A 57,671-nucleotide genomic window follows, 5' to 3' on the forward strand; every position below is an offset into this window, starting at 1 on the left:
ACGTTCGGGGTCTGTCTGCCAGGTGTCGCGCAGGATTCCGACGCCGTTGCCCGCCCGGTCAGCCCCGGCAACGGCAACAGCCGCGACGTGAAAGTGATGATCATCTCGATGTTCGGGCCTGAAGGACAGGTATGGCTCGACAACCTTGGCCCGTGGAAAGCCATCAAGGTGCCGGGCCTTTCGCCGGATTACCCCGAAGTGCATTGCAACCGCCAGCAAGTCTGCGTGCTGACGACGGGCATGGGCCATGCCAATGCGGCTGCGTCGCTGATGGCGCTCACGTTCTCCGACAAGTTCGATCTGCGCCGCACGTATTTCATGATCGCGGGCATTGCGGGCATCGATCCGATGCAGGGCACGCTTGGATCGGCCGCGTGGGCGAAGTATCTGGTCGACTTTGGCATCCAGTGGGAAATCGACGCACGCGAGAAACCCGATAGCTGGCCCAGCGGCTTCCTTGGCATCAACACGAAATCGCCGTCCGGCAAGCCGCCGCTCGACTACCGCACCGAAGTGTTCGCGCTGAACGCAAAGCTTGCCGACACTGCGTTTGCGCTTTCGCGAAACGTGACGTTAGCGGACACCAATGCGGCGCAGCTCGCGCGCGCGAAGTTCAACTACCCACCGGCCAACCAGCCGCCTAAAGTGATCCAGTGCGACACGCTCGCGGGCGATACGTGGTGGTCCGGCAAATATATCGGCGAGCGCGCACGCGACTGGACGAAGCTGCTGACCGATAACAAAGGCACGTATTGCACGACCCAGCAGGAAGACAACGCGACGTACGAGGCGCTCAAGCGGGCGGCAAGCACGGGGCGTGTCGATCTGAACCGTATCGCGGCATTGCGCTCGGGTTCCGATTTCGACCGGCCGTACGACGGCCAGAGCGCGTCCGACAACCTTCTCAACTATGCGGCACAAGGCGGCTTCGGTCCCGCGATCGAAAACCTTTACCGCGCCGGCAATCCGCTCGTGCAGGACATCGTCACGCATTGGGGCGAATGGCGCGATGGCGTGCCGTCACGGTAATCAGTACGCGTGTCGATGCTTCCGGCATCGAAGCTTCTTTAGCCGGACTGATGCAATCTATCAAATATCGCAACGTGACCTATTATGGAATACGCTCGGGTATCTGATGAATTGCGACGGGTAGCGATTCATGCAACGTTCGATGCATCGAGCCTCCTATATTTGCGCCCCGGATTAAGAAAGTTCATTCACTCACTTGACCCGGGTCAAGTTGCCAACGTCGCTTATGAGTTCTCATACTCGATGCACCGGGAATAGCGCGGCATGCGGGATGTCGGCCTGGATGCCGGCCCCACGAATTCCGGGGACTGGGTTTATGCGAAGCGCATGAGGATAGCGTGTGCGGGCGTTGGGAAAAGCAGTCATTGCCCAATTCAGAAACCATCAGATTCCGGCGCTCCAGAATGCAATTGACCGGCAACGTCATGGAGAAACTCAGAATGCCCACAATATTGAACAGCACGCATGGACTTCGAGCAGCGCGTGCCACGGAGTCGATCAGATGAGCCACTTTATTGATCGCCTGAAGTACTTCTCCACATCGAGGCCGACCTTCTCCGAAGGCCATGGAATGACCACCCACGAAGACCGCGGGTGGGAAGACGCCTACCGGCAACGATGGCAACATGACAAGATCGCGCGCTCGACCCACGGCGTCAACTGCACGGGTTCGTGTTCGTGGAAGATCTATGTCAAGAGCGGAATCGTCACCTGGGAAACCCAGCAGACCGATTACCCGCGCACCCGTCCCGACATGCCGAATCACGAGCCGCGCGGCTGCGCCCGCGGTGCGTCGTATTCCTGGTATCTCTACAGCGCAAATCGCCTTAAATATCCGCTGGTTCGCAGCGCGCTCCTCAGGCAGTGGCGCGAAAAGCGCTTGACGCTCGATCCGGTCGAGGCATGGCGCGCGATCGTGAGCGATCCGGAAGCCCGCGCGTCGTATACGCGTCGCCGTGGACTGGGTGGCTTCGTTCGCTCAACCTGGGACGAAATCAACGAGATCGTCGCGGCCGCGAACATCCATACCATCAAGCGACACGGCCCGGATCGGATCGTCGGGTTCTCGCCGATCCCCGCCATGTCGATGGTGTCGTATGCAGCGGGCAGCCGCTATCTGTCGCTGCTCGGCGGCGTCAGCCTGAGCTTTTATGACTGGTACTGCGACCTGCCGCCCGCGTCGCCGCAAACGTGGGGTGAGCAGACCGACGTTCCGGAATCGGCCGACTGGTACAACTCCACCTTCATCATGCTGTGGGGTTCCAACGTGCCGCAAACACGCACCCCCGACGCCCACTTCATGACCGAGGTCCGCTATCGCGGCGCCCGGGTCGTATCGATCTTTCCCGACTACGCCGAGGGTGCGAAGTTCGGCGACATCTGGCTGCATCCCAAGCAGGGCACCGACGCGGCGCTCGGTCTCGCGATGGGTCACGTCGTGCTCAAGGAGTTTCACGTCGCCAGCAAGAGCGCGTATTTCCTCGACTACTGCCGGCGTTATACCGACATGCCGCTCCTCGTGCGCATCGTCAAACAGGGCGACCACTATGTGCCCGAACGACTCCTGAGATCCGACGAACTCGATGGCACGTCCAGCGAAGAGAACAACGCCGCCTGGAAAACCGTCGCGTTCGACGAACTGAGCGGCAAGCCTGTCGCGCCAGTCGGATCGATCGGCTTTCGCTGGGGACAAAAGGAAGGTGGCGACGCCGGCAAATGGAATCTGAAAGAAGAGGATGTCCACGGCAATCCGATCCGGCCGCTCATGTCGTTCGTAGAGCAGCACGACGAAACGATCGACGTCGCCTTTCCCTATTTCGGCAACGTCGAACATACGCACTTCACGCACACCGGCCATGCGAGCGTATTGCCGCGCCGCATCGGCGTACACAAGATCGCCACCCGCGCCGGTGAGATTCTGGTCGCCACGGTCTACGACCTGTTCATCGCCAATTATGGCGTGGACCAGGGGCTTGGCGGCCCGAACGTCGCGACCAGTTTCGACGACGACGTACCGTACACGCCCGCGTGGCAGGAGAAGATCACCGGCGTCAAACGGAACGACGTCATCGCGGTTGCGCGCGAATTCGCCGACAACGCCCAGAAAACCGAAGGCAGGTCGATGGTGATCGTCGGCGCCGGCTTGAACCACTGGTTCAACATGGACATGAGCTATCGCTCGATCATCAATCTGCTCGTCATGTGCGGCTGCGTCGGCAAATCAGGCGGCGGCTGGTCCCACTACGTCGGTCAGGAAAAGCTCCGGCCGCAAACCGGCTGGCTGCCGCTGGCATTCGCGACCGACTGGCACCGCCCGGCGCGCTTCATGAACGGCACGTCGTTTTTCTATGCGCATACCGATCAATGGCGCTATGAAACGATGAAAGTCACCGAACTGCTGTCGCCGCTCGCCGATGGCAGCGGGTTCGCCGACAGCCCGATCGACTACAACGTCCGCGCCGAACGGATGGGCTGGCTGCCGTCCGCGCCGCAGTTCAAAACCAATCCGCTCGAACTCGGCCGGGCATCAGCGGGCGCCGACGCCGCCGCTTATGTCGCGAAGGGGCTCAAGGACGGCTCGCTCGAGATGTCGTGCGTCGATCCCGACGCCACGGAGAATTTCCCGAGAAACCTGTTTGTCTGGCGCTCGAACCTGCTCGGCTCTTCCGGCAAGGGACATGAGTACTTCCTCAAGCATCTGCTCGGTGCCGAGCATGGCGTGCAGGGAAAAGATCTGGGCACGAGCGCCGGCACGCTGCCCAAAGAGGTGAAGTGGCACGAGAAGGCGCCCGAGGGCAAGCTCGATCTCGTCGTCACGCTCGACTTCAGAATGTCCACCACGTGCCTCTATTCGGACATCGTGCTGCCGACCGCCACCTGGTACGAGAAGGACGACATGAACACGTCCGATATGCACCCGTTCATCCATCCGCTGTCGGCGGCGGTCGATCCGGCGTGGCAATCCAGAAGCGACTGGGAAATCTATAAAGGCATCGCGAAAAGGTTCTCCGAACTGGCCGAAGGCCATCTGGGCGTGGAACGCGACGTCGTGATGTCGCCGCTCCAGCATGACAGCGCCGGCGAAATCGCGCAGACCGACGGCATCGCCGACTGGGGGCACGGCGAGTGCGATCCGGTTCCGGGAAAAACGATGGGAACCATCGCGGTCGTCGAGCGGGACTATCCGGATACGTGGCGCAAGTTCACGTCGCTCGGACCGCTGCTCGATTCGCTCGGCAACGGCGGCAAAGGCATTACGTGGCAAACCGGCGAAGAAATCGAACAGCTTCGGGCGCTGAACTATCCAGTCGCCGAAGCAGGCGTTTCGCACGGGCGACCGCAGATTCTTTCGGCGATCAATGCGGCCGAAGTGATCCTGTCGCTGGCCCCGGAAACCAACGGTGCGGTCGCGACCAAAGCATGGCAGGCGCTGTCGGTGCTCACGGGCATCGATCACACGCATCTCGCGCGCGCCCGCGAGGATGAAAAAATCCGCTTCCGGGACATTCAGGCGCAGCCGCGCAAGATCATCTCGTCGCCGACGTGGAGCGGGATCGAATCCGAACATGTGTCCTATAGCGCGGGCTACACGAACGTGCATGAGCTGATTCCCTGGCGCACCCTGTCCGGACGACAGCAGCTGTATCAGGACCACGCGTGGATGCGCGACTTTGGCGAGTCGCTGTGTGTCTACAAGCCGCCCATCGACACGCGCAGCACGACCGGGATGGCCGGCAGCCACTCGAACGGCAACGCCGAGATCGCGCTGAACTTCCTGACGCCTCACCAGAAATGGGGTATTCACAGCACCTACACCGACAACCTGTTAATGCTGACGCTGTCGCGCGGCGGGCCGATCGTCTGGATCTCCGAGATCGATGCCAAAAAGATCGGCGTGGTCGATAACGACTGGATCGAGGCGTTCAATCTGAACGGCGCGCTGGCCGCGCGTGCGGTCGTCAGCCAGCGCATTCCGGCGGGCGCCGTGATGATGTATCACGCGCAGGAAAAGATCATCAATACACCGGGCACCGAAGTCTCGGGGGTCCGCGGCATTCACAATTCGGTGACGCGCGTGATGCCGAAGCCGACCCACATGATCGGTGGCTATGCACAGCTTTCATACGGGTTCAACTATTACGGCACCGTCGGCTCCAATCGCGACGAGTTCGTGATCGTCCGCAAAATGAAAACGATCGACTGGAAAGACGAATCGACGCCGGCGTCGGTGCTGTCGGCGGCCGAGGCCGCGCGTCATCAGCACACACTTGCCCACGGCGCACCGACCCTCGCGATGGCCAACGACGAACCGGGAGAGAAGCGATGAAAATTCGCGCACAGATCGGCATGGTGATGAATCTGGACAAGTGCATCGGTTGCCATACCTGCTCCGTCACCTGCAAGAACGTCTGGACCTCGCGAGAAGGCATGGAGTACGCGTGGTTCAACAATGTCGAAACGAAACCCGGCGTCGGCTATCCGAAGGACTGGGAAAACCAGGAGCGCTGGAACGGCGGCTGGAAGCGCAAGACGAATGGCAAGATCGAGCTTCGTGCCGGCAGCAAGTGGCGTGTGCTCGCCAATATTTTCGGCAACCCGAACCTGCCCGAGATCGACGACTATTACGAGCCGTTCACCTTCGATTACGCGCATCTGCACGACGCGCCCGACGTCAAGGTCGGGCCGGTCGCGCGCCCGCGTTCGCTGATCACCGGCGAGCGCCTGGAGAAAATCCAGTGTGGCCCGAACTGGGAAGAAATTCTCGGTGGCGAGTTCGAGAAGCGCAAGCAGGACTACAACTTCGATCAGGTGCAGACCGACATCTACGGGGAGTTCGAGAACACCTTCATGATGTACCTGCCGCGACTGTGCGAGCACTGCCTGAATCCCGCATGCGTGGCGTCCTGCCCTTCCGGGGCCATCTACAAGCGGGAAGAAGATGGCATCGTCCTGATCGACCAGGACAAGTGCCGCGGCTGGCGCATGTGCGTGTCCGGGTGTCCCTACAAGAAGATCTATTACAACTGGCAGAGCGGCAAGTCGGAGAAGTGCATTTTCTGCTATCCGCGTATCGAGGCGGGTCAGCCGACCGTGTGCTCGGAGACCTGCGTCGGCCGGATCCGTTATCTCGGCGTCCTGCTGTACGACGCCGACCGGATCGAGGAAGCCGCGTCGGTCAAGGATCCACAGGACCTGTACGAAGCGCAGCTGTCGATCTTCCTGGACCCGGACGACCCGGCCGTGCGTGAACAGGCCGCCCGCGACGGCGTGCCGGAGAACTGGCTCGACGCGGCGCGCCATTCGCCGGTGTACAAGATGGCGATGGAGTGGAAGATTGCTTTTCCGCTTCACCCCGAATACCGCACGTTGCCGATGGTCTGGTACGTCCCGCCGCTCTCGCCGATCAACGCGGCCACCAACGACGGCCGGCTCGGCATGAAAGGCCTGCTGCCCGACGTCGATTCGCTGCGCATCCCGCTGCGCTATCTGGCCAATCTGCTCACCGCCGGTCGCGAGGCGCCGGTCCGGCTTGCGCTCAAGCGCATGCTGGCGATGCGCGCGTTCATGCGCGAGCGCCACGTCGAGCGTCGCGAGAGCCCGGAACTGCTCGCCGAAGTCGATCTGAGCAGCACACAGGTCGACGAGATGTACCGGTATCTGGCGATCGCCAATTACGAAGACCGCTTCGTGATCCCGACCGCCCACCGCGAATATGCCGAAGATGCCTTCGACCTGCGCGCGTCGTGCGGCTTCTCGTTCGGCAACGGGTGCTCCGACGGCACCACGGAAAGCAGCCTGTTCGGCGGGCGCAAGGGCATCAACAAGACACGCAAGACAATCCCCATTCGCGCGGCGGGTGAATAAATGGAAGACAACCGTCAGATTCTCAGCATGCTGGGCGCGCTGCTGGACTATCCCGATGAGGCATTGATCGGCGCGCTCGACGAGATCCGCGCCGCGCTTGCCGGAAACACCCGCCTGCCGCCGGACACGCGCGCAGCGTTGATCGAACTGGTTGACCGGCTGTCGACGCGGCCGCTGCTGGATTTACAGGAAGACTACGTCGAAATCTTCGACCGTGGCCGCGCAAGTTCGCTCTATCTGTTTGAACACGTTCACGGCGAGTCGCGTGAACGCGGGCAGGCAATGGTGGATCTGCTCGCCATGTACGAAGCGAAGGGGCTCTTTCTCGGCGCCGGCGAACTGCCCGACTACCTGCCCGTTTTCCTGGAGTTCCTGTCTCACGAAACACCGGCGCAGGCACACACGCTACTGGGCGAAATCGCCGATATCAACCGGCAGATCGCGACCCGGCTGGCCGAACTCGGAACGCCGTATTTCGCGGCCGTTGCCGCGTTGTTGCCACTCGCTGGCGAAGCGCCGCTGCTGAACGCGAATGCGACCCTGTCCGACGACGAGCCCACGCGCGAGATCGATGGTGAAGCGCTCGATCGCGAGTGGCAGGAGGAGCCGGTGAGCTTCCTGGGTGCGCAAGCGCCTTTGTCGACGACGCCGCAGCCGATCCAGTTTTACGACAAAAGACCGTCACGTTAGTCGCTGTGGTCACCTTGGTCATGTGAACGAGAAAGGACAGACTTCCGTGCTCACATTCAACGCATCAGAGAACAGGATCCTGGCTGGAGAAACCTCATGAGTCAGCATTTCATCAACGCATTGCTGTTTGGCATCTACCCCTACGTGTGTCTCGCGATCTGGCTGCTCGGTAGCCTGATCCGTTTCGATCGCGAGCAGTACACCTGGAAGAGCGATTCGTCGCAACTACTCAGACGCCGTCAACTGCGCCTCGGAAGCAATCTGTTTCACGTCGGCGTGCTGATCGTGATCGGCGGCCACTTCGCCGGATTCCTTGCGCCTCACTGGATGGTGTCGCCCTTTCTGAACGCCTCCCAGCATCAATGGCTCGCGGTGGGGGTGGGCGGCGTCGCGGGCATCGTCGCGATCATCGGACTGTCGATACTCGTGTACCGGCGCCTGTCCGATCCGCGCATTCGCATCAATAGCGCCCATGCGGACATCCTCGTGCTGGCGATGCTGTGGCTGCAACTGGCACTCGGGCTATGCACGATTCCACTGTCGCTGGCGCATATGGACGGCGCGATGTTCGAAACCCTGAGCGACTATGTGAAGGGCATCGTCACGTTTCAACCGGGGGTCGCGGACCTCGTGCTCGGGGCGCCGCTCGTCTACAAGGTCCATATCGCGCTCGGCTTCACGATCTTCCTCGTTTCCCCGTTCACCCGTCTCGTTCATATCTGGAGCGGGATGGCGACCGTGAGTTACCTGGTGCGTCCTCACCAGATCGTCCGCAAGCGCTAACGCGAGGAATATCTCATGTCGGCAAACCGCGATATTTCGCCCGCGCCCGCCACGCTTGATGTGCTTAGCGTCAACGGTACCGTGATCGAAGCCGCTGCCATTGCAGCGGAATCCGCGTTGCACGCGGACGAGCCCGATCCCGACCACGCCGCACGACGGGCGCTGGTCGTGCGTGAACTGCTCACGCAGCGCGCCCTCGCAGCAGGTCTGCTCACGACGGGCGCCGATCTCGACGATGAAACCATTGACCGTCTGCTGGAACGGGAATGCACGACGCCGGTTCCGTCCGCCGAAGAATGCCAGCGCTACTACGCGGCGAACACGCAGAAATTCCGCAGCCCGGACCTGGTCTTCGCGCGCCACATCCTCTTTGCGTTGACCGAAAAGGCGGCGATGACGCGGGTCCGCGCCCGCGCTGAAGAAGCGCATCGCGAGCTCGCGCAGCATCCCGACCGGTTCGATGCGCTCGCCCGGACGTTGTCCAATTGCCCGTCCGGGCAGGTCGGCGGCAATCTGGGGCAACTGGCCCGTGGCGAGAGCGTGCCGGAATTCGACGCAGCCGTTTTCGGCAACCCGCACATCGGCCTGCTACCGGGACTCGTCAACACGCGCTATGGCTTTCATATTGTCTGGGTCGAGCGTCGCATCGCGGGTGAAACCCTTCCGTTTGAAGCGGTGCAGGCGACCATCGAACGCTATCTCTCGGGGCATGTCCGGCACAAGTCGATTCAGCAATATCTGAACCTGCTCGCGTCCAGCGCCGAACTCTGCGGCATCGCGCTGGATGTGCGCCCCGGCCTGTTGTTGCAATAGTGACTGTCCGCAGCATTCCGGTACGCGTCCGGCGCCCCGCCCCAACCTTGACCGATGACATCCACGTGTAATCGTTATCGTTGTCGTCCTGCTCTGGAGCAGTTATGAGTTCACAAAAAAATCCCATAGTGGTTCTATGCGTCACGACGCTGGCCTTTCTGGTCTGCTTCGTCGTGTGGATGATGTTCGGCGTGCTCGGCATCGAGCTGCGAACCGAGCTTGGACTCAACAGCACCCAGTTCGGGCTGCTGACGGCCACGCCGGTTCTGACCGGCGCACTGTTGCGCGTGCCACTGGGAATCTGGACGGACCGTTTTGGCGGTCGCGTGGTGATGACGCTGTTGCTGGTCCTCTGCGCCATCCCCGTGTTCCTGATCGCCTACGCGACGGCGTTCTGGCAGTTCCTCGCGATCGGCCTGTGTCTCGGCGCGGTCGGCGCATCGTTCGCGGTGGGCACGCCGTATGTCGCGCGGTTCTTCCCGCCCGAAAAGCGTGGCTTTGCGATGGGATTCTTTGGCGCCGGCACGGTCGGCGCCGCCGTGAACCTGTTCGTCACGCCCTCGCTGCAAGCGGCATTGGGTTGGCGCGCTGTCCCGAAGATCTACGCGATCGCGCTTCTCGTCACCGCGCTGATCTTCTGGCTGGGCTCCGCGACCGACCCGGGCGCAGGTAAAACATCGGGCCCCTGGTACACGCAGTTTCGGGTGCTGAAGGACGCGAGAATATGGAAGTACTGCCAGTACTATTCGATCTGCTTCGGTGGCTTCACCGCGCTGTCGCTGTGGATCCCGCAGTATCTGAAGGGCGAATTCGGCTTTTCGGTCGTCACCGCCGCCGCGCTGGCCGCCGGCTTTTCGCTGCCGGGATCGGTGTTGCGCGCGCTCGGCGGCACCCTGTCCGATCGCTTCGGCGCGCACAAGGTGACGTGGTGGGGATTGTGGGTCGCGTGGGTGTGTCTGTTCCTGTTGTCGTACCCGGATACCTCTTTCGTGGTGAGCACCATCGACGGCCCGCGCAGCTTCCATATCCATCTGGGCGTCCCGGTCTTCATCGGCCTTCTGTTCATTCTCGGCGCGGTGTTCGCGTTCGGCATGGCGTCGACGTTCAAGTACGTCGCCGACGACTTCCCGGAGCAAATGGGCGTCGTCACTGGTATCGTCGGGCTGGCGGGTGGACTGGGCGGCTTCCTGCTACCGATCCTGTTCGGCGTGATTCTGGACTGGCTTGGCGTTCGCTCGAGTTGCTTCATGTTCCTGTACGGCATCGTCTGGGTGTCGCTGATTCTGCTGTATCAATCCAGCGTGCGACAGGTCCACATCGACGGAACCGCTTCGCAGTGACGCAATGAACAGCCGACGTACCGCGCCCCTGCCCGCACGACACCACATGGATGATTGATGATGAGCATTTCGAGTTTTGATGAGCTGATTCGGGTCGCGCGGCAACAACCCGAACCTCAGCGTCTGTTGTTCGTGTTTACCACGGTCGAGTTGCCCACCGACTGCACGCCCGAGGAGCGGGCCCGCTTCGAAGCGGGTAAAGGGGGCGCGCTGACACCGCTGATGTGCGTGGACAAAACCCCGGAGGAACTCGGCACGTTTAGCGATCTGCTCGAAGAATCGCGACAGGTTCTGCAGGAGTGGGCCATTGTCTTCGTCGCGGCGCTCTCGGGTAAAAACGGGCGTGCGCCACGAACTGAAGACGCCGAAGCGCCTTTGAACAGGATGGTGGAGTCGATCAAAACCGGCTCCATCGGCATGTTCATTCCATTCGATGCGCACGGCCAGCCCGTGCTATTTGGTCCGCACTGAGGTGTCGTCGGACGCCTGAGGCAGTCAGGCCTGGCAGTGTGTTCCTCGACCGCGCCGCCAGACGTAAGGGCGCGGGCTGCATGAAGCATGAAGGAAACGCCACGCCACGTGCCAGGCCTCTTGCGGACCGGAGGACCCGAAAACCAGCGCACCGGATCGCGCCCGGTTCCGGGCGCTAAACGCATGCGCCTGAGGAGAAACAGTTTGCCAGGTACAATTCGGCAGCGTCGTTTCCCATCCTGATCCGAATACCCTATGCGCAACCCTGCCCGGGCCTTTCTCCTCGGCCCGCTTTTGAAGGGCGTGTCACGCTCCTTCTACCTCACGCTGCGCGTGTTGCCCGCCGGCATGCGCGACCCGATCGGTCTCGCGTATCTGCTCGCGCGCGCCGCCGACACGATTGCGGATACCTCGTTGATTCCGCCGGGGCAACGGCTGGAGATGCTGCTTGCGCTTCGCGAGCAGGTGAACGGCGTATCCGCCGACGACGGTCGTCTGGCACGCATGGCCGTGGAAGTGGCGGCCCAGCAAGCGCATTCGGATGAAAAAGTCCTGCTCGAATCGCTCGGCCCCGCGCTCGACGTGCTGGCTCAACTGGGCGAATCCGATCGCGACGCGGTACGCGAGATCGTCACGACGCTGACCGAAGGCATGGAATTCGATCTGCGCACGTTTCCGGATGAATCGTCGGGGCACATCGTTGCGCTGCGCGAATTCGGGGAACTCGACCGGTACACGTATCTGGTGGCGGGCTGTGTCGGCGAATTCTGGACGAAGATGACCTGGGCCCATATGCCAGGCACGCTCAAGGGGCTGCCGGATGTCGCGCTGAACCGCGGCGTGCGTTTCGGCAAGGCGCTGCAGATGACCAACGTGCTGCGCGATTGCGGCAAGGACCTGCGCATCGGCCGCTGCTACATTCCGTCGACGATGCTCGATGAAGCGCACCTGAGCCCGCAGGACCTGCTCTTGCCGGAGCGTTCCGTGAACGCCCGGCCGCTGATGTTCGAACTGGTCCGCAAAACGCTCGATCACTTCCGTGAGGCGATCAAATACACGCTCGCGATTCCCGCGCATTCGGTGCGCTTGCGGCTCGCCTGCCTGTGGCCCATCGTGATCGGACTCGACACGTTGCTGCTGCTCGTCGACAACGACGCGTGGCTCGACCCCGCGAAAGTCTCAAAGGTCAGACGCAACAGGGTGTACCAGGTCATCGCGTATTCGATACCGGCCGTCGCATCGGACCGGCTCATCCGGCGCTGGACCGGCAGTTTGATGAGCCGGATCGAAAGCCGCCTCACGGCGCTGTCGACACCGGCCCGTTGACACTTTCACACGCCCTTCCCCGTCTGCGGGTAAAATTTGCGTTTTGCGTTTGCCGCGCGGAGTCCAGTTCGGGCCCCTGGCAAAAATCGGGCAAAATTCGGTCATTGGTGCCGGGCCATGCGCAACCGGCGGCTTTCCCCACCCTGTTTCCTGTTCTTGAGACACGCGATGAGTACCCAGCAACCCACCATTATCTACACCCTCACCGACGAAGCGCCCCTGCTGGCGACCAGTGCTTTCCTGCCGATCATCCGCACGTTTACCGCGCCGGCTGGAATCCAGGTCACGACCAGCGACATCTCGGTGGCCGGCCGCATCCTGGGTGAGTTCCCCGAATTCCTGACCGAAGAACAGCGCGTGCCGGATAACCTGGCCGAGCTGGGCCGTCTCACGTTGCAGCCGGAAACGAACATCATCAAGCTGCCGAACATCAGCGCCTCGGTGCATCAGCTGGTCAGCGCGATCAAGGAACTGCAGGGCAAGGGCTACAAGGTGCCGGACTTCCCGGAAGAGCCGAAGACCGAAGCCGAAAAGGCGATCCGCCAGCGTTACTCGCGCTGCCTCGGCAGCGCCGTGAATCCGGTGCTGCGCGAAGGCAACTCGGATCGCCGCGCGCCGGCCGCCGTGAAGAACTACGCACGCAAGAACCCGCACAGCATGGGTGAATGGAGCATGGCGTCGCGCACGCACGTCGCGCACATGACGCATGGCGACTTCTACCATGGCGAAAAGTCGATGACCGTCGACCGCGCGCGCGACGTGAAGATGGAACTCGTCACGAAGAGCGGCAAGACGATCGTCCTCAAGCAGAAGGTGTCGCTGCTCGACGGCGAAATCATCGACAGCATGTTCATGAGCAAGAAGGCGCTGTGCGACTTCTACGAAGCGCAGATGGAAGACGCGCGCAAGACCGGCGTGATGCTGTCGCTGCACGTGAAGGCGACGATGATGAAGGTCTCGCACCCGATCGTGTTCGGCCACGCCGTGAAGATCTTCTACAAGGAAGCGTTCGCGAAGCACGGCAAGCTGTTCGACGAACTCGGCGTGAACGTCAACAACGGTCTCGTCAACCTGTATGAAAAGCTGGAAACGCTGCCGAGCTCGAAGCGCGAGGAAATCATCCGCGACATGCACGCGTGCCACGAACACCGTCCGGAACTGGCGATGGTGGATTCGGCAAAGGGCATCTCGAACCTGCACGCACCGAACGACGTGATCGTCGACGCATCGATGCCGGCCATGATCCGCATCGGCGGCAAGATGTGGGGCGCCGACGGCCGTCCGAAGGACACGAAGGCGGTGATCCCGGAAAGCACGTTCGCCCGCATCTACCAGGAAATCATCAACTTCTGCAAGACGAACGGCAACTTCGATCCGGTCACGATGGGCACGGTGCCGAACGTCGGCCTGATGGCGCAGCAGGCCGAAGAGTACGGCTCGCACGACAAGACGTTCGAAGTGCCGGAAACCGGCGAAGCGCGCATCGTCGACATCGAGACGGGCGACGTGCTGCTCGTGCAGAACGTCGAGGAAGGCGACATCTGGCGCATGTGCCAGGTCAAGGACGCGCCGATCCGCGACTGGGTCAAGCTCGCCGTCACGCGCGCGCGCAACTCGGGCATGCCGGCCGTGTTCTGGCTCGACCCGTACCGTCCGCACGAAGCAGAAGTGATCAAAAAGGTTGAAACGTACCTGAAGGATCACGACACGGAAGGCCTCGACATCCAGATCATGTCGCAGGTCCGCGCGATGCGTTACACGCTGGAGCGCGTGATCCGCGGCCTCGACACGATCTCCGTCACGGGCAACATCCTGCGCGACTACCTGACCGACCTGTTCCCGATCATGGAACTCGGCACCAGCGCGAAGATGCTCTCCATCGTCCCGCTGATGGCCGGTGGCGGCATGTACGAAACGGGCGCGGGCGGCTCGGCGCCGAAGCACGTCAAGCAGCTGGTGGAAGAAAACCACCTGCGCTGGGATTCGCTGGGTGAATTCCTGGCGCTGGCTGTGTCGCTGGAAGATCTGGGTATCAAGACCGGCAACAGCCAGGCCAAGGTTCTCGCCACGACGCTGGACGCCGCCACGGGCAAGCTGCTCGAGAACAACCGGAATCCGTCGCCGAAAACGGGCCAGCTCGATAACCGTGGCAGCCAGTTCTACCTCGCGATGTACTGGGCGCAGGAACTCGCCGCGCAAACCGGTGACGCCGCCCTCGCCGCACAGTTCGCTCCGCTCGCGAAGCAGCTGGCCGAGAACGAGCAGACCATCGTCGGCGAACTGTCGGCAGTGCAGGGCCACCCGGCTGATATCGGCGGCTACTATCGCCCCGACGCCAAAAAGCTCGACGCCGTCATGCGCCCGAGCAAGACGCTGAACGCCGCGCTGGCTTCGGTCAAGGCGTAAGGCTGTCGCTGTAGCGCGATGTGGCCTGGGCTTGCCCCAGGCCACATCGGTCGTGACCCTTCCGGTTCGACGCCGGAAGGGTGCTTCAACGGACGCCCCACGTGCACCTTCACCGTTCGAAGCAACCCCGGGTGTTCATCCGGTTTTCCTCTCCTTCCCTTCGTTTCGTGCTTCAGCTTCGAGCGGCAATCGCTGCATTCCGTGCGTCCGTTGACCCGCGCCCACATGCTGCGCTCCTGCTTCGTGCTGTAACGTCATCTGCGAGCTGAGCCGTGTGCAAGTCGCAAAAGCGATCACATGATAGAAAGCATTCGCTATACGACGCGATGCCTGCGCCCGTATAGTCGCCGCATTCGTCAGAGCGCACGGCGCGCATCGAGCTATCCAGGAGACTTGATCAATGGCAACCCCTATCTACCGTGGCGTGTTCCCCGTCGCGCCCACCGTTTTCGACGACGCCGGTCGGCTCGACCTCGACGGCCAGAAGCGCGCCATCGATTTCATGATCGATGCCGGTTCGAACGGCATCTGCATTCTCGCGAACTTCTCCGAACAGTTCGTCCTGACCGACGACGAACGGAACACCGTCCAGAACGTGGTACTGGAGCATGTCGCGGGCCGCGTGCCGGTGATCGTCACGACGACGCACTTCAGCACCGACGTGTGCGCGGCCCGCAGCCGCGCGGCCCAGGATGCGGGTGCGGCGATGGTGATGGCCATGCCGCCGTATCACGGCGCGACGATCCGGGTTGGCGAATCCGGCATCCACGAGTTCTTCAGCAAGGTGTCCGCCGCCATCGATATCCCGATCATGATCCAGGACGCGCCCGTCGCCGGCACGCCGATGTCGGCCTCGTTCCTCGCGAAGCTGGCGAAGGAAATCGAACACGTGTCGTACTTCAAGATCGAGACCGCGCAGGCCGCATCGAAACTCCGTGAGCTGATCAGACTGGGCGGCGACGCCGTGGTCGGCCCGTGGGACGGCGAAGAGGCCATCACGCTGATTCCCGATTTCGACGCGGGCGCGACGGGCGCGATGACGGGTGGCGGCTATCCGGATGGCATCCGCAAGATCGTGGATGCCTACGCGTCGGGCGATACAGAGGCAGCCGCGGCGCTTTATCAGCAATGGCTACCGCTCATCAACTACGAGAACCGCCAATGCGGACTCGCAGCGTGCAAGACGCTGATGAAAGCGGGCGGTGTCATCAAGTCCGATACCGTGCGTCACCCGATCGCGCCGATGCCACCGGCAGTGCGAGACGGGCTCCTGAAGGTCGCGCGGCGGCTCGACCCGCTGGTGCTGCGCTGGGCTCACTAAACCCGCGCATCGCGTGTGGAAGAGGCATGACCGGATTCATGTGAACGTGATCCGGTCATGCATGTAAAGCGCGAGGCGTTGAAGCCCTTGACCGTCTCGCGCTGCATTTCAGGTACGCTCATGGAAGTTTCGTCTCACGGATCTCCCATGCCGCTCCATATTCAAACCCCACTCCTGACATCCGCGCCTCTTGGCCTCGCGGCCGGCGCAACGGTTCTTCTAAAACTCGACGCGATGCAGCCTCCCGGATCGTTCAAGATTCGCGGCATCGGTTACGCGTGCGAGGCGCACGCACGCCAGGGCAAGCAGCGTTTCATTTCCTCTTCGGGCGGCAACGCGGGCATCGCGGTCGCGTACGCCGCACGGCAGCTTGGCCTGCCCGCCGTCGTGGTCGTTCCGCAAACCACCACCCAGCGCGCCAAAGACCTGATCGCGATGGAAGGCGCGGAGGTGATCGTGCATGGTGCGACGTGGCAGGAAGCGAACGGCATGGCGCTTTCGCTGGTCGGCGCAACGGACGCCTTCATCCATCCATTCGACGACCCGCTGCTATGGACCGGTCACGCAACGATCATCGACGAAGTCGTCGCCGCGGGCGAACAACCCGACGCGGTTGTGCTGTCGGTGGGCGGCGGCGGGCTGCTTTGTGGCGTCCACGAAGGTCTGCGCCGCAACAGCCTCGGGCACGTGCCCATCATCGCGGTGGAGACGGAAGGCGCCGACTCGTTCGCGCAATCGGTCAAGGCCGGCAAGCGGATCGAACTGGACGCCATTCGCAGCGTTGCGACTTCGCTGGGCGCGAAGCAGGTTTCGGAGCAGGCGTTCAACCTCGCACAAAGCGCGGATATCCGGCCCTTCACCGTGACCGATGCTGCGGCCGTCACGGCCTGCATGCGCTTTCTGGACGATCACCGCATACTCGTCGAACCCGCGTGCGGCGCAAGCCTCGCACCGGTGTACGACCACGCGAGCGTACTCGAAGGGTTCCGCAAGATTCTGGTCATTGTTTGCGGCGGAGCCAGCGTGACGGTCGGGCAACTCGAACAGTATCTCGCGGCTACCTAAGCGCGCTGCCTGACCCGATGCGCGTCATGCTACGCAGGACACAACGGCCTGCGTAGCATGCGTTCAGTCAATTCAGTAAAGCCCCAGCGTTTGTGCGTGCAGCCGCGCGAGGCCGAGTAGCGCATTCGTAAACGGCGTCGGCACACCAGCAACTTTCCCGAGTTCACACACCGCGCCCACGAGCGCATCGAGTTCAACCGGCTTGCGCGCCTCGACGTCCTGCAGCATCGATGTCTTCATCGCGCCGAGCCGCAACGTGGTCGCGTGCCGGTCTTCCGGTTCCTGCCCGATCGGAATGCCGAGGCGCGTGCCGATCTCCTTCGCTTCGATCATTACCTGCGTCGCGAAACCCCGCGCCAGTTCGTCTTGAAGAATCCTGTCCGTCGTCGCACCGGTGATCGCGCTGATCGGGTTCATCGTCAGATTGCCCCATAGCTTGTACCAGACGTCGCGCTGAATCCTGGGCGACGCGGACGCATCGAAGCCCGCGCGGCGCAACAGCGTGACCAGCGTGTCCACGCGCTCACCCGATTCGCTCGCGGCTTCCCCGACGATCAACCCGGCGCCCATGTTGTGGCGGATCACGCCCGGTGCCTCGATGCGGCAGCTCGCGTGAACCACGCAGCCCAGCGTCTGCTGCACGGGAATCGCGGCGGCAATCCGGCCGCCGGGATCGACCGACTCGAGCGGCGTGTTTGCAAACGCCCCCGTCAGACCCGCGCAAAACCACCAGGGCACGCCATTCATCGCGGTCATGATCAGTGTGTGCGGGCCGACGAGCGGCCCAAGTTGCGCGGCGACCGACTGCATGGCCGGCGCCTTGACCGCAACGACAACGAGATCCTGCACACCGAGTTCGGCGGGCACGTCGCTGGCCTTCACGGCAACGGATTGCGTACCGTCGGCGTCGACCAGACGCAGCCCGTTCTGCCTGATCGCGGCCAGCGCCGCGCCGCGCGCCACGACGCTCACCTCGCATTCCGCCTGCGCGAGCTTCACGCCGATCCAGCCACCGATCGCACCGGCACCGTATATGCAGACTTTCATCACGACTCCCGTAAGCGCATCTCTGCGCTATTGATCTGCTGGACGCACGTCCTGGTTATTTCGCCACACCGGCCTTGCCGGCGACCGAAGCGATTGCAGAGGCGACGTAATCGACATTCTGCTGGTTGAGGCCCGCCACACACATCCGTCCCGAGCGCAGCAGATAGATTGCGTGTTCGTCGCGCAGCCTGTCCACCTGCTGCGCGCTCAACCCGGTGTACGTGAACATGCCAACCTGCGAGACATAGCGCACGCGCATCACGTCTTCGACGCGCCCGGCGAGCCCGTCGTGTATCTTGCCACGCATCAGTTTGATGCGCTGCCGCATGTCCGCCAGCTCGCTCTCCCACGCTGTATGAAGCGATGCATCCGAAAGAACGCCGGCGACGAGCTTCGCGCCATGAACAGGCGGATTGCTGTAGTTCGAGCGGACCGCGAAAGTCAGTTGCCCAAGCACACGCTGCGCCTCTTCCGCGTCGCGACAGACGACGCTCAACGCACCGCATCGCTCGCCGTACAGCGAGAAATTCTTCGAAAATGAGCTGGCGACGATCAGCGGGACGTCCGCATCCGCGAGTTTGCGCACACACGTGGCGTCTTCTTCGAGACCGTCGCCGAAACCCTGGTATGCCATGTCGACGAATGCAATCAGCTTTCGGCGTTGCAGCACGGGAATCAGTTCGGCCCATTGCGCCGCGTTGAGATCGACCCCGGTCGGGTTATGACAGCAGGCATGCAGCAGGACGACACTGCGCTCGGGCAACGCGTCGATCGCATCGCGCATTGCCTCGAAACGCAGGCCGCCCGTCAGCGCGTCGTAGTACGGATACGTGTTGACGGTCAGTCCGGCACCTTCGAACACGACTCGATGATTTTCCCAGCTGGGATCGCTGATCCAGACCTGGGCCTCCGGTAGATGCCGGCGCAGAAAATCGGCGGCCACCTTGAGCGCGCCGGAGCCACCGAGCGTCTGGAGCGTGGCGATGCGACCCGCGCGACGCGTGTCATGGTTCTCGCCGAACACCAGCGCCTGGGCGGCGTCACGGTAGGCGGCATGCCCCGCCATCGGCAGATAACTGCGCGGCGCCACGGTTTCGAGCAGCGCGGCTTCCACCGTCTGTACCGCACGCATCACAGGAAGCCGGCCGGTGTCGTCGAAATAGACACCGATGCTCAGGTTGACCTTGTGGCCGCGTGGATCACGCTGAAAGTCCTCGTTCAGCGAAAGAATCGGATCGCCGGCATAGGCGGGCACGTTTTCGAACATGGCTGTTTCCTCGATGTATAACCGCGGGCGCGGAAATGACACGATACCCGCACCACGCAGGTTATTCGAGGAATTGCAAAACGCCCATGCCAGCAGGGCTCAAATCCGTGCCTGATCGCAGGCGGGACGCGCCGTGGAGGCAAGACGTCCCGAACCTCGCACGCCCGCGTTTATTGCACCTTGTAGCCGTCGTCCAGCGTCTTCATGAACGCGATGATGTCGTCGATTTCCGCGTCGGTCATCGCGGGTTGATCGCCGGCCTTGCGGTCGAACGGCGCGTCGGCGACGTCGATGTTCTCCACGTATTTCGCTGGGATATCATCGTATTTCATGACCTTGCCCGACGCGTCACGTGGATAGATTTTCTCCGGGCTCGTGTTGCGCAGGTTGTAGAAGGTCATCACCTGCTTCAGGTCGTGATAGACGCCATTGTGGAAAAACACGTGACGCTCGGCGGCATTGCGCAGCGTCGGCGTGAGGAACATGCCGCAATACTGCGTCTGCGTCGCGATGTCGTGGCGGAACGGCCCGCACACGCCCATGTCGTAGAACTTCGGATCCCTGTTGACCGGCAGCGCGTTGTTGCGCGGCACACCCAGCGCCTCGTACTGCTGGTCGGTGAAGAGCGGCGGCAGGCCGTCGCGACTCACCTGGCTCACGTGACAGCCCGCGCAGTTCGCCTTGTCCTTGTCGTTGAAAAGCCGCAGGCCGCGCAGTTCCGCCTGCGTCAGGTGCGCGCGTCCTTCCAGCCAGTAGTCGTACTTGCTGCTGAATTCATGAAACGACGGGTCCTCGACCTGATAGCGCCCGATCGCAAACATCGCTTCCGAAGCCAGCAGATCCGGGTGATCGAAAATACTGGGGCCAAAGAGCTTGCTGAACGTTTCGCGATATCTGCCCGTCGACAGCTTCCGGACCACCTCGTCGACATCCCTGTTCGCCATCTCGACCGGATTGAGCATCGGCCCGATCGCCTGGCGCTGCAGTGAATCGGCACGGCCGTCCCAGAAGAGGCCACCTTGCGGCACCATCGCCGGCGCGGCGGGCGCGGCACCCGCTGTCTTGACCGCGCGTTGCACGCCGCGCGCGGCGGCGGCGGCCTGGTCGAGATTCACGGCGACGTCCACGTCGCCCGCGTCCGGTCCGATGCTGAACGGCGCCTGGCGATACAGGTACGTCAGGGAAGGCGGGGGACGATAGCCGGCATCCGTCATATGCGGGCCGCCCAGCTGCACCGACAGGTCGTTCGGCGGGCCATACGCGTGCTGCGCGCTATGACACGACGCGCACGACTGCTTGCCCGATGCCGACAGCGACGGATCGTTGAACAGCTCGCGCCCAAGCAGCGCAACGGCACTGAGCGGCGCCGTGTCGGGCCGCATCAGATGCACCGGATGCGGGTTCGCACCGGTCAGGTCTTCGACGAACTGGCCCACGGCCTCCGGCATGCGTTCGGGGTACACGAGCGCATAGCCCGCCATGGCGGCAAGCGCGATCGCGACACCGGGTATGGCCCAGGCAAGCACCCGCATGACGGTGCGACGTGCTGCGCGAGGATCGGGTTTTTTGCCGGCCGGCATCGGCGGCGGAAAGGCGACATTCGTACGAAGGGTCATGGCGATGGCAATGAAAACGCGGAACACGAACAAACGAGTCGAGCCAGCACGAAGCTGGCTCGACTCGCGTCACGGGTGCAACGAACCGGGATCAGATCTGCGGCGCGGCGGAGAGCTTCGTCCCCAGGTTCTGGTCGAGGTACAGCGTCGGCGTGCTGCCGCCGTTCGTGAAGTCGAAGAGGCTCATGATGCTGCCCGCGGCCGCATCGTTCGAGCCGCCGCCGAGGCGCTGGCCACCAAGCCAGTTGTCCTCGATGAAGCGCACGACCGACGACTGCGTGAGACGGGTGTCATCCACGAAGTCGGCCTTCGCATACGGCGACACGACGACGAACGGAATCCGCGTGCCCGGGCCGCAGCGTCCGTTGATCGCGAGACCCGCCGGGCTGAGACCTTGCGGCGTCGTGCCCGACGTGCCGCACGTCGCGGCGCCGTTCAGCTTGTCAGAGGCGTCGAACGATGCCGTCGTCGGTGCCGCATAGCGATGGTCGTACCAGCCGTCCGAATCGTCGTACGTCAGGATGACAGCCGTGTTCTTCCAGTCAGGCTGCTGTTGCAGGAAGTTGATGACCTTCGTGTAGAACGCCTGTTCGTCGAGCGGATCCGAATTGCCCGGGTGACCGTCCTGCACGGCAGGCGCCTTCAGGTAGCTCACCGACGGATAGTTGCCCGACTTCACCGCTGCGAAGAAGTCGTTGACGTCGTACTCGTGGTGAACCGGCGTCGCCGTGCTGTCGAGCGGATCGGTGAAGCCCACCGTCGCGAGCGAAGTCGGACGCGTGTGCGCCAGGTTGGCGGTCGTCGGGAAATACTGGAACCAGTTGTGGTGCGGGCTGTAGTCCTTCGGCGACGATGCGAGCACCGACGAATAGGTCGTGCGTGCGCAGCCTGTCGTGCCGTTCGGGTTGGTTGCGGTGAGGTCGAAGCCGCCCATGAAGCCGCCCCACGTCAGCCCCTTCGCGTTCAGCAGGTCACCGATGTTCTTGTTCAGCGCCGACATCTTGCCAGACGTCGTGCCCGAGCAGACGTCGCCCGTCGGATCCGGATCGCCCGTGATCGTGAAGCCGCCCTGGCCGTCGGAGATCATGCTGCCCGCCACCGCGACGCCACCGTTCGGGATCACGCCGTTCGTCTGGCCGGAGACCACGTGAATCGCGCCAGGCGTCGACGGACCGAACGTGTCCGTATACGTATTGGTGTTCATCGCGAAGTTCTGCGCGTAGTTCCACAGCGCCGTGACGGTGTTGCCGTCGTAGTAGCCCATCACGAGACCCGGCGTGCCGAACACGCCCGTGCTGCTCACCGTGTTGTTACCCGTGAATTCCGGGAACAGGTCCATCTGGCCGTTGTCGTAAGCCTGCTGCTCGGCCGTGTACGCGTGGTTCTGGCCTTCGGTGTTCGCCTGCGTGCGGTCGAGCCGGAACGGGTTCGCGGCGTTCGCGCCGTTACCGGCGGCGGTCTTGTTCGGGTTCGCCGTCAGCAGTGCCGGCGTCAGTCCGTTGACCGAGGTCGGCGTATTCGACGCTGCGAGGAACTGCGGCTCGCCTGCCGGATTCACCGCCGCCGGGTAGGTCGCGAAGTAGTGATCGAACGAACGGTTCTCGCCGAAGATCACCACGAGATGCTTGATCGGCGTAGCGGTTGTGGCGGCGTCCTGCACCGACACGGCGGCGACCGGCGGGGGCGCAGCGGCGGACTTGTTGTCGTTGCTGCTACCGCATGCGGTCAACGCAAGCGCAAGCGCAGCAAACGGGATGGGCAAAAGGACTCTACGGAACATTTCTCGGGGCTCCAGATTCGCTGTTCAGCGCTCCCGCCCGTTACCCGGATGGATGGCGCTGGCAATATTGTTAGAGATGTAGCGGTTGCGACATACCGTTTGAAACAGCGCGCATTGCACCACCCCGGTGTTATGGTTTAAGGACGCATTGCTTGCTAAAAGCCTGTGGTTTTATTCGTTTTGCTTTCGTCATGGTGGCCATGCGGGACCGGAAACATATGTGAAGAGCTCGCCAATCGCGCTCACGCCGGTCGGCCAGCGCATGCGGCGCTGGCCGGGATTTACCCCGGGCGCTTCGCGCTATCATGCTGATCTGCACACATTCAGCTAGACGAAAGCAGGACATGGCCAAAGAAAACAAGACAGGAGCGGGACGAACGGGTGCCGGTGCGCGCGGCGAAGCGCTGTCCGCCAGCGACCGGTCCGCCGCGACCGCGCAAACCCGGAACGCCGACGACATTTCCGGCAACGAGAACGACAGCGACGGCGCCGCGTCGTCCACCTATCTCGTGCCGGGCCTTGAACGCGGCCTGCGCATCCTCGCTGAATTCTCTGCACGGGAGCCCGTGCTCGGCGCACCCGAGTTGTCGAAGCGCATCGGCATTCCGCGCACCACGACGTTCCGTCTGCTGCAAACACTCGAAGCACTCGGCTTTCTCGAACGCGCGCACGGCGACCGACACTTCCGGCTGGGCGTCGCGGTGCTGCGGCTCGGCTTTGAATATCTGAGTTCGCTCGAACTGACCGACTTCGGCACGCCGGTCCTCGAACAGTTGCGCGACGCGACGGGTTTCAGCACGCATCTGCTGATCCGCGATGGACGCGACGTCGTCTTCGTCGCAAAGGCGCAGACGCACGAACCCATGTTCAGTTCAGTGAAGGTACACGTCGGCACGCGTTTGCCCGCGCATGCGACGGTGCATGGCCAGGTGCTGATGGGCGACCTGACGCCAGGCGAGCTGCGCGCGCTGTATCCCGAGCCGCAACTCGAACGCTTCACCGAGCGCACGCCAGCTACCGTCGACGAACTCTACGAGCGCGTGCGCGAAAGCGCCGCGCTCGGCTATGCACTGAGCGAAGCGTCGTTTGAACGTGGCATTTCGGTCGTCACCGCGCCGGTGCGCGACCAGACAGGCAAGATCGTCGCGGCGATCACCGCGACGGTGCCGCGCTCGGACATCGGCGGCCCCGGCGAGCGCGAGCCGCTGATTGCAGCGGTGTGCGGCGCGGCGATCGACCTGTCGGCGCGCCTCAACTATCGCCCCAACGCAGACGACCCGACCGTCGTACAGGCACGCGGCAAACCGGTCGCGGCCAGCTGAATGCCGCCGCGACCGTCATTTCATCGCTGGTCAGAACGAGTGATGGATGCCGGTCAGGAAAATCGCCTGATTCCGGCCGCTCGACACGCCAGCCGTGAAGAACGCGGCCGATGCATTCGAGTTCGCGTGCTCGTACAGCGCGTTCACATACACCTGTGTCATCTTGGACAGCGCGTAGACGTCGCCGATCTCGAACTGCGTCCAGCGACGGCCCGATAACGTCGTCGTCGCCGCACCGCCCGACACGCTGTTGGCCGGCGTGAACTGGTAATTCGCGCCGACGTCGTAGCTCTGATACGTGTCAGAGAATCCATTCGACTCCAGCTTCACGTGCGTGTACAGGCCATGCACGAGCAGTTTGCCGAACTGGTACGACAGGCCCGCACCGGTGTTCTCGACCTTGTCGGCCATGTAGCTCGCGGCGGCGACGCCCTGAAAATTCGTGATCCCCGTCGTCACGATCGACGGCGTGCGGTTGTGTTCGTTCGACCACGACGCGCCGGCCTTGAACGGTCCATTCACGTAACTCGCCGCGAAGCTCATCGTGCGACCGGTCGAGAAGTTCGTCGTGTTGCCGAGACCCATCATCGCGCCGAACGAAAAGCCGTACCACGTGGGCGAGCGGTACTTCGCCGAATTGTCGTAGGGCACGACGCCCGTGTCGGCGAGTTCGTCGATGTTGCCCGGGTGGAACGCGTACCAGCTCGACGCGAGGTAAGCCGTCGCGAACGGACCGAGCACATCGAAGGCGAACGGCGTCTGGTGGCCGAGCGTCAGCGTGCCGAACCGGTCCGAACTGAGCCCCACGTACGCCTGGCGGTTGAACAGCGTGTTGGCTTTCGCGAACGCACCCGTGTTCGTATAGAAGCCGTTTTCCAGCTGGAAGATCGCCTTCGTGCCGCCACCCAGATCCTCGACACCCTTCAGGCCCCAGCGGTCCGGCTGCATGTTGCCCTGCTCCTCGATCCATTTGGCGTGACCGCCCGCGTTGCTGATGTACGCGACCCCGGCATCGAGACTGCCGTAAAGCGTGACACTGCTTTGTGCCCACGCGCCCGATGCGGCGCAGATCCCGGTCAGCCCGGCGGCGATGATGTGCTTCACCTATGTACTCCTGATCGTGTGACGGATAACCGGAGCCTCGCTCCGGGTTCCCAAGCCTTGATTGAACGGGCGGCGACCCGGGTCTCCTGCATCGGGCTGGCCGTCTTTTTTGTTCCACCTATGGGCGAATGTATCGCCTATGGAAAGTATAGTGATTCCGCATGCCGATCAAAATACTTTTTGGGGCCGGTGAAAACCCTCATGCGCGTTCTTTCCGACCCGGGCGTAATACCTGCAAAGCCTTGCCGGACGGGCACTTCGGCATCTGAAGTATCGATTCTTCGTACCACCGCCCTACAAAATTCCGGACACACACTCGGTGTTTTCCCTGGAAGCCGCAGATTTTTATTTTGTCCTGCGCAACCGACTCCTATAATGCCCATACACGAACTGACGTTCCTTATATGGAACACAAGTGCTTCAGGAGAAGGGGCGAAATGGCTGAAGAATGGCGTTGCGCCGGACATGCCGGCGATCTGTCCAACGACGCGCCGCTCGAGTACAAGCTCGACGGCACGGAGATCGGCATCTACAAGGTGGGCGACGCGCTGTATGCGCTCGAAAACGTCTGCCCTCATGCATACGCGTTGCTGACGCAGGGCTTTGTCGACGGCGACACCGTCGAATGTCCGCTGCACGAAGCCGTGTTCCATATCCCGACTGGCAAGTGTCTGAAAGAGCCCGGCGGCCGCGATCTGAAGATGTACGCGGTGCGCCTTGCCGGTCAAGAAATCCAGATCAAGGTGGAATGACATGAAAGAAGCGACCGTGAACTTCAATCCGCATCTGAAGCCGTGGCTCGCGCCGCAGCCGAACAACGTCGCGGGCAAGGGCGTCATCGAGAAGCCGGGCGAGAACGAAAACTTCATCTGGCAGACCCGCAAGGCCGAGCCGACGCAATACGAAAACGACTTCGGCGATGCGCTCGAAACCGTGTTCGAAGCCGGCGCGGTGGAACTCGATGAAGTCGTCGAAGGCTTGAACCGCATCGGGTTCCGGACGCCGGAAGGCAGCCCGTGGAACGCCGAACGCCTCGCCGCCGAATTCCGTCTGCTCGCCGAATAAGCGGCCCGCCCGAACCCGCCTCACAGAACACGTATCCCGGAGTGTTTCCATGACGTCCTCCACGACAAACAACACCGCAACCGACGACATCCAGTCGTACCTGGACCGCGGCCTGCGCAACTACTGGTATCCCGTCGCGCCGAGCTGGCAGGTCAGCAACGCGCCGGTCGGCATCACGCGGCTTGGCGACCAGATCGTGCTGTGGCGCGATCAGGAAGGCCACGTCCACGCACTCGAAGACCGCTGCCCGCACCGCGGCGCGCGTCTGTCGCTCGGCTGGAATCTCGGCGGCAGCGTCGCGTGCTGGTATCACGGCATCGAGATCGACGGCGGCGGCACGGTGACGAAAGTGCCGGCCGTGTCGGCCTGTCCGCTCGAAGGAACGAAGTGTGTGAAGTCGTATCCCGTCGAAGAACATGCGGGCGCGATCTTCCTGTGGTTCGGCGACGATGCGCACCAGCAACCGGCGCCGCTCGTGCTGCCGGACGAACTGGTCGGCGACGAATACGCGAGCTTCCTGTGCATGTCGAACTGGAAGTGCAACTATCAGTACGCGATCGACAACGTGATGGACCCGATGCACGGTGCGTATCTGCACGCGACGTCGCACTCGATGGCCGAAGGCGACAAGCAGGCCGACATGCGCGTGCGCAAGACCGAAACCGGCCTGATGTTCGAAAAGGTCGGCCAGCGCGACGTGAACTTCGACTGGGTCGAACTCGGCGAGACCGGCTGCCTGTGGATGCGCCTCGCGATTCCGTACAGGAAGAAGTTCGGCCCCGGCGGCAACTTCGGGATCATCGGCTTCGCTGTGCCCGTCGACGCGGACAACTGCCAGGTTTACTTCTGGCGCACCCGCAAGGTGTCGGGCTGGCAGCGCGACGCGTGGCGCTTCATGTATCGCAACCGCCTTGAAGGCCTGCACTGGGCCGTGCTCGAACAGGACCGCTATGTGCTCGAAAGCATGGCGCCGCACGCACGCGACCACGAATTCCTCTATCAGCACGACGTCGGCATGACGCGTGTGCGCCGGATGTTGCGCCAGCGCGCCCAGCAGCATTTCGCCGACCTCGACGCGCATCGGGCACACGCCGCGAGCGCCGCGGCGGAAGTCAGCCACGCGGGCCACAGCCATGCATGACGCCGCCACCCTGACCGGCCGGCGCGTGCTCGTCACGGGCGGCGCGCGCGGACTCGGCGCGGCGTTCGTCGGCGCGCTGGCGCAGGCAGGCGCGAGCGTCGTGTTCGGCGACCTGCTGCACGACGAAGGCCAGGCGCTCGCCGCCTCGCTGGGCAAAGAGGGGCACGCGGTGTCGTACCTGCCACTCGACCTCGCGCAGCCGGACAGCATCGCGCGCTTCGTCGCCGACGCCGCGAAGCGGCTTGGCGGCATCGACGGCCTCATCAACAACGCGGCGATCACGAATTCCGGCGGCAAGCTCGCCACCGAACTGATCACGGAAACGTGGGACGCGGTGATGAACGTGAACGTGCGCGGCACGTGGCTCGCGTGTACGGCGGCGCTGCCGCATCTGCGCAGCTCGGGCCGTGGCGCGATCGTCAACATCGCGTCGGATACCGCGCTGTGGGGCGCGCCGAAGCTGCTTGCGTACGTGGCGAGCAAGGGCGCGGTGATCTCGATGACGCATTCGCTCGCGCGTGAATTCGGCGTGGACGGCATCACCGTCAACGCCATCGCGCCGGGCCTCACTGAAGTCGAAGCGACGGCGTATGTACCCGCCGCGCGTCACGCGTATTACCGCGAGGGACGCGCGTTGACCCGCGCGCAGGTTCCCGAAGATGTGACAGGCCCGGTCCTGTTTTTGTTGTCCGACGCCGCGCGCTTCGTGACCGGACAGTTGCTGCCGGTCAACGGCGGCTTCGTGATGAATTGACCATGTCGAACAGAAAGGAGAAATCGATGGCTGATGCAGATATCGAACGCAAGTCGTGGGATCAACCCGCGGAGGCGAGCTTCGCGCAGTGGATGGAAAGCCGCGTCGCGCGGCTCGAGACGCGCCGCTATGACTGGGACGCGCTGAAGTTCCAGGCCGACTACGATCCGAAGTATCGCCGCGCGCAGATGCGCTACGTCGGCACGGGCGGCACGGGCGTCGCGAAAGACGTCAACACGGTGCCGGCCGGCAGCTTCACGTTTTCGACAATGGTGATTCCGGCCGGCAACATCGGTCCGAGCCACATCCATATGGACGTCGAGGAAATCTTCTTCGTGCTGCGAGGAAAGATGAAAGTGATCTGCGAGAAGGACGGCGAAACGTGGGAATCGGTGATCGGCGAACGCGATCTGATTTCGGTGCCGCCGGGCGTGTATCGCACCGAGGTGAACATCGGCGAGGAAGACGCGCTGATGTGCGTGATGCTCGGCGCGGCAAAACCCATCACGCCGACGTATCCGCCCGATTCGCCGCTCGCGAAGCTCAAGCGCTAAGCCTTTTATCCCCTGTCCGCGATCGAAGTCATGTCACACGCCACCACCGCCACCGCTCACGCTGCCCTGCCGCTCGAAACGCGCGTCGCGCGCTTTCCCGCGAAGCAGGTCGCCGTCGCGCCACAGCATATCGTGAGTTATCGCGAAGCTGACAGTGCGCACAGCGTCGCGTTGCCGCTCGTGCTGCTGCATGGCATCGGTTCAGGCGCGGCTTCATGGGTGCAGCAGTTCGAAGCGCTGGGCGCGACACGCCGCGTGCTCGCGTGGGACGCGCCGGGTTATGGCGAGTCCACGCCGGTTGCGGCGGCGTCGCCGGTCGCGTCGGACTATGCGAGCGTATTGAAGGCATGGCTCGACGCGCTCGGCGTCGCGCGCTGCGTGCTGGTCGGGCATTCGCTCGGCGCCATCGTCGCGGGCGCGTTTGCCGCGGCGAATCCGGCGCGCGTCGCGGGTCTGCTGCTGGTTTCGCCGGCTGGCGGATACGGCGCGGCTGAGCCGGACGTGCGGACGTCGAAGCGCGATGCGCGTCTCGCGATGCTCGCCGGGCTCGGCCCGGCCGGACTCGCCGAAACGCGCAGCGCGAACATGCTCTCCCCGCACGCTGACGAAGCCGCTCGCGACTGGGTGCGCTGGAACATGTCGCGCATCGTGCCGCACGGCTACGCGCAGGCGACGCATCTGCTCGCCAACGCCGATCTTGCCGCCGATCTCACCACGTTCACCGGACGCGTGGCGGTTGCAGTGGGCGCGGAAGACGGCATCACGTTGCCCACCGCGTGCGCGCGCCTCGCGCGGATCGCGCGGGCGTCGTTCCAGACCGTGCCGCGCGCCGGACACGCCGGCTATATCGAAGCGCCCACGGCATACAACACGATCCTCGACACGTTCTGCCGTGCGAGCGATGCATCCGCTGGCAACCGGAGCTTTGAATGACCCCCGACATTTCCGATCCGGGCCGCGCAACAGACGAAGACCGCAGCGACACGAGCTATCGCGTGCCGGGTCTCGAACGCGGCCTGCGGATCCTCGCTGAATTTTCGCCGCGCGAGCCGGTGCTCGGCGCGCCCGAGCTGTCGAAGCGGCTCGGCATTCCACGCACCACGGTGTTTCGTCTGTTGCAGACGCTCGAATCGCTTGGTTTTCTCGAACGCGCCGATCGCGACCGCAACTATCGTCTGGGCGTCGCGGTGCTGCGCCTCGGCTTCGAATATCTGAGCTCGCTCGAACTGACGGACCTCGGCCTGCCGATCATCGAGGCGCTGCGCAACGCAACGGGTCTCACGAGCCACATCGTGATTCGCGACGGGCGCGACGTCGTGTTCGTCGCGAAGGCGCAAAGCCACGCGCCGATTTTCAGCTCGGTGACCGTGAACGTCGGCACGCGTCTGCCGGCGCACGCGACGACGCACGGCCAGGTCCTGATGGGCGACTTCACGCTCGACGATCTGCGCGCGCTGTATCCCGAGCCGCAGCTCGAACGCTATACGCCGCAAACGCCCGACACCGTCGAGGCGCTCTACGAACGCATCCGCGACGATGCGAATCGTGGTTTCGCGATCAGCGAGTCGTCGTTCGAGCGCGGTATTTCCGTGGTGTCCGCGCCGGTGCGCAACGACACCGGCCGCATCGTCGCGGTGATCACGACGACGATCCCGCGTCACGAGATCGACTCGACCCTGCTCGACAGCGGCCTCATCGACAAGGTCCGCCACGCGGCGGACGAACTCTCGCAGCGGCTCAACTACCGGCCGCCGTCACGAAACCAGTACATGAAGGCATTGGGGATCTGATGATTCAAATCGACTTGACCGGTCAGGTCGCGGTCGTGACGGGCGGTTCGTCCGGCATCGGCCTCGCCGCAGCCGAACTCTTTCTGAACGCGGGCGCGTCGGTCGCGATCTGCGGGCGCGACAGCGAACGTCTCGCGCGTGCCGAAGCCGCGTTGCGCGAACGCCATCCGCAGGCGCCACTGCTCGCGGCACGCTGCGACGTGCTGAACGCCGCCGACGTCGACGCGTTCGCGCAGCAGGTGCAAACACGGTTTGGCCGCGCGGACATGCTGGTGAACAACGCGGGCCAGGGCCGCGTGTCGACCTTCGCCGACACCACCGACGAAGCGTGGCGCGAGGAACTCGACCTGAAGTACTTCAGCATCATCCGCCCGACGCGCGCGTTCCTGCCGATGCTGCGCGATGCGGCAGGTTCGGCCGGTTCAGGCAACGCGTCGATCGTCTGCGTGAATTCGCTGCTCGCGTTGCAGCCGGAGCCGCACATGGTCGCGACCTCGTCGGCGCGGGCCGGCGTGCAGAACCTGATCAGGTCGCTCGCCGTTGAACTCGCGCCGCAGCGCATCCGCGTGAACTCGATCCTGATCGGCATCGTCGAGTCCGGGCAATGGCGGCGCCGTTTCGAAACACAGGCGCAGCCGGGCCAAAGCTGGGAAGACTGGACCGGCGAACTCGCGCGCAAGAAAAACATTCCGCTTGGCCGCTTCGGTCGTCCCGAGGAAGCGGCGCAGGCACTCTTTTATCTGGCCACGAATCTGTCGTCCTACACGACCGGCAGTCATATCGATGTTTCTGGAGGCAATGCACGACATGTCTAACACCACCACCGTCGGCGAGCTGATTGCCGCCTTTCTCGAACAATGCGGCGTGCGTACGGCGTTCGGCGTGATTTCGATTCACAACATGCCGATCCTCGACGCGATCGGCCGGCGCGGCAACATCCGCTACGTCGGCGCACGCGGCGAAGCGGGCTCGGTGAACATGGCCGATGGCCTCGCCCGCGTGTCGGGCGGCCTCGGCGTCGCGTTCACCAGCACCGGGACGGCAGCGGGCAACGCCGCCGGCGCCATGGTCGAAGCATTGACCGCCGGCACCGCGCTCCTGCACATCACGGGCCAGATCGAAACCGAATACCTCGATCAGGATCTCGCGTACATCCACGAAGCGCCGGACCAGCTGGCCATGCTGTCGTCGATCTCGAAGGCGGCGTTCCGCGTGCGCTCGGTCGACACCGCGCTGCCGACCATCCGCGAAGCGGTGCGCGTCGCGCAGACGGCGCCGAGCGGCCCGGTCAGCGTCGAAATTCCGATCGACATCCAGGCGGCCGAAATCGAATGGCCGGCGGATATGGCCGGCCCGCACATCACGACGCTCACGCACGACGCAGCACGCGTCGAGAAGCTCGCCGAAGCACTCGTGAGCGCAAGGCGCCCGCTGCTGTGGCTCGGCGGTGGCACGCGTCACGCGCGCGCCGCCGTCGAGCGTCTCGTCGCGCTCGGCTTTGGCGTGGTGACGAGCGTGCAGGGTCGCGGCGTGCTGCCGGAAGATCATCCGGCGACGCTCGGTGCGTACAACGTGCATCCCGCCGTCGAAAGTTTCTACAAGACGTGTGACGCGCTGGTGGTGGTCGGTTCGCGCCTGCGCGGCAACGAGACGCTGAAGTACAAGCTGGCGTTGCCGCAGCCGCTGTATCGCATCGACGCCGACGCGCTGGCCGACAACCGCGGCTATCGCAACGATCTCTTTATCCACGGCGACGCCGCCGCCGTACTCGACGCGCTCGCCACGCGCCTCGAAGGCAGGCTGAAGGTGGACGCCACGTTCGCCGTCGATCTGGCCGCCGCACGCGAGACCGCCGTCGCGGAAACGGCGAAGGGTCTCGGGCCGTACCGCAAGCTCGTCGAATCGCTGCAACGTTTCGTGGGCCGCGACTACAACTGGGTCCGCGACGTGACGATCTCGAACAGCACATGGGGCAACCGCATGCTGAAGATCTTCACGCCGCGCGCGGGCGTCCATGCGCTGGGTGGCGGCATCGGCCAGGGCATGCAGATGGCGATCGGCGCGGCGCTGGCCGGATCGGCGTCGAAGACGGTGTGTCTCGTCGGCGACGGCGGCCTGATGGTCAACGTCGGCGAACTCGCGACGGCCGTGCAGGAAAACGCCAACGTGATGATCGTGCTGATGAACGACCAGTGCTATGGCGTGATCCGCAACATCCAGGACGCGCAGTACGGCGGCCGCCGCTACTACGTCGATCTGCACCAGCCGGATTTCTCGCAGTTCTGCGCGAGCCTCGGCCTCACGCACTACCGCCTGTCGTCGCTGGATCAGGCCGACGACATCATCCGCGAAGGTCTCGCGAAGGTCGGCCCCGTGCTCGTCGAAGTGGACATGCAGGCAGTCGGCAGCTTCGCGACCGCGTTTGCCGGGCCGCCCGTCAAGAAAGAGGAGCCGCAACATGCGTGACGGATTCCATGCACCCATCGACGTCGCGATGATCGGCTTCGGCGCGATCGGGCAGACGGTGTATCGCGCGGTCGCCGCCGATCCGCTGGTTCACGTCTCCCACGTGATCGTGCCGGAGCGTTACGCGGCGTCGGTGCGCGAGGCGGTGGGCGCGTCGGTCGATGTCGTTTCGTCGGTCGAAGCGTTGTCGAGCCGCCCGCAGTTCGCGCTCGAATGCGCCGGTCACGAAGCGCTCGTCGATCACGTCGTGCCGCTGCTGAAGGCCGGCACTGACTGCGCGGTCGCATCGATCGGCGCGCTATCGGACGTCATGCTGCTCGAACTGCTGTCGGCCGCGGCCGATCAGGGCGACGCGACGATGACGCTGCTGTCGGGCGCGATCGGCGGCATCGACGCGCTGGCGGCGGCGAAGCTCGGCGGCCTCGACGAGGTGCTGTACACGGGCCGCAAGCCGCCGGTCGGCTGGCGCGGCACGCCCGCCGAGGAACTGTGCGACCTGGATTCGCTTGGCGAGGAACGCGTGATCTTCGAAGGCAGCGCGCGCGAAGCGGCACGGCTCTATCCGAAGAACGCGAACGTCGCGGCGACGATCGCGCTCGCGGGCCTCGGCCTCGACCAGACCACCGTGCGCCTGATCGCCGATCCGGCGGTGACGCGCAACGTGCATCGCATCGTCGCGCGCGGCGCGTTCGGCGAGATGTCGCTGGAAATGTGCGGCAAGCCGTTGCCCGACAACCCCAAGACTTCGGCGCTCACCGCCTATAGCGCGATCCGCGCACTGCGCAACCGTGCCGCGCGTTGCGTGATCTGAGCACTTGAGCTTCTGCAAAGACGGACTTCTGACATGACTCCTTTCGACACCCGCCTCGTTCCTTCTGGCGACATCTTCATCGGCGGCGAATGGCGGCGCGGCCGTGCGGCGACCTTCGCGAGCATCTACCCGGCGGACCAGTCGGTGAACATGGAAATCTCCACGGCCAGCGCGGAAGACGCGAAGGAAGCCGTCGAAGCCGCCGACGTCGCGTGGCGCAAGCCGGACTGGTCCGGGCTCAAGCCGCATCAGCGCGCGCTGGTGCTGTACCGCATCGCCGATCTGATCACGCAGCGCCACGAAGCGCTCGCGCAGCTGCAACGCCGCGACAACGGCAAGCCGATCGCCGAAACGCGCGTGCTGGTGGCGAGCGCGGCGAACACGTTCCGTTATTTCGCGGCGTGCCTCGAAACGCTCGACGACGAACTCACGCCGCCGCGCGGCGACTACATGACGATGAGCGTGCATGAGCCGATCGGCGTCATCGCGGCGATCACGCCGTGGAATTCGCCGATCGCGTCCGACGCGCAGAAGCTCGCCCCTGCCCTCGCCGCGGGCAACGCAGTCGTGCTGAAGCCGGCTGAAATAACACCGCTGGTGTCGCTGGCGCTCGCGCGCATCTGCGAGGAAGCCGGCGTGCCCAGGGGCGTGCTGAGCGTGCTGCCGGGCAAGGGCTCGGTGATCGGCGACGTGCTGGTGCGCCATCCGCTCGTCAGGAAGGTGTCGTTCACCGGTGGCACGGACGTGGGCCGCGGCATCGCGCGCATCGCGGCGGACAAGCTGATGCCGGTTTCGCTCGAACTGGGCGGCAAGTCGCCGACCATCGTCTTCGACGACGCCGACCTCGACCATGCGGTAAACGGCGTGCTGTACGGCATTTTTAGTTCATCGGGCGAGGCATGCATCGCGGGCTCGCGACTCTTCGTGCAGCGTCCGGTGTACGCCGAATTCATGAAGCGGCTCACGGAAGGCGCGCGCAAATTGCGCGTCGGCGATCCGTCGAGCACGGAGACGCAGATGGGACCGCTCATCAGCGCGAAGCATCGGGAATCGGTGGAACGCTATGTCGCGCTCGGCCTGGAAGAAGGCGGCCGCCTGCTGTGCGGCGGCGGACGTCCGGTGGGCGACGGACGCGAAAACGGCTTCTTCTATCAGCCGACGATTCTCGAAGGCCTGCCGAACAGCGCGCGGATCTGCCAGGAAGAGATTTTCGGACCGGTGCTCGTCGCGATGCCGTTCGACGACGAAGCATCGTTGATCAGCGAAGCGAACGACAGCGTGTTCGGCCTTGCCGCCGGCATCTGGACGCGCGACTACAAGCGCGCGTGGCGCGTGGCGCGCGCGCTCGAAGCGGGCACCGTATGGATCAATACGTACAAGCTGTTTTCGATTTCGACGCCGTTCAGCGGCTGGAAGGACAGCGGCATGGGCCGCGAGAAAGGCCGGCTCGGCATCCGCGAATACATGCAGCAAAAGAGCCTGTACTGGGGCTTGAACGACGCTCCGCTGCCGTGGGCAAACTGATCGCGGCACACTGAAGAGGTAAGCAATGAGCATTCTCGGCATCGAACAGATTACTTACGGCGTGACGGATCTCGCCACCTGCCGGCGGTTTTTCGCCGACTGGGGCCTGAAGGAAACCGCGCACGACGAAACCCGCGCGCGTTTCGAAACGCTGAATGGCTGCACGATTCTCGCCGTCGACGCGAACGATCCGTCGCTGCCCGCCGCGTTCGAGGAAGGCCCGACGCTGCGTGAAGTGACGTGGGGCGTGGCAACGCGCGCCGAACTCGACGCACTGCGCGGCCGCTTCGCGGGCCAGCCGGGGCACTTCGAAACGGACGACGCCGTCGGCTGTTTCGATCCGGCCGGCATGGCGATCCGCGTCGAAGTCACGCGCAAACGCGCGATCGACGTGCATGGTTCGCCGTCGAACGTGTGGGGCCAGACGCTGCGCGTCGATCAGCCGTCGCCGGTGTACGAACGCGCGGAGCCGGTCGAAGTCGGGCACGTCGTGTTCTTCACGAACTGCCTCGCCGAGCAGGAGAAGTTCTACCAGACACTGCTCGGCTTCGAGATGTCGGACCGTTATCCGGAGCGTGGCGCGTTCATGCGCTGCGCGCCGCACGGCGGCCACCACGACATCTTCCTGCTCGCGCTGCCTAACGGAAAACGCGGCCTGAACCACGTCGCGTTCACCGTGCGCGACATCCACGAAGTGTTCGGCGGCGGCATGCACATCAGCCGCTGCGGCTGGGAGACGCAACTCGGGCCAGGACGTCATCCGGTGTCGTCCGCGTACTTCTGGTACTTCAGGAATCCGGCCGGCGGCCTGATCGAGTACTACGCCGACGAAGACATGCTGACGCCCGAATGGCAGCCGCGCGACTTCGAACCCGGTCCGACCGTGTTCGCCGAATGGGCCATCGACGGCGGCATCGACGGCAACACGCGCCGCCAGAAAAACGCGGACGCGCCGCAAGGCAAGTTCATGACGGAGCAGAAAAAATGACCCTCGATGCCACACAGGAAACCGGCGACGCACCGCAAACGATCGTCGTGATCGGCGGCGGCCAGGCCGCTGGATGGATCGTGAAGACGTTGCGCAAGGAAGGCTTCGAAGGCCGCCTCGTGATGATCGCCGACGAGATTCATCTGCCGTACGAGCGCCCGCCGCTGTCGAAAGCCGTGCTGGCCGGCGAAGCCGACATCGACACCGTGCGCATCGTGAAGCCCGACGATTTTGCCGCGCTGAACGTCGAGACGTGGCAGCCGGATTGCGCGACGTCGATCGATCGCGAAGCACGCGTGGTGCGTACCCGCTCGGGCCGCGAGATCACGTATGACCGGCTCGTGATCGCGACCGGCGGCGCCGCGCGCCGTCTGCCCGATGCGCTCGTCAAGACCTCGCACATCACGTATCTGCGTACGCTCGACGAAGCGGTCGCGCTCGGCGAACGGTTGCGCCGGAGCCAGCGCGTGCTGGTGATCGGCGGCGGCTGGATCGGACTCGAAGTGGCCGCGACCGCGCGCAAGCTCGGCGTCGAGGCCGCCGTGGTGGAAGGCGCGCCGCGTCTGTGCGTCCGTTCGCTGCCGCCCGCCGTGTCGGATTTCCTGCTTGAGCTGCATCGCGCGAACGGCGTCGACGTGCGGCTCAGCGCGGCTCTCGTTTCGCTCGACGATCACCCCGACGACGCGAACCGCGTGCGCGCCACGCTCGCCGACGGCACGACGCTCGACGCGGATTTCGCCGTCGCCGGCATCGGTCTCGCGCCGCACACGGCGATTGCCGAAGCGGCGGGACTGCCGGTTGCCGACGGCATCGTCGTCGATGAATTTGGCGCCACCGCCGACCCGCGCATCTTCGCGTGCGGCGACGTCGCCAATCATCCGAACGCGTGGCTCAAGCGCCGCGTGCGGCTCGAATCGTGGGCGAATGCGCAGAACCAGGCGATCGCCGCCGCGAAAGCGGTGCTTGGCACGAAGGAAGCCTATGCCGATATCCCGTGGTTCTGGTCGGATCAATACGACGTGAACCTGCAGATTCTCGGCGACATCCCCCCGGATGCGGAACTCGCCGTGCGCGGCAACGTGCAGCAGAAAAGCGCGACGCTGTTCTATCTGCAGGACGGCAACCTGCGCGGCGCGATTGCAATCAACACGCCGCGCGATCTGAAGATCGCGCGGAAATGGATGAACCAGGGGCGCGCGGTCGATCTCGCGACGCTGACCGACGCCGGCAAGGCGCTTGCGTAATTCCAGTCATGGACAGGACACCAGGCATGAGAACCATCGACAACACCATTGAATATCGAGGCGGCGCCGGTGTCTCCGGTCCCGTCACCCGCGGCTCGATCATCGCGCGGCTCGAGCGGCTGCCGGGCAACGCGATGCAGGTTCGCGCGCGTATCCTGATCGGCCTCGCCACGTTTTTCGACGGCTTCGACGTCATCGCGATCGCCGCGACGCTGCCGATCCTGATCCAGAAATGGCATTTGACGCCGTGGGAAATCGGCTTCCTGATCGCATCGGGTTCCGTCGGCCAGCTGTTCGGCGCGTTCCTGTTCCCATGGCTCGCCGAGCGGAATGGACGCGTTCGCGCGATCGCGTGGAGTTCGGGGATCATCGGCGTGACGAGTATCGCGTGCGGTTTTGCGCCGACGTTCGCCGTGTTCGTCGCGTTGCGCGTGATTCAGGGCTTTGGGCTTGGCGGCGAACTGCCGGTCGCCGCGACCTACATCAACGAAATCAGCCGGGCCCACGGCCGTGGCCGCTTCGTCCTGCTGTACGAAATCGTGTTTCCGATCGGGCTGCTCGCGTCAAACGCACTGGGCGCGTGGATCGTGCCGCGTTTCGGCTGGGAAGCCATGTATTTCGTCGGCGGCATGCCGCTGATCCTGTTCTTCGTGCTGCGCAGGCTCGTGCCGGAATCGCCGCGCTGGCTCGCCGAACGCGAACGGATGGCCGAAGCCGATACCGCCGTGCGCGCATTCGAACGCGCGACGAAGGGGCCGCTCGCGCCGGTGACACACGCCGCCGAATTCGACGCGCTCGCCAGTCGCCATCCGAAGCGCCGCATGAAGGATCTGTTTGGCCCGGCGTATCTGAAGCGCACGATGGCGGTCGCGATGCTGTGGATCACGTGCGGCTTCATTCAATATGGCCTGTCCACCTGGCTGCCCACGATCTATCGCAATGTCTATCACGCGCCGTTGCAGCTCGCGTTGAATCTCGCGGTGGCGGCGTCGGTGCTCGGCGTGCTCGGCTCGTTGACCTGCGCGCTGCTGGTCGACAAGGTGGGACGCAAGCCGATTATCAACGTGTCGTTCCTGCTGTGTGCGCTTTCGCTGGCGCTGGCAGGCGTGTTCCATGCTTCGTCGGTGTATGTGGTCGCGACGTTCTGCGCGCTGGCGCTGGGCTTTCTGGCTTGCGGCTTTATCACCGCTTATGTCTATACGCCTGAACTGTATCCGACCAGCATCCGCGCGTTTGGCTGCGGCGTGGGCGGTGCATGGCTGAAGATCGCGGCGATTTTCGCGCCGGCCATCGTGTCGAAGACGATGATCGGCGGCGACCTCGATGTTGCGTTTTATATTCTCGCTGCCGTGCCCTTCCTTGCGGCGATCGCCGTGCATTTTCTCGGGATCGAGACCAAGGGGAAAGTGCTGGAGCAGCTGGAAGCCTGACCTTGAGCGGCGGCGTTGTCGACGTGACAGCGCCGCGCGCGAACTTCAGGTGGGCTCCCGATCAGAACCCCGGCGGCGGATTCTCCGGAATCTGGTTGCGCAGGCTCAGGTTGATCGCATTCCAGCCACGTATCGCGGCGATGGTGTACGACAGTTCCGCGATCTGGGTCTCGTTGAAATGCTCGCGCAACTCGCGATACGCGTCGTCCGTGGTGTCCTGATGAGGCAGCGCGTTGACCGCTTCGGCCCAACCCAGCGCCGCGCGCTCACGCGCATCGAAGAACGGCGCCTCGCGCCAGCCGGCAATCGCGTTGAGGTGGCGCGGATCGGCGCCCTGCTTGATCAGATCTCGCCAGTGCATGTCGATGCAGACGCCGCAGCCGTTGACCTGCGAGACCCGCAGGTTGACCATTTCCACGATCCTCGGGCCAAGCGAGCTCTGCCTGGTGGAGCCCGAAAGATTGATCATCGCCTTAAGGTTAGCCGGGGCAAGTTGAAAAAAGTTGATGCGTGCTGTCGTCATGAGATTCGTCCTCTGATTGTGCTTGCGCCCTTCGCGCGTCGCATATCCACCAGACGTTTGGAGCGGTCCGTTTGTGACGGGTGCGAGTGTTTTTTGAGTATCTGTATCTGTTCGGACCCGAGGCCAGGACACGCTTACACGACCTGGGTCCATCCATGATGAAGACATCAGGCGGACCATGAGCTTCACAGAACAGTGACCGACAGCCGGTCAATGGGCTCTGGACGCAGCGCGCTGCCTGAACAGGACAATGCTGCCGACGATAAACGCCAGCAACGCCGCGGAAGCGGAATAGCGGCTCAAAGCGAGGCCGCCGGCGGTCACCGGTTTATCGAGAAAATCGCCGACGACGGCCCCCAGCGGCCGGGTCAGAACAAATGCGATCCAGAAGAGCATCGTGCGTGACACCCGGGTCCAGAAACAGGCGGCGACGACAACGGCGAGCAGCGCGGCGAAAACGAGCGCACCACCGGTGTAGCCAAGACCTGCCGTATCGGCCGTCCAGTCTCCCAGTGCGGTGCCGAGCGTCTGGGAAAACATGATGGTGATCCAGTAAAACAACTCGGCTTTGGGCGATCCGATCGACGAAACGGAGATAGAGCCCGTCGCGCGATACCAGACAATCAGCGACACACACAGGAGTGCCAGAAGACATGACGCCCCTCCTGCATAACCGATGCCGAGAGACCGGTCAGCGAAGTCAGCCAGGGTGGTGCCGACCGTGGTACTCGCGATAATCGTTGCCCAGTACAGAGGAGGCTGGAAAGATCTGGACCGGATCTGCGCAGTGACCGCCGCCAGAAAGACGGCTGCAAAGATAAGCGTTCCAACGAGATAGCCGAGATTCATCGACATCGACACGGCATCCCCGCCGGTTTCGCCGAGTGTGGTCGCCGCGATCTTCAATATCCAGAACAGCAGCGTAACTTCTGGAACCTTGACGAGAGCGTTGTCCATGCTGCGATCTGGCAAGCGATGTATGAGCGAATCAGACACGGTCTTCTCCGACTGGTTGTCTGTTAATGGACAGGCAGGCGATCAGGCACACGATGGTCGACAGAAAAACAATGCTCGTCATCGTCGTGCCGAGGCCCAGGCCGCCGCTGGTTGCCGGCTGTGCCAGCAGATCGCCGCATGCCGCGCCGAACGGTCGCGTCAGGATGTATGCCAGCCAGAAGCAAAGCGTGGCATTTGCCTTTAACACGTAGCGCGCCAGGGCGACGGCGACAATCATGGCGCCAAAGAGCAGCGCCGCATTGACGTAGCCCGTACCCAGACCTTCCGCGACCCAGTCGCCGGCAGCTGTGCCTAGCGCAAACGTCAGCAGGATTGCGGTCCAATAGAAATATTCGCGCCCACGGGTATCGATTCTCTGAATGGAGAGCGTCCGTTCTTTCGCGTACCAGATCGCGAAGACGATCACGAGTGCAGTGCCGAAGACCGCAGTCGACACGGCGAGCGGGACCCCGAGGTTGTCGGAGAGATTGTCGGTGACCAGTGTGCCGAACACGCTGACGCAGACGACGCAGAGCCAGTAAAAGGCTGGCACATATCGTTTCGCCCTCATCTGGAACAGCAGGCTACCCGCGAGCAGGCACCCCATGATGATCGAAGTTCCTGCCAGGCCAAGCTTCAGGTTGATGTTCAGATAATCCGCGGCCGTTTCACCGACCGTAGTGGACATCATTTTGATTATCCAGAAGACGAGTGTGATCTCCGGGACCTTGTTTAGCCATTTGACAGGCGGGGGCGAGCTTGGATTCATGGACGTTCCGTATTGGAGAAGTTCAGGCGGGCGCCGCTAGCACCTTCCCGCACCAGTTGCGCTGCGAATGATTCGCTCGCACGCGCGAGCAATGAGGTTTTGCTGCCGGTCCGCCAGGCGCCGAAGAGCACACACCGGTTTCCTGCCCGTGTGATCTTCGGCTCGCGGTCACGGTCTGCGCGAAGAGGCCTCGTCAGTGGTGAGCAAAAAGATTCGACCGCGAGGGTCCGATGGGGTTACGCGTGCCAGACTCAGACACGCTCGTGGGTTCCGTACCCATACCCGTGTCGGACATCGGCATCGCAACGCTTTTAGCCGCAACGCGGGCTTCAGTCACCGGAATGTCAGCCGGATAGGTTGCATCATCGCGTCTGGCCGGGTTGTAGCCCGCCCTTTCCATCTGGACAAGATCGGCGCGTACCTGTGCCCGGGTAACCGGGCCGGTTGACGGTTGAGCCAACGCGATGACGGGAGCCGTCAGCGCGGCAACGGTGACGATTGAGCGGATTAACGGTTTCATGTCTGCTCCTGCGAGAATGGCTGGTTTTCAAGGACGGCTTTTGCTGCGACCTTGAAACCATTCTAGGGAGGCTTGCCTTAGGTGAAGCTTAGCTGCCTGCGATCTCTACCGAAATTGATGGGCGCACTTTTTCCTTCTCCCTTGCGACATGAGAAGCGGCCCAAAATCGGTCTCTGCCAGGGGCATCGGTCCGGTGGAAGCATGCGATGCGGCGCCGCGGCCAAACGTGAGCCGGCGCCTGAATTTGATGGCGGAACACCGGGAGCACGCCCGCAGGATAAAGTGCGGGCGCTGCCTTTATCTCCAGCGAGGCTGGTCAGGCGATGCATGCGCATCGCCTTCCCGTCATGCCTTAGAACTTATGGCGAATTGCCACGCGCATGACCAGTTGTTTCGAATTTGACGACAGGTCGGCGGCACCCGGTACATAAGCCTGGTCGAGAGACGATCCCGTCTGGCCTCCTGCAACTTTCTGGTACGCGCCCTGAAGGTAGAAATCCGTGCGTTTCGAAACGTTGTAGTCCGCCATCAGGCCGACGCTGTGAATTTTCGGTTTTACGCTGCCGGTTGTCGCGTCGTAGTTTTCAAGCGTGTACACGTATTGCGCGCCGACAAAGAACGCCGGTGTGATCTGATACTTCCCGTTGATTTCGAAGTTCTGGTACTTGAGCGTGCTGAGCTTTCCGCCGGCCAGCGCGCCCGTGACCGGCTCGATCGTCTCGGTGCTGGAAAGGTATCCGGTGTTCGCGGACGGGTTTTTGATGTTCGTGTTCGTATAGACGAAGCCTACCGTCGCGGGGCCAAACGTGTAGTTGATGCCGCCGCCAAAAATGCGCAGACGTTCGGTCACGAAATTCGCGTCGGTCGTCGTAATGGCGCCACCGGACGATTGGCCGGGATTGTCAGCATTCAGGTAAGCCGCCGCGACCAGCAAACCGCCATTGGCGTACTGCGCGCCCAGGCTGAACTGCCGGTTGTTAGCGAAGCCCGTGGAGTTGCTGAAGCTGTAAGTGCCGCCAAATTGCAACCCGGCGAAGTCCGGGCTCGCGTATTTGACCGTGTTGTTCACCCGGAAAGAGTTATCCGTGTTGTCGTTGTCGAACGGGTGCGAAAACAGATAGCCGGCCCAGTTCCCGTTGGCCGTTGTCTGTGCGAGGTAGTCGACGACGGAATCATATTGACGGCCGAGCGTGACGGTACCGAACGTGGCATTCGAGACGCCCACATACGCCTGGCGCCCGAATAACAGACCGCCCTGACCCAGACGGCCGTTGTTCAGGTTAAAGCCATTCTCAAGCTGGAATATCACCTTCGTGCCGCCACCGATATCTTCGGCACCTTTGAGTCCCCAGCGGCTTCCCTGCGCATAGCCGCTTTGCAGTTCATAGTCGTGCTTCCCGCCGACGTTGTTGGTGTAGTTGAACCCTTCGTCGATCACCCCGTACAGCGTGACGCTGCTCTGGGCGAATACGGGTACTGCAAATGTGGCTGACACAGCCAGCGCGATCAGACTTTTCTTCATGAAAGATCTCCATAAATGTTGTTCGAGTAGACAACTTTTTTTCAGACAACTTGTGTTTTTTGCAGCGTTAATACGAGCTACTGAATTCTCATCAATACAGCGGATGTGATGCTTACACGCCGATACTGCGACGTCTATGTCCGCACCAGACTGTTTCCCCTTGCGTTGCTAAATGATCACGACCGTACGCCGTGGAAATGCCTGAACCGGTGCGGATCACTCGAGGACTGACAGTACGGCTCAGGACTGGGAATCCACGCAGGACGTGACGATGCAGCGTTCAACATCAGTCTGGATACCTGGACGCAGCCTGAACGATGAAGGGTTACGCCAGAAGAAAAATGTTATGACGACATTTAGCTAAGGATCGCTTAAGGTTGCGCCGGGAAAATTGTGGTATCCGGTCGAAAGAAGGCGTCCATCATGGTTGTAGTCGCTAAAGCATGCGAGAGCTGACGGGATTGCTACGCCTGCCACGAATTTTTTTCCCGCAAATGGCAGGGGGAAATGTTCGCCACTCAGTAACGGCGCGAGCGTGACACCACAAAATCGGTAAAGGTCTTCAAGGTTCTGGGCATATGGCGATGCGCCGGGTAAAGCATCCATATGGCCCGTTCATTTCCCTTCAGCGGAAACTGGCCGAGCAGCGGAACAAGCGTCCGGTCATCCAGTTCTGTCTGCACGAGCGACTCCGCAAGGCGCGCGATCCCGAGACCGGCAAGCGCGACACGCTTGACGGCCAGAACGCTGCCGGCCCGAAAGACGGGCTTGAATGACGTACGGTTGACGCCGTGAGCATCGTCAAATTCCCAGAAACGAGCCGGTATCTCGCCTGCGACCAGGATACTGTGCTGTGTCAGATCGTCGGGACACTCGGGGATACCACATCGTTCCACATAGCGCGGTGAAGCGACGATGACGTCCCTTGTTACCGCGAGGCTGCGAGATATCATCGCAGAATCGCGCAGCCGGGCTTCGACGCTGAAGCAGACATCGAAATCCGCCAGGGTGACGCGTTGCATTGATTCAAAAACGCTGAGATCGAACCGGACCTGCGGTTCGGCGAGGTGAAACTCAGCCAGCACGTCCGCCAGGTCGCCGTCGGCGAACGACGCGGCACACGCAATTTTCAAGGCATCGGTGGATTCGTCGGCGGCAGACAGGATGCCCTTTTCCATCGACTCCAGTTCGTTGAGCCACTCGACGCAGCCTCGCAGATAAGCCTGACCGGCAGTGGTGAGCGACACGCTACGCGTCGTCCTGTTTAGCAACTTTGCATTAAGGTGCGATTCGAGCATGGCCACCTGCCGGGTGACCACTGCGTTCGAAACGTCGAGGTGCCTTGCCGCCGCGGCAAAATTAAGGCACTCCGCCACCTTCATGAAGGTGCGCATTGAAGTCAGATGGTCCATTCCCGCGTCCATAGAATTCGAATTATTGCCAAGGCTCGCGTCATGGAAGGAGTCGGCCGCATGGACCACGCGAGTCGCGAAGGTTCACTTCTCTGGTGGAGCACGGACGGTGCCGCAAGCGCTGGTTGGGCGATCATTATCGTGACGGCAGCTTAACGATTGCTTAACCGTGATACAGATGCGTCCCGGCGCGAGAGTCCGGTGCGCGCACCCCTTCCGCCGGGACTCGATGGCCAGGCAACCTGACGCTTTTGTCGAGGACACCCGCGATGCACAAACAACGGTCAGAAACGCGGGTTGCATCGCCTTAAGGCTTTAATAAGGAAAGGTCTGGCATCCTTGCCGGCTGGAGTCCGGTGACCCCGCGTAAAGCACGGGCCGTGATCCTGACGAAGACTGTGATGGAAAACCCGGATGCCCATTTCCCCCCACGAAACCGATTCGAAGGATCTGCCTGCGAGACGCGTACAGGCATTCAGACGCGTGGCGCTCGGGCTTGCCTGGCTGCTCCTTTACCTGGTTCCCGGCATCGTCGGACGCGAGCCCTGGAAGCAGGACGAAACCTATACGTTCGGCATCATTCAACATATGGCGTCGAGTGGTGACTGGGTTGTCCCGATGAACGCGGGCGTGCCTTTCATGGAGAAGCCGCCGCTCTTCTACTGGCTCGCCAGCGCCTTCATGCGGGCCAGCGCCGGATGGTTGCCAGCGCCGGACGGCGCCAGGCTCGCTACGCTTCTGGCCATGCTGATCGCGTTCGCTGCTGTTGCCGCAACCGCTCGCCTGATTGCCGGTAATCCCGGCTGGCTGACGCGGGACGTGGCGGGTACTGTCCTGTTGCTGGCAGGGACGGTAGGGCTCGTGAAGCATTCACACGATCTGTTCACGGATATCGGGTTGATGGCTGCAAGCGCGAGCGCGCTTTATGCGTTGATCCGTATCGTTGGCGACACCGCGCAAAGCAGTAGTCCTCGATGGCTTGACGCCATCCTGTTTGGCATCAGCATTGCAGCGACCTTCATGACGAAGGGACTGCTGATGCCAGGCGTGTTCGGCATCGCCTCGCTTCTCGTACCCGTTTTCGTGCCGTCCTGCCGTTCGCGCCGCTATGTCCTGCTGCTCGGAACCGCGGTGGCCGTGGGGCTGCCGCTGATGACGATCTGGCCATGGTTGCTTGCACAACGGTCGGGCCCGCTCTTCATCGCCTGGTTCTGGGATAACAACGTCGGACGTTTCCTCGGCTTTTCCGTGCCGGCACTCGGGTCCGACAATACGCTTCTTACTCCGGTGAAAGCGCTGCTTTTCTTCGCGTTCCCGATTGGACCGCTAGCGCTGCTGGCGATGTGTCGGGCTACCGTCTGGCGTGATCCCCGGCTGGTCGTGGCGGCGCTCGTCGTCACCGTTGGTCTCGTGACACTCGGCCTGTCCGCGACAATGCGCGAGCTCTATCTCCTGCCCTTGTTGCCGGCGCTCGCGCCGCTGGCGGCCAGTTTTCTGTGCCGCCTGACGCGCCTTGTGCAGCGTGCGTGGGTCGCGGTCTCGTTCGCCGTGGCCATCGCGAGTCTGTGTTTGGGATGGGCAGGATGGTGGATCATGCGCGCGCCTGTCGCCGAACATCACTGGCTTTCCCCGCTGGCTCGCTGGCTGCCGCTGACCTATCAGTTACCGGCCAGGCAGCCGGTGGCGCTCGCCGCTGCCGTTGCGCTGACATTGGGCTGGCTTTTAGCGCAGCCTGTCATCTCGCGTAGCGGTCGCTGGTCCGGTGCGTGGAGCTGGACCGCTGCCATGACGCTCGGGTGGGGCCTGATGTCAACGCTGGTGTTGCCGTGGATTGATACCGCAAAAAGCTATCGGGAGGTATTCGATCAGGCGGCAGTCGCACTTGCACCCAACCTGGCTGCGAACGGATGCGTCGCCTCCGACGGCTTCGGTGAATCCGAAGCGCCCATGTTTGCGTGGTACGCCCGCCGTCAGGCAGTTCCGCTCGAGACTCGAGGGGCTGAGGACTGCAACGTTCTGATTGTGCAGACGCCATCCGCGCGCAGGCCCTCGTCACTTTACTGGCAGCCGTTCTGGACCGGCGCGCGCCCCGGAGACAGGCTGGAGAAGTTCATCCTCTACCGGCGCATTGTCGAATCAGGTGCAGGAAAGCAGACCCACACCGCGGCCTTTGTCGATAGCGCTGCCAGGTAGCAGCGAAGCGGCAGTCTGTCGATCATCAGTTCAAGCACGTTCGCCGGTTTTCCCCGGAAACGGAATTCCCCATTTGGGACGGGACAAGTCTGACCTGATTTTTGTATGACTCTTGCCATATCAATGCTGAGACCACGTTCTACATATTCGGATAATTGGGTCCGCCGCCACCCTCCGGCGCGACCCACACGATGTTCTGAACGGGATCCTTGATATCGCAGGTCTTGCAATGCACGCAATTCTGGGCATTGATGACGAGGCTCTCCACGCCATCGTTTTTCGTGACGAACTCATACACGCCGGCGGGACAAAACCTTGCCTCCGGGCCCGCGTACCTCGCGAGGTTCACGTTGACAGGCACGGATGCATCTTTCAGCGTCAAATGCGCCGGCTGGTTTTCTTCGTGATGGGTGTTTGACAGAAAGACCGATGACAACCGGTCAAACGTGAGTTTCCCATCAGGCTTGGGATAGACAATCGGCTTGCACGCGGCGGCGGGTTTAAGCGTCTCGTTATCCGGATGCCGATGGTGTAGCGTCCACGGTACCCGTCCACCAAGAAGCTTCTGCTCGAGACCGACCATGACGGTTCCAGCAAGCAGACCCTTGCCCATCCATTGCTTGAAGTTGCGGGCACGATGCAGCTCCTGCTTCAGCCACGACTTCTCGAAGGCATCCGGATACGCTGTCAGCACGTCGCGCTGACGCCCCGACTGCAACGCGCTGAACGCAGCTTCAGCGGCCATCATGCCTGTGGAAATCGCCGCATGACTGCCCTTGATTCTCGACGCATTGAGGAAGCCCGCTTCGCATCCTATAAGCGCCCCACCAGGAAACACGAGTTTCGGCAATGACATCAGTCCGCCCGCGGCGATGGCCCGGGCGCCGTACGATATCCGCTTTCCCCCTTCAAGGAACTTCCGGATTGCCGGGTGCGTCTTGTACCGCTGAAACTCCTCAAACGGTGACAGAAACGGATTCGTATAGCCGAGACCGACAACGAAGCCGACAACCAACTGATTGTTGTCGAGGTGATAGAGGAACGAGCCTCCGTACGTGTCGTTCTCAAGCGGCCAGCCAGCCGTGTGCATGACGAGACCAGGCTTGTGCATCGCGGGCGGGATTTCCCACAGCTCCTTGAGGCCCAGACCGTAGACCTGAGGGTCGGCGCCCTCGTTCAACCTGAACCGGCTCATCAACTGGCGGCCGAGATGCCCGCGTGCGCCTTCAGCGAACAACGTGTACTTCGCATGGAGTTCCATCCCCAGCTGAAAACCGCCGGTCGGCTCGCCGTCCTTCCCGAGACCCATGTTTCCCGTCACGACACCCATCACCTCCCCGCGCTCGCCGTAAAGCACTTCGGCGGCGGGGAAACCGGAGAAAATCTCAACGCCCAGTTCCTCGGCGCACGTTCCCAGCCAGCGGGCCACGTTGCCGAGACTGACAACGTAGTTGCCGTGATTCTTGAAGATGTCGGGCAAGAGCCAGTCCGGAACCTGCCAGGCGCGCTTTTCCGACAGGAACATGAAACGATCTTCGGTCACTTCCACGTTTAAGGGCGCGCCCCGCGCTTTCCAGTCGGGAATGAGCTCATCGAGCGCGCGTGGATCGATGACCGCACCGGAAAGCGTATGAGCGCCAATCTCAGAACCCTTCTCAAGAACGCAGACGCTGATGTCAACGCGCCGCTCCCCGGCCATTTGCTTGAGCCGTATCGCGGCGGACAGTCCAGCCGGGCCACCGCCGACGATGACGACGTCATATTCCATGGATTCGCGGGGACCGAATTTCTCGACGAGAGTCTGTGTGTTCATGTGAAAAGTCGTGTTATGGCAGGGTTCGCAGGTCGACGGCACGCCATGAGCCATCACCGCATCTCAAGCCCGGACCATCGTAAGGCTTCAAATCCGCTCGCTTCCCGACATAATCGTTTCTTATGCTCCACACAATCGAGCGTTGGCTTGCGAGCTCGCGGCGTGCCACCGCCCGCACCCTGACAGGCGCTTCTGCTAAAAATCGTAGCCGCTTATATTTTCGGGCCCTGCATTTTTCCGCATCACACTTCACTCACACCTTGTACAAAAGGAAGCTGAAAGTGAATACATATGATGTGGTCGTGATTGGCGCGGGCGTGATCGGCAGCTCGGTAGCCTTTCAGCTTGCAAAGCTGGGCGCGAAAAACGTACTCGTGCTCGATCGCGGCACGATTGGGGCCGGAACGACCTCTCAATCGTCGGGTATTTTGCGCACCCACTACTCGGTGAAGGAAAACGTTGAGCTGGCGCGCAAATCGTGGGAAGTGTTCAACAATTTCGCGTCTTATCTCGGTGACGACGAAGCCTCGTGCGGTCTCGTCAAGTGCGGCTACATGATTGTCGCCGCCGAAGGCGACAAGCTCGAGCCGCTCCGCGCGTCCCTGAACCAGCAGAAAGAGCAAGGGATTCCGCTCGAATTGCTCGACGCGAAGCAGGCTCGCGAACTGCTTCCCATCGCGCAGTTCCGCGATGCAGCGCTGATTGGCTACGAGCCCGAGGCCGGCTTTGCCGATGCCTATCTCGTGGCCACCGGCTTCGCCCGTGCAGCGCGTCGCGGCGGCGTCACCATTCGCGAGAACGCTTCGGTCAACAGGATTCTCATCGAGAACGGCAAGGTCGTCGGCGTTTCCACCAGCATCGGCGACTTCAAGACGTCGATGGTCATCAGCACCCAGAACATCTGGACGCCGGAACTGGCGGGCTGGACCGGCAAGTCCCTGCCCGTCATGCCCGAACGCCATGCCGTGCTGGCGCTCGAATGCGAGGCCGCGAAGTACACGTTCTCGATGCCGGTCTTCAAGGACCTCGCGTCGCCTGGCATGCTCTATTACCGCAGCTACGGCGGTAACCAGATGCTCGTCAGTGAAGGCGTGGTGGGTGAAAAGCTCAACACGACCGAAGTGGAGCAAGGCGACATCCCGATGGACTACGTCGTCGAAGTGGGCACCCAGGTCGCGGAGCGATTCCCGGAATACGAGACCGCGGGAATCGCTTCATCGTGGACAGGTGTCTACGACGTGACCCCGGACTGGAACCCCGTGCTTGGCAAGTTGCCCGGAATTGAAGGCCTGGTGGTCGGCTACGGCTTCTCGGGTCACGGCTTCAAACTCTCGCCGACAGTCGGACGCGTCCTTGCACAGGAAGCGCTCGGCATTCCGACTGACGTGTCGCTCAAGCCCTATTCCATCGAACGCTTCACGACTGGCGAACTGCTGACCGGTAAATACGGTCTCGGCGCAGTGTCCTGAGGTCAGGACCATGTCCGCAGTCGATGTGCGTCTTATCGCATCCGTTCCAGAAGAACCCTGGCGCAACGGAGGCGGAGTCACCCGAACCCTTGCAACGGGAAGCGGCCAATGGCGAATCAGTCTGGCCGAAATTGAGCGTGACGGTCCGTACTCGCGGTTTGAGGCGTTCTCGCGAACCTCGCTCGTCCTTCGCGGTGGCGGTGTTACGCTTCGGGACCGTAACGCGGTCGTGCAGCTCAAGCCCTTCGAAGCAGTGGAGTACGACGGCGACATCGCATGGAACGCCTTCCTCGTCGAAGGTCCGGTTACCGCGCTCAACGTGATGAGTGTCCGCGGCCGTTACCGGACGCGAGTTCGCACCATCACGGACTCGATTGATGTCCGGCCCAGCTGCATGACGGTCGTGGTCGTGGTCGCACTCGATGGCGGCTGCACGTTTTATGAGCCCGGCACGCATCTGGCCGGTAGCGTCGAACCGGGACAGATGGTTGTCGTCAACGATGTTACGCGTCCCCTTCGACTGGCGCCGATGGTGACTCCCCCTGCAACCCGCGCGCAGGGAAAGCTGGCGGTGCTCGTGACCATCGAGCCATCCGGTGTCCGGATAAACGACTGAAATGATGAGGAAGATGAGATGAAAATTATCACCGCGGTAAAACGCGTCGTCGACTACAACGTGAAGGTCCGGGTCAAAGCCGACGAAAGCGGCGTGGATATTGGCAACGTCAAGATGTCCATGAACCCTTTTGACGAAATCGCCGTGGAGGCGGCGACCCGTCTGAAGGAAGCGGGCAAAGCGACTGAGATCATCGCCGTGTCCTGCGGTCTTTCGCAAAGCCAGGAAACCCTGCGTACGGCGCTGGCCATCGGCGCGGACCGCGGCGTGCTGGTAGAGACGGATGCCGAGTTGCAACCGCTTGCGGTGGCAAAACTGCTCAAGGCCGTCGTTGAAAAAGAACAGCCTCAACTGGTCATCCTCGGCAAGCAGGCAATCGACGACGATGCGGGCCAGACGGGCCAGTTGCTCGCGGCTCTGCTCGACTGGCCGCAAGCCACCTTCGCAAGCAGCATCGAAATCAACGAAGGCATCGCAACGGTAACGCGCGAAGTCGACGGCGGCCTCGAAGTCGTTTCACTGCGTCTGCCGGCCATCGTGACCACGGACCTCCGCCTGAACGAGCCGCGCTACGTGACGTTGCCGAGCATCATGAAGGCAAAGAAGAAGACTGTCGAGGTGGTCAGGCCCTCCGATTTTGGCATCGACCCGTCGCCGCGTCTCAAGACACTGAAGGTCGTCGAGCCGCCCGTACGAAAGGCAGGCGTGATGGTGCCGGACGTCGCGACGCTCGTCGAGAAACTGAAAACCGAAGCAAAGGTGATTTAAATGACGACGCTTGTTATTGCCGAACACGACAACGCTCAAATCAGGAGCGCGACGCTTCACACCATCGCCGCCGCAAGGCAGCTTTTGAATGGCGTCCACGTCCTCGTCGCTGGCAGCGACGCACACCATGTCGCGGAAGCTGCCAGCAAGATCGCAGGCGTGGACAAGGTCATCCTCGTCGATGCGCCTCAATTCGCGGATGGTCTCGCGGAGAACGTAGCGGCTCAGGTGCTGGCCCTCGCAAACGGCTACTCCCATATCTTCTTCGCCGCCACGGCTGCCGGCAAGAACACGGCGCCGCGCGTGGCGGCAAAGCTGGACGCATCGCAGATTTCCGACGTCATCGCCATCGAGTCCGCCGACACGTTCCAGCGTCCCGTCTATGCGGGGAACGCGATCGCAACGGTGCAGTCAGGCGACCCGGTGAAAATCGCAACCATCCGTACGACGGCGTTCGATGCAGCCGGGGCCGAAGGCGGAAATGCGGCCATCGAAACTGCACCGCCCGTCGCGGATTCAGGCCTGTCGACTTTCATCCGCCGTGAAATCGCAACGAGCGACCGGCCTGAACTCACCGCAGCGCGCGTCGTTGTGTCGGGTGGCCGCGGTCTGGGCAGCAAGGAAAACTTCGCGCTTCTCGATCCTCTCGCGGAGAAGCTCGGCGCCGCGGTCGGCGCATCGCGCGCGGCGGTCGATTCGGGCTACGCACCGAACGACTGGCAAGTCGGCCAGACAGGGAAAATCGTCGCTCCAGAACTCTACGTCGCCATCGGCATTTCGGGCGCTATCCAGCATCTGGCCGGCATGAAAGACTCGAAGGTCATCGTCGCAGTCAACAAGGATGCTGACGCACCGATATTCGGTGTTGCCGACTACGGTCTCATCGGCGACCTGTTCGAGGTCCTGCCCGCGCTGACACAATCGCTATAGGCACTCGCGCATCGAATCTCCTGGAGCGGGAACTTGAGCCGTCTCAGCGAAGTGATCGCCGGGGCGGCGTTTTTTTAGACCGGTAGTGCAAGCATCGCGTCGACAGCGGCCGTGACCATGCGCTCAACCACCGGCGCGACCCGGCTCGCCAGGTCTGGCCGGTAATCAAACGGCGCCGTTTCGTTCATGTACGTCGACTGGCACATTTCCAGCTGTATCGCGTGAACACCCTGCTCAGGGCGTCCGTACTCCCGGGTGATGTACCCGCCCTTGAACCGTCCATTGGCGACCCAGGTGAACGGTTGCTCGTCCAGCGTCTGCGTGACGGAATCCAGAATCCTCGGGGCACAGCTCTTTCCTGAGTTCGTTCCAATGTTCAGGTCCGGCAATTTCCCTTCGAAGAGCCGCGGCAAAACACTGGCAATCGAGTGCGCCTCCCACAACAGGACAACGCCGAACCGGGCCTTCAGACGGTCCAGTTCTTCACGCAGCTTCGTGTGGTAGGGGGTCCAGTATGTCTTCAGCCTGAAGCTCAACGCCTCTGCATCAGGTTCTGTTCCCGCACGATAAAGCGGTTCGCCGCGAAAGGTTTCGGTCGGGCAAAGCGCGGTCGTTGTCTGCCCCGGATAGAGGCTCTCTCCACTCGCCGGCCGGTTGAGATCAATGACATAGCGGGAGTATCGGGCGCCAAGCACCGACGCTCCCGACGATCTCGCGAATTCGTACAGCTTGTCCAGATGCCAGTCTGTGTCGGCGAGATCCGAGGCTGCATCCGTGAGTTGGCTCTGGACAGGTTCGGGAATTTCGGTACCGAGATGGGGAATAGAAATCAGCAGCGGCAGTGTGCCTTGATGAAATCGAAAATCAAATTCAGTCACAGCGCAATCTCCATGGTTTCACGGTCCTCCGGTTCGATTTCCCGAATGCACGAAACCGTCCTGGCGGAACTTCGCATGCGCGATACGATAGAAAAACAAAAACGGAGTTGCTGCTCCATCACCTCTGATTACCATGTGCATAAGACGCGATTATCTAAACGGAACGCGTGCGTTATCGAGGGATTCTTAAACTTGGGGGCGCTTCAGCCAGGCCGTCTTTTCAGAGAGTGTCATGCCGGAAACCAATGAAGCGTTCGAACCACAAAATTGCATCTCTCCCGTACCGGCAGACCCTGCGAATCTGGACGTCGCCCGCACCGGCCCTCTCTCGGAAGCCACGCTGCTGGGTCGAAAGACCCACCCTGTAGCGGCCGACGTCGCCCAGACGACCGGCGCGCTGCCCCGCAGCGAATATCGGACCATGGCGGGGTTGTTGGGCGGCTACGCTTTGCTGATCATGGGCAACGGGTTGTTCCAGACATTGATACCGCTGCGCATGCTCAATGCTGGAGACACCACGTTTGCTGTCGGGATGATTCAATCCTGCTACTACGTCGGATTCATGGTCGGTGCGATCTTCAACCGTCGTCTCATCGATCGTATCGGGCAACATCGAACGTTCGTCGCTTTCTCCGCGGTCGTCGCGATACTGGCATTGGCCTTTGGCCGTTTCGAATCCACGTGGGCGCTGGCGCTCATACGGTTCTTGACGGGCTTTGCCTTCATGGGCTTATACACGTCAATCGAAAGCTGGCTGAACGGCGTTGTTCGAAACGAGCGACGCGGTCAGGTCTTTGGTTCCTATGCTGCCATCAACTACCTCGCAGTGGGGTCGGGCCAGTTCCTGTTAAACGCCGGGGACTCGTCCGGCAACACACAGCTGTCGATTGTGGCGGCCCTGTTCACCGCCGCCATCCTGCCGGTGACGCTCCTGGAGGGTTGGCCCCTCAGGGTTTCGGATGCGGCTTTAGACCGGATGCCTTCGCAAACGTGGAAGGAAAGCATCCTTGCCTTGAAATCGTCGACGCCTCTCGCCATTCCCGGGTGTGTCCTTGCCGGGTTTCTCTACAGCACCTTCTATTCGATGACTCCGGTGTACCTCGCGCGCACGGGCTTTTCGACGGCGGAGCTATCGGCGTTCATGGGAACCGCGCTTATAGGCGCGCTTCTGCCCCAGTGGCCTATGGGCCGTCTTTCAGACATCATCGACAGGCGTCGGCTGGTCTGCCGGATCGCGCTGGTTTCGACCTGTCTTAGCGCCGCACTGGTCGTTTTTCATCAGCGGCACTTCGTGTGGGTCGCAACGCTGGTCTACGTAGCCGTCACATTCACGCAATACGGACTGATCGTTTCCCATGTCAACGACCGGACAGAGCCACATCGCCGTGTCGCTGTCACTGCGACTCTTTTGCTGATGTTTTCGTTTGGGGGAATGGTTGGCCCCTTCGTCGCGTCGTTATTGATGAGCGCCATCGGGCCGGGTGGCCTGTTCGTGTTTAACGGAATTTCCTGCGCGATGCTGGCCCTCTGCGCCGCGCACGCGATGGGAAAGACGCAACCCGCCTGACGATAAAAGGTGCGATGCGCTCAGCGGTTCACTGGACTCGGGGTGCAGATAGCGAGCCGGTTGCGATCAGGTCAGGAAACGATTTTCGACCCGGTGTGAGCAACAACAAGCACCGTGCATCCCGCTTTTGATGAAGTACTGTGCCGCGAGCCAGCAGGATATGTCACCGTTTGACCAGGAAGGAAATCCGTCCCGTCGTCGTCCGTGAAGACACCGTCCAGCACCATCACCAACTCCGTGGAGTCGTGCTGGTGCTCTGGCGAGCGGGCTCCGGGGTTGACACGCATCCAGTAGCTGGACCACGCACCATTTTCGTCATCGGCGACGGGTATCCAGAAGTAGCCTGGAAGCGTCTGGCCTCCGATTTTCATGGGCTGCCAGTCGCGTGCATCGATTGCATACCCGCGACGGCCGTTCGTGATCTTCAGGCCAAAGATCGGGCGGACGTCTTCATCGTTGAACCCGATGGTCATTTCAATCGCTCTCTTCTTCACTTCAGGTGCGGGCAATCGCGTCGATGAAAGCGCTCAACATGCGTCTTCGCTCAGAACCATCAGTTGCGTATTGCCCCCCGCAGCGCTGGCATTCACGGTCGTAACCCGCTCGCGAACGACCTGGGTCCAGTCGTATTGCCCCGACGCGCCGGCGAACACCGCCGCAATGTGCCTTCGAGCCGCGGTCTCCCGAATCAAGCCGGCGTTGGTCTGCTTCTGCTCCGCCAGCACGACAACCGGGTTCACTCCATCGATTTCACCGCGAATGACCTGACCGGCATCTGCGGAATCGACAATGCGGCAGTCGCCCGCCAGTATCTTCGCCACGTCATCGGACACCGACGACCTGAGCAAGACTACCTCATTGCCAAACGCCGATGCCACCATCGCTTGCGCGACAATCGAACTCGCGGTTTCGCCCGCGCAGAAGACCTGGCCTCGTGGCAACAGCTCTACCGTGTTTTCCTCACCGGTTAGCGCGGGAAGCGCCAGCGGCTCAAGGGCGTCGACAATGCGCTTCAGTTGCCGACTCGTGGTGGCGAGCGCGTCGCTATCCGTCGTCAGGCCCCGCCCGGATGCAAGTGCGACTAGCGCATCCAGTTTGCGCTTCGCATCCGTACGCGACTGCTGCAAGGCGTCCCGGCGATTTCTCAGCTTTCCGTCGCGTCCTTCAAACGGAAACTCGTAAAACTTCTCGCTCGCCAACGCTCCCGACACGGCAAACGGACCACTCGACGATGCGAACGAATCCGGGATGCTTCGCGTAAGTGCCAGCAAGGTGAGCGGCCCGCCTGCCATCGGTCCCGTTCCACACGCACCGACACCGCCGTAAGGTTGCATGCCGACGAACGCACTGTGCGTCGAGCGGTTGATGCAAACACTGTTGGCCCGTGTCCTGGACAACAGCTTGCCCGCTGCCTCGTTGATACGGGTATGCAAGCCCTGAACGCCGCACCCAAGTGTGTTCAGAATCTCGACCAGCGCATCCATTTCCCCTGTCTTCCAGCGAACCACATGCAGAACCGGCCCTGCTACGGCAAGGTCGACGTTCGACAGTGAAGCCAGGTCCTTGATGTCTACGATTGCCGGCGCAACGAAGTTGCCCTTTGCGCAGCTATCCGGAAGCTTCCCGCGCGTGACGGAGAAGCCACGACCCTTCATCGCTTCCAGATACTTTTCCACGCGCGCCTGCATCAGGCGTGTCGCAACGGGACCGACATCGGTCGCGACATCCAGCGGGCTCCCCATCACGCGCTCGCTCAGCATGCCTTTTAGCATGCGAAGAACTTTCTCTGCCGTCGACTCCTGCAGGCAAAGAATCCGCAACGACGATGCCGTCTGGCCCGCCCCCCTGAACGCGGAAACCATCGCGTCCGAAATCACCTGCTCGGGCAGGGCGGAACTGTCGACGATCATCGAATTGGCGCTCGCTACCGAGCCATGAAACTTCGGCGAATGCGGCAGTTCCGCGAGCTGGGCGGCTATGGATTTCGAGGTTCCGGCCGAGCCCGAGAAGATCACGGCCGCAACACGTTCATCCGACACCAGTGCCCGCCCGACAGTGGCCCCCTCGCCCACAAGCAGCTGCAACACGCCCTCAGGAACACCACTCGCGAGGAACAGCCGGACCGTTGCGTATGCAATCAGACTGGCGCTTGATGACGGCTTCGCAATCGCCACGTTACCCGCGGCAAGAGACCAGGCAATCTGCCCGACCAGCGTCGACAGCGGGGAAGAGACGGGAGTCAGGCTCACGACAGTTCCCAGCCCGTCGGCGGACTGCATCCGGGTATCCGCGTTCAGCTGACAGGCGTACAACCTGCACAGGTTGACAGCGGTGCGCACCTCCTCTGCCGCCTCGACGAGGGTCGCTCCGTTCTCAAGGACCAGCAGCGCGCCCAGGCGGGTCGCCTGTCGCTCGAGTTCTCCTGCAACGGACTCCAGGATAGACGCGCGCGCGTTGACCGGAGTCTGACGCCACGTTGTGCTCGCTAACGTCGCTGCGGCAAGCACTTCCGCGACGGTGGCAAATTTCGAAGTCGCGACGGTGCCAATGACCTCGGAGTTGTCCGCCGCGCTATAAACGAGCCTTGTCGCGTCCGCTGCCGCTTCCTCGACACCCGCGACGATGGAGCCGGCCGCGATGCGATTCACGCGCAGGTCGGCGAGCGCCGCGTCAAACCCAGCGG

The 57,671-nt window shown here is 62.6% G+C and carries 48 protein-coding genes (2 of these 48 running past the window's edge); 33 read left to right on the forward strand and 15 right to left on the reverse strand.

What is annotated here, in order from left to right; genetic code table 11:
• From BLV45_RS21950 to BLV45_RS22005, 12 genes are all read left to right on the forward strand, one after another.
• Positions 1-1,029, forward strand: partial view of a purine-nucleoside phosphorylase gene (locus BLV45_RS21950; protein ID WP_245753471.1) — the 3' portion only. It extends 102 nt beyond the left edge of the window; the window shows 1,029 of its 1,131 coding nt (coding positions 103-1,131); its start codon lies off the left edge, out of view; it ends in the stop codon at positions 1,027-1,029.
• 502 nt (positions 1,030-1,531) lie between these two features.
• Positions 1,532-5,356 carry a nitrate reductase subunit alpha gene (locus tag BLV45_RS21955; protein WP_090536478.1) on the forward strand — a complete coding sequence of 1,275 codons (3,825 nt, stop codon included), beginning with the start codon at positions 1,532-1,534 and terminating at the stop codon, positions 5,354-5,356.
• Positions 5,353-6,894: a nitrate reductase subunit beta gene (gene narH, locus BLV45_RS21960; RefSeq protein ID WP_090536480.1), complete on the forward strand. Its 1,542-nt coding sequence runs from the start codon at positions 5,353-5,355 to the stop codon at positions 6,892-6,894. Before BLV45_RS21955 ends, narH begins: the two co-directional genes overlap by 4 nt.
• Positions 6,895-7,584 carry a nitrate reductase molybdenum cofactor assembly chaperone gene (narJ, locus tag BLV45_RS21965; RefSeq protein WP_090536482.1) on the forward strand — a complete coding sequence of 230 codons (690 nt, stop codon included), beginning with the start codon at positions 6,895-6,897 and terminating at the stop codon, positions 7,582-7,584.
• A 96-nt stretch (positions 7,585-7,680) separates the two neighbouring features.
• Positions 7,681-8,367, forward strand: coding sequence for a respiratory nitrate reductase subunit gamma (gene narI, locus BLV45_RS21970; RefSeq protein WP_090536484.1), 687 nt, complete (start codon positions 7,681-7,683; stop codon positions 8,365-8,367).
• Positions 8,368-8,382: 15 nt separating this feature from the next.
• Complete coding sequence (locus tag BLV45_RS21975; protein ID WP_090536486.1) at positions 8,383-9,180, forward strand: peptidylprolyl isomerase; 798 nt, start codon at positions 8,383-8,385, stop codon at positions 9,178-9,180.
• 104 nt (positions 9,181-9,284) lie between these two features.
• Positions 9,285-10,520 (forward strand): MFS transporter, encoded by a 1,236-nt coding sequence (locus BLV45_RS21980; protein WP_090536488.1) that lies wholly within the window; start codon positions 9,285-9,287, stop codon positions 10,518-10,520.
• Between the two features lie 57 nt (positions 10,521-10,577).
• Positions 10,578-10,991, forward strand: coding sequence for a ribonucleotide reductase subunit alpha (locus BLV45_RS21985; RefSeq protein ID WP_407671049.1), 414 nt, complete (start codon positions 10,578-10,580; stop codon positions 10,989-10,991).
• Between the two features lie 255 nt (positions 10,992-11,246).
• Positions 11,247-12,317 carry a phytoene/squalene synthase family protein gene (locus BLV45_RS21990; RefSeq protein ID WP_090536490.1) on the forward strand — a complete coding sequence of 357 codons (1,071 nt, stop codon included), beginning with the start codon at positions 11,247-11,249 and terminating at the stop codon, positions 12,315-12,317.
• A gap of 168 nt (positions 12,318-12,485) precedes the next feature.
• Positions 12,486-14,723, forward strand: coding sequence for an NADP-dependent isocitrate dehydrogenase (locus BLV45_RS21995; RefSeq protein ID WP_090536492.1), 2,238 nt, complete (start codon positions 12,486-12,488; stop codon positions 14,721-14,723).
• Between the two features lie 400 nt (positions 14,724-15,123).
• Positions 15,124-16,044, forward strand: coding sequence for a dihydrodipicolinate synthase family protein (locus BLV45_RS22000; RefSeq protein WP_090536494.1), 921 nt, complete (start codon positions 15,124-15,126; stop codon positions 16,042-16,044).
• Between the two features lie 147 nt (positions 16,045-16,191).
• Positions 16,192-17,109, forward strand: a complete 918-nt coding sequence (locus tag BLV45_RS22005) for a pyridoxal-phosphate dependent enzyme (RefSeq protein WP_090536496.1) — start codon at positions 16,192-16,194, stop codon at positions 17,107-17,109.
• Positions 17,110-17,181: 72 nt separating this feature from the next.
• On the opposite strand, the gene BLV45_RS22010 is transcribed toward BLV45_RS22005, so the two are convergent.
• The 4 genes from BLV45_RS22010 to BLV45_RS22025 all read right to left on the reverse strand — a co-directional run bounded on the left by BLV45_RS22010 (position 17,182) and on the right by BLV45_RS22025 (position 22,819).
• Positions 17,182-18,156: a 2-dehydropantoate 2-reductase gene (locus tag BLV45_RS22010; protein ID WP_090536498.1), complete on the reverse strand. Its 975-nt coding sequence runs from the start codon at positions 18,154-18,156 to the stop codon at positions 17,182-17,184.
• A 55-nt stretch (positions 18,157-18,211) separates the two neighbouring features.
• Positions 18,212-19,423, reverse strand: coding sequence for an amino acid aminotransferase (locus BLV45_RS22015; protein ID WP_090536500.1), 1,212 nt, complete (start codon positions 19,421-19,423; stop codon positions 18,212-18,214).
• A gap of 170 nt (positions 19,424-19,593) precedes the next feature.
• Positions 19,594-21,039: a cytochrome-c peroxidase gene (locus BLV45_RS22020; protein WP_090536804.1), complete on the reverse strand. Its 1,446-nt coding sequence runs from the start codon at positions 21,037-21,039 to the stop codon at positions 19,594-19,596.
• A gap of 91 nt (positions 21,040-21,130) precedes the next feature.
• On the reverse strand, positions 21,131-22,819 hold the full coding sequence (locus BLV45_RS22025; protein WP_090536502.1) for a phospholipase C: 1,689 nt from the start codon (positions 22,817-22,819) through the stop codon (positions 21,131-21,133).
• A gap of 344 nt (positions 22,820-23,163) precedes the next feature.
• Here BLV45_RS22025 and BLV45_RS22030 point away from each other — a divergent pair, with 344 nt between their 5' ends.
• Positions 23,164-24,141, forward strand: coding sequence for an IclR family transcriptional regulator (locus BLV45_RS22030; RefSeq protein ID WP_090536504.1), 978 nt, complete (start codon positions 23,164-23,166; stop codon positions 24,139-24,141).
• Between the two features lie 30 nt (positions 24,142-24,171).
• Here the strand turns inward: BLV45_RS22030 and BLV45_RS22035 are convergent, their stop codons facing one another.
• Complete coding sequence (locus BLV45_RS22035) at positions 24,172-25,245, reverse strand: porin (protein WP_090536506.1); 1,074 nt, start codon at positions 25,243-25,245, stop codon at positions 24,172-24,174.
• Between the two features lie 437 nt (positions 25,246-25,682).
• On the opposite strand from BLV45_RS22035, the gene BLV45_RS22040 reads away from it, so the two are divergent.
• Genes BLV45_RS22040 through BLV45_RS22105 form a run of 14 tightly spaced genes read left to right on the forward strand, consistent with a single transcriptional unit; the run spans position 25,683 to position 39,012 of the window.
• A complete protein-coding gene (locus BLV45_RS22040; protein WP_090536508.1) occupies positions 25,683-25,997 on the forward strand; it encodes a non-heme iron oxygenase ferredoxin subunit in 315 nt (104 codons plus the stop codon).
• Position 25,998: 1 nt separating this feature from the next.
• Positions 25,999-26,310, forward strand: coding sequence for a recombinase-like helix-turn-helix domain-containing protein (locus tag BLV45_RS22045; RefSeq protein ID WP_090536510.1), 312 nt, complete (start codon positions 25,999-26,001; stop codon positions 26,308-26,310).
• 49 nt (positions 26,311-26,359) lie between these two features.
• The gene (locus BLV45_RS22050; RefSeq protein WP_090536512.1) at positions 26,360-27,451 is read left to right on the forward strand and encodes an aromatic ring-hydroxylating oxygenase subunit alpha; all 1,092 of its coding nucleotides are present in this window, start codon (positions 26,360-26,362) and stop codon (positions 27,449-27,451) included.
• Positions 27,444-28,205, forward strand: coding sequence for an SDR family oxidoreductase (locus tag BLV45_RS22055; protein ID WP_090536514.1), 762 nt, complete (start codon positions 27,444-27,446; stop codon positions 28,203-28,205). Before BLV45_RS22050 ends, BLV45_RS22055 begins: the two co-directional genes overlap by 8 nt.
• 26 nt (positions 28,206-28,231) lie before the next feature.
• Positions 28,232-28,759 carry a cupin domain-containing protein gene (locus BLV45_RS22060; RefSeq protein ID WP_090536806.1) on the forward strand — a complete coding sequence of 176 codons (528 nt, stop codon included), beginning with the start codon at positions 28,232-28,234 and terminating at the stop codon, positions 28,757-28,759.
• Between the two features lie 30 nt (positions 28,760-28,789).
• Positions 28,790-29,692 carry an alpha/beta fold hydrolase gene (locus tag BLV45_RS22065; protein WP_090536516.1) on the forward strand — a complete coding sequence of 301 codons (903 nt, stop codon included), beginning with the start codon at positions 28,790-28,792 and terminating at the stop codon, positions 29,690-29,692.
• The gene (locus BLV45_RS22070) at positions 29,689-30,549 is read left to right on the forward strand and encodes an IclR family transcriptional regulator (protein WP_090536519.1); all 861 of its coding nucleotides are present in this window, start codon (positions 29,689-29,691) and stop codon (positions 30,547-30,549) included. Before BLV45_RS22065 ends, BLV45_RS22070 begins: the two co-directional genes overlap by 4 nt.
• Positions 30,549-31,364 carry an SDR family oxidoreductase gene (locus BLV45_RS22075; RefSeq protein ID WP_090536521.1) on the forward strand — a complete coding sequence of 272 codons (816 nt, stop codon included), beginning with the start codon at positions 30,549-30,551 and terminating at the stop codon, positions 31,362-31,364. Before BLV45_RS22070 ends, BLV45_RS22075 begins: the two co-directional genes overlap by 1 nt.
• Positions 31,357-33,015 carry a thiamine pyrophosphate-binding protein gene (locus BLV45_RS22080; RefSeq protein WP_090536809.1) on the forward strand — a complete coding sequence of 553 codons (1,659 nt, stop codon included), beginning with the start codon at positions 31,357-31,359 and terminating at the stop codon, positions 33,013-33,015. Before BLV45_RS22075 ends, BLV45_RS22080 begins: the two co-directional genes overlap by 8 nt.
• On the forward strand, positions 33,008-33,826 hold the full coding sequence (locus BLV45_RS22085; protein WP_090536523.1) for an aspartate dehydrogenase: 819 nt from the start codon (positions 33,008-33,010) through the stop codon (positions 33,824-33,826). The genes BLV45_RS22080 and BLV45_RS22085 overlap by 8 nt, the downstream gene beginning before the upstream one ends.
• A 33-nt stretch (positions 33,827-33,859) precedes the next feature.
• Positions 33,860-35,350, forward strand: coding sequence for an aldehyde dehydrogenase (locus BLV45_RS22090; protein ID WP_090536525.1), 1,491 nt, complete (start codon positions 33,860-33,862; stop codon positions 35,348-35,350).
• Positions 35,351-35,375: 25 nt separating this feature from the next.
• Complete coding sequence (locus BLV45_RS22095; RefSeq protein WP_090536527.1) at positions 35,376-36,338, forward strand: VOC family protein; 963 nt, start codon at positions 35,376-35,378, stop codon at positions 36,336-36,338.
• Positions 36,335-37,582, forward strand: coding sequence for an NAD(P)/FAD-dependent oxidoreductase (locus tag BLV45_RS22100; RefSeq protein WP_090536529.1), 1,248 nt, complete (start codon positions 36,335-36,337; stop codon positions 37,580-37,582). The genes BLV45_RS22095 and BLV45_RS22100 overlap by 4 nt, the downstream gene beginning before the upstream one ends.
• 26 nt (positions 37,583-37,608) lie before the next feature.
• On the forward strand, positions 37,609-39,012 hold the full coding sequence (locus BLV45_RS22105; RefSeq protein WP_090536531.1) for an MFS transporter: 1,404 nt from the start codon (positions 37,609-37,611) through the stop codon (positions 39,010-39,012).
• 61 nt (positions 39,013-39,073) lie between these two features.
• On the opposite strand, the gene BLV45_RS22110 is transcribed toward BLV45_RS22105, so the two are convergent.
• The 6 genes from BLV45_RS22110 to BLV45_RS22135 all read right to left on the reverse strand — a co-directional run bounded on the left by BLV45_RS22110 (position 39,074) and on the right by BLV45_RS22135 (position 44,754).
• Positions 39,074-39,535 carry a carboxymuconolactone decarboxylase family protein gene (locus BLV45_RS22110; RefSeq protein WP_090536534.1) on the reverse strand — a complete coding sequence of 154 codons (462 nt, stop codon included), beginning with the start codon at positions 39,533-39,535 and terminating at the stop codon, positions 39,074-39,076.
• 210 nt (positions 39,536-39,745) lie between these two features.
• Entirely contained in the window at positions 39,746-40,492 is a 747-nt protein-coding gene (locus BLV45_RS22115) for a COG4705 family protein (RefSeq protein WP_090536535.1), read from the reverse strand.
• 31 nt (positions 40,493-40,523) lie between these two features.
• Positions 40,524-41,300, reverse strand: a complete 777-nt coding sequence (locus BLV45_RS22120; RefSeq protein ID WP_090536537.1) for a COG4705 family protein — start codon at positions 41,298-41,300, stop codon at positions 40,524-40,526.
• Between the two features lie 193 nt (positions 41,301-41,493).
• Positions 41,494-41,820 carry a DUF4148 domain-containing protein gene (locus tag BLV45_RS22125; protein ID WP_090536539.1) on the reverse strand — a complete coding sequence of 109 codons (327 nt, stop codon included), beginning with the start codon at positions 41,818-41,820 and terminating at the stop codon, positions 41,494-41,496.
• A 352-nt stretch (positions 41,821-42,172) separates the two neighbouring features.
• Positions 42,173-43,342, reverse strand: coding sequence for a porin (locus BLV45_RS22130; RefSeq protein WP_090536541.1), 1,170 nt, complete (start codon positions 43,340-43,342; stop codon positions 42,173-42,175).
• Between the two features lie 518 nt (positions 43,343-43,860).
• Entirely contained in the window at positions 43,861-44,754 is an 894-nt protein-coding gene (locus BLV45_RS22135) for a LysR family transcriptional regulator (protein ID WP_176954228.1), read from the reverse strand.
• Positions 44,755-45,168: 414 nt separating this feature from the next.
• Between BLV45_RS22135 and BLV45_RS22140 the strand changes: the two genes are divergently transcribed.
• Entirely contained in the window at positions 45,169-46,947 is a 1,779-nt protein-coding gene (locus tag BLV45_RS22140) for an ArnT family glycosyltransferase (protein ID WP_090536545.1), read from the forward strand.
• A 139-nt stretch (positions 46,948-47,086) separates the two neighbouring features.
• Here BLV45_RS22140 and BLV45_RS22145 read toward each other — a convergent pair whose 3' ends face one another.
• Positions 47,087-48,760 (reverse strand): electron transfer flavoprotein-ubiquinone oxidoreductase, encoded by a 1,674-nt coding sequence (locus BLV45_RS22145; protein WP_090536547.1) that lies wholly within the window; start codon positions 48,758-48,760, stop codon positions 47,087-47,089.
• Positions 48,761-49,041: 281 nt separating this feature from the next.
• On the opposite strand from BLV45_RS22145, the gene BLV45_RS22150 reads away from it, so the two are divergent.
• The 4 genes from BLV45_RS22150 to BLV45_RS22165 are packed head-to-tail and all read left to right on the forward strand — an operon-like array spanning position 49,042 to position 52,543.
• Positions 49,042-50,229: an NAD(P)/FAD-dependent oxidoreductase gene (locus BLV45_RS22150; protein WP_090536549.1), complete on the forward strand. Its 1,188-nt coding sequence runs from the start codon at positions 49,042-49,044 to the stop codon at positions 50,227-50,229.
• 10 nt (positions 50,230-50,239) lie between these two features.
• A complete protein-coding gene (locus BLV45_RS22155) occupies positions 50,240-50,845 on the forward strand; it encodes a HutD/Ves family protein (protein ID WP_090536551.1) in 606 nt (201 codons plus the stop codon).
• A gap of 18 nt (positions 50,846-50,863) precedes the next feature.
• Positions 50,864-51,613, forward strand: a complete 750-nt coding sequence (locus BLV45_RS22160; RefSeq protein ID WP_090536553.1) for an electron transfer flavoprotein subunit beta/FixA family protein — start codon at positions 50,864-50,866, stop codon at positions 51,611-51,613.
• Positions 51,614-52,543 (forward strand): electron transfer flavoprotein subunit alpha/FixB family protein, encoded by a 930-nt coding sequence (locus tag BLV45_RS22165; protein WP_090536557.1) that lies wholly within the window; start codon positions 51,614-51,616, stop codon positions 52,541-52,543. It abuts the gene before it with no gap.
• Positions 52,544-52,617: 74 nt separating this feature from the next.
• Here BLV45_RS22165 and hutG read toward each other — a convergent pair whose 3' ends face one another.
• The gene (hutG, locus tag BLV45_RS22170; RefSeq protein WP_090536559.1) at positions 52,618-53,421 is read right to left on the reverse strand and encodes an N-formylglutamate deformylase; all 804 of its coding nucleotides are present in this window, start codon (positions 53,419-53,421) and stop codon (positions 52,618-52,620) included.
• A gap of 232 nt (positions 53,422-53,653) precedes the next feature.
• Here hutG and BLV45_RS22175 point away from each other — a divergent pair, with 232 nt between their 5' ends.
• Positions 53,654-54,988 (forward strand): MFS transporter, encoded by a 1,335-nt coding sequence (locus BLV45_RS22175; RefSeq protein WP_090536561.1) that lies wholly within the window; start codon positions 53,654-53,656, stop codon positions 54,986-54,988.
• A 71-nt stretch (positions 54,989-55,059) separates the two neighbouring features.
• Here the strand turns inward: BLV45_RS22175 and BLV45_RS22180 are convergent, their stop codons facing one another.
• Together BLV45_RS22180 and putA are read right to left on the reverse strand one after the other, a co-directional pair.
• Positions 55,060-55,461: a cupin domain-containing protein gene (locus BLV45_RS22180; protein WP_090536563.1), complete on the reverse strand. Its 402-nt coding sequence runs from the start codon at positions 55,459-55,461 to the stop codon at positions 55,060-55,062.
• Between the two features lie 54 nt (positions 55,462-55,515).
• Positions 55,516-57,671 carry the 3' portion of a bifunctional proline dehydrogenase/L-glutamate gamma-semialdehyde dehydrogenase PutA gene (putA, locus tag BLV45_RS22185; RefSeq protein ID WP_090536565.1) on the reverse strand. The gene runs 1,588 nt beyond the window's last position, so 2,156 of the gene's 3,744 nt are visible here — the last part of the coding sequence; its start codon lies off the right edge, out of view — the gene reads right to left on this strand; its stop codon occupies positions 55,516-55,518.

Source organism: Paraburkholderia sartisoli (assembly GCF_900107685.1).
GTDB lineage: Bacteria > Pseudomonadota > Gammaproteobacteria > Burkholderiales > Burkholderiaceae > Paraburkholderia > Paraburkholderia sartisoli.

Bases quoted from the DNA above. Each gene is read 5' to 3' on its own strand.
- BLV45_RS21955 (WP_090536478.1), top strand. From the start codon at position 1,532: ATGAGCCACTTTATTGATCGCCTGAAGTACTTCTCCACATCGAGGCCG.
- narH (WP_090536480.1), top strand. From the start codon at position 5,353: ATGAAAATTCGCGCACAGATCGGCATGGTGATGAATCTGGACAAGTGC.
- narJ (WP_090536482.1), top strand. From the start codon at position 6,895: ATGGAAGACAACCGTCAGATTCTCAGCATGCTGGGCGCGCTGCTGGAC.
- narI (WP_090536484.1), top strand. From the start codon at position 7,681: ATGAGTCAGCATTTCATCAACGCATTGCTGTTTGGCATCTACCCCTAC.
- BLV45_RS21975 (WP_090536486.1), top strand. From the start codon at position 8,383: ATGTCGGCAAACCGCGATATTTCGCCCGCGCCCGCCACGCTTGATGTG.
- BLV45_RS21980 (WP_090536488.1), top strand. From the start codon at position 9,285: ATGAGTTCACAAAAAAATCCCATAGTGGTTCTATGCGTCACGACGCTG.
- BLV45_RS21985 (WP_407671049.1), top strand. From the start codon at position 10,578: ATGATGAGCATTTCGAGTTTTGATGAGCTGATTCGGGTCGCGCGGCAA.
- BLV45_RS21990 (WP_090536490.1), top strand. From the start codon at position 11,247: ATGCGCAACCCTGCCCGGGCCTTTCTCCTCGGCCCGCTTTTGAAGGGC.
- BLV45_RS21995 (WP_090536492.1), top strand. From the start codon at position 12,486: ATGAGTACCCAGCAACCCACCATTATCTACACCCTCACCGACGAAGCG.
- BLV45_RS22000 (WP_090536494.1), top strand. From the start codon at position 15,124: ATGGCAACCCCTATCTACCGTGGCGTGTTCCCCGTCGCGCCCACCGTT.
- BLV45_RS22005 (WP_090536496.1), top strand. From the start codon at position 16,192: ATGCCGCTCCATATTCAAACCCCACTCCTGACATCCGCGCCTCTTGGC.
- BLV45_RS22010 (WP_090536498.1), bottom strand. From the start codon at position 18,156: ATGAAAGTCTGCATATACGGTGCCGGTGCGATCGGTGGCTGGATCGGC.
- BLV45_RS22015 (WP_090536500.1), bottom strand. From the start codon at position 19,423: ATGTTCGAAAACGTGCCCGCCTATGCCGGCGATCCGATTCTTTCGCTG.
- BLV45_RS22020 (WP_090536804.1), bottom strand. From the start codon at position 21,039: ATGACCCTTCGTACGAATGTCGCCTTTCCGCCGCCGATGCCGGCCGGC.
- BLV45_RS22025 (WP_090536502.1), bottom strand. From the start codon at position 22,819: ATGTTCCGTAGAGTCCTTTTGCCCATCCCGTTTGCTGCGCTTGCGCTT.
- BLV45_RS22030 (WP_090536504.1), top strand. From the start codon at position 23,164: ATGGCCAAAGAAAACAAGACAGGAGCGGGACGAACGGGTGCCGGTGCG.
- BLV45_RS22040 (WP_090536508.1), top strand. From the start codon at position 25,683: ATGGCTGAAGAATGGCGTTGCGCCGGACATGCCGGCGATCTGTCCAAC.
- BLV45_RS22045 (WP_090536510.1), top strand. From the start codon at position 25,999: ATGAAAGAAGCGACCGTGAACTTCAATCCGCATCTGAAGCCGTGGCTC.
- BLV45_RS22050 (WP_090536512.1), top strand. From the start codon at position 26,360: ATGACGTCCTCCACGACAAACAACACCGCAACCGACGACATCCAGTCG.
- BLV45_RS22055 (WP_090536514.1), top strand. From the start codon at position 27,444: ATGCATGACGCCGCCACCCTGACCGGCCGGCGCGTGCTCGTCACGGGC.
- BLV45_RS22060 (WP_090536806.1), top strand. From the start codon at position 28,232: ATGGCTGATGCAGATATCGAACGCAAGTCGTGGGATCAACCCGCGGAG.
- BLV45_RS22065 (WP_090536516.1), top strand. From the start codon at position 28,790: ATGTCACACGCCACCACCGCCACCGCTCACGCTGCCCTGCCGCTCGAA.
- BLV45_RS22070 (WP_090536519.1), top strand. From the start codon at position 29,689: ATGACCCCCGACATTTCCGATCCGGGCCGCGCAACAGACGAAGACCGC.
- BLV45_RS22075 (WP_090536521.1), top strand. From the start codon at position 30,549: ATGATTCAAATCGACTTGACCGGTCAGGTCGCGGTCGTGACGGGCGGT.
- BLV45_RS22080 (WP_090536809.1), top strand. From the start codon at position 31,357: ATGTCTAACACCACCACCGTCGGCGAGCTGATTGCCGCCTTTCTCGAA.
- BLV45_RS22085 (WP_090536523.1), top strand. From the start codon at position 33,008: ATGCGTGACGGATTCCATGCACCCATCGACGTCGCGATGATCGGCTTC.
- BLV45_RS22090 (WP_090536525.1), top strand. From the start codon at position 33,860: ATGACTCCTTTCGACACCCGCCTCGTTCCTTCTGGCGACATCTTCATC.
- BLV45_RS22095 (WP_090536527.1), top strand. From the start codon at position 35,376: ATGAGCATTCTCGGCATCGAACAGATTACTTACGGCGTGACGGATCTC.
- BLV45_RS22100 (WP_090536529.1), top strand. From the start codon at position 36,335: ATGACCCTCGATGCCACACAGGAAACCGGCGACGCACCGCAAACGATC.
- BLV45_RS22105 (WP_090536531.1), top strand. From the start codon at position 37,609: ATGAGAACCATCGACAACACCATTGAATATCGAGGCGGCGCCGGTGTC.
- BLV45_RS22110 (WP_090536534.1), bottom strand. From the start codon at position 39,535: ATGACGACAGCACGCATCAACTTTTTTCAACTTGCCCCGGCTAACCTT.
- BLV45_RS22115 (WP_090536535.1), bottom strand. From the start codon at position 40,492: ATGGACAACGCTCTCGTCAAGGTTCCAGAAGTTACGCTGCTGTTCTGG.
- BLV45_RS22120 (WP_090536537.1), bottom strand. From the start codon at position 41,300: ATGAATCCAAGCTCGCCCCCGCCTGTCAAATGGCTAAACAAGGTCCCG.
- BLV45_RS22125 (WP_090536539.1), bottom strand. From the start codon at position 41,820: ATGAAACCGTTAATCCGCTCAATCGTCACCGTTGCCGCGCTGACGGCT.
- BLV45_RS22130 (WP_090536541.1), bottom strand. From the start codon at position 43,342: ATGAAGAAAAGTCTGATCGCGCTGGCTGTGTCAGCCACATTTGCAGTA.
- BLV45_RS22135 (WP_176954228.1), bottom strand. From the start codon at position 44,754: ATGGACCATCTGACTTCAATGCGCACCTTCATGAAGGTGGCGGAGTGC.
- BLV45_RS22140 (WP_090536545.1), top strand. From the start codon at position 45,169: ATGCCCATTTCCCCCCACGAAACCGATTCGAAGGATCTGCCTGCGAGA.
- BLV45_RS22145 (WP_090536547.1), bottom strand. From the start codon at position 48,760: ATGAACACACAGACTCTCGTCGAGAAATTCGGTCCCCGCGAATCCATG.
- BLV45_RS22155 (WP_090536551.1), top strand. From the start codon at position 50,240: ATGTCCGCAGTCGATGTGCGTCTTATCGCATCCGTTCCAGAAGAACCC.
- BLV45_RS22160 (WP_090536553.1), top strand. From the start codon at position 50,864: ATGAAAATTATCACCGCGGTAAAACGCGTCGTCGACTACAACGTGAAG.
- BLV45_RS22165 (WP_090536557.1), top strand. From the start codon at position 51,614: ATGACGACGCTTGTTATTGCCGAACACGACAACGCTCAAATCAGGAGC.
- BLV45_RS22175 (WP_090536561.1), top strand. From the start codon at position 53,654: ATGCCGGAAACCAATGAAGCGTTCGAACCACAAAATTGCATCTCTCCC.
- BLV45_RS22180 (WP_090536563.1), bottom strand. From the start codon at position 55,461: ATGACCATCGGGTTCAACGATGAAGACGTCCGCCCGATCTTTGGCCTG.